Below are 41,196 nucleotides of genomic sequence, written 5' to 3' on the forward strand. Positions count from 1 at the left end.
ATCACATGACAGGTGGAGGTGCCCATGATGGCCACCATCCGGCCGGGCTCCACCGCCTTCGCCGCGGGCGCCGTCACATGCGCGTCGACGTTGCCGACGCAGACCGTGACGCCCTCCGGCAGGCCCGTCCAGGCGGCGGCCTCGGCCGTCAACGTGCCAGCCGCCTCGCCCAGTTGGGCGATCGGCTGCTCCAGCTTGGCGGTCACGAAGTCCGCGAAGGCGGGATTCAGTGCCGCCAGGTATTCGGGGGACGGGTAGGCGCCGTCCTGCAACTGGCCCTTGTATCCGGCGGTGCAGGCGTTGCGGACGTACGTACCGCACAGGCGCCACACGATCCAGTCCGCGGCCTCCAACCAGCGCTCGGTGCGGCGATAGACCTCCGGGTCCTCCTCCAGCACCTGAAGCGCCTTGGCGAACTCCCACTCCGAGGAGATCCGGCCGCCGTAGCGTGCCAGCCAGTTCTCCTTCCGTTCCTCGGCCAGGGCCGTGATGCGGTCGGCCTGTGCCTGGGCGGCGTGGTGGCGCCACAGTTTGGGGTAGGCGTGCGGGCGGTCGATGAGGCCGGGCAGTTCGCACAGCGGTGTGCCGTCGTCGAGGGCCGGCAGGACCGTACAGGCGGTGAAGTCGGTGCCGATGGCGATGACCTGGTCCGGGCGTACACCGGACCGGGCCACCGCCTCGGGTACGGCGGTGCGCAGGACGTCGATGTAGTCCGAGGGGACCTGCAGGGCCCAGTCGGGCGGCAGCCGGGTGCCGCCCGGGAGTTCGCGGTCGAGGACGGCGTGCGTGTAGGGGTGCTCGGCCGCCGCCAGTTCGGCGCCGTCACGGACGCGGACCACCACGGCCCGGCCCGACAGGGTGCCGAAGTCGACGCCGACGACGTACGTTTCGGCGTTGTTCCGTTCGTCCTGTGCTTCAGTCACGGTCGGCGTCTTTCTGTGGGGCTGTGGACAGGGCTGTGCCGGCGGGCCCGGGAGACGACCCGGGCCCGCGGCGTCAGGGGATGGTCGGGGCGGGGTGGGTCAGTTGACCCGGACCACCTGCCAGAGTTCGTCATCGGCACCGTTGTCCGCCGACTGAACGATCAGCGCTCCGTTGGCGGTGGAGGCGGAGGCGACGTCCGCCACCAGTCCGCTGCCGGTGTCGACGAGCTTGTAGTAGCCGCCGCCCGCGTCCGTCAGCGTCCACTTCTGGGATCCGGCGGTCGAGGCCGTGTTCTGGACGACGGCCGCGCCGGACGAGGTCGAGCCGTTGCTGATGTCGAGGTTCAGACCGCTGTTGACGTTCTTCACGGTCCACGAGCCGCCGCTCTGCGCCTGGAAGGTCCACCACTGGCAGTCGTTGGCGGTGTTCTGCCACTGGCCCGCCTGCTTGCCCACGGTGGTGGAGGCGCCGGGGATCTCCAGGTACCGGCCGCTGTTCTTGTTGACCAGGACGTACTGGCCGGTGGACAGGTTCGGCAGGGCGGTCTGGGTGAGGTTCCAGCGCTGGCAGGCGCAGCCGGTCGCGGCCCACTGTCCGGCGGCCGTGCCGACGGTGGTGGAGGCGCTGGGGATCTCCAGGTACTTGCTGCTGATCCTGTTGATCGCGGTGAAGCCGCCCGCCGGGTCCGGGGCGACGGCCCACTCGTGGTCGAGGGTGCCGTTGTCGTCCCACTGGAGGACCTTGGCGCCGTTGGCGGTGGACTGGTTCTGCACGCCCAGGACCTTGCCGCTGGCCACGTTGAAGATCTTGAAGTAGCCGGACGTCTGCTGGACGAACTTCCACTTCTGGTCGCTCGCGTTGTCGGCGTTCTGCTGGGTGGCGTTGACCCCGTTGGTGGTGGAGCCGCCCGCGATGCTCAGCATCAGGTGGCTGTTGGCGTTCGACGCGGTGTAGGTGGCGCCGTCCGAGATGCCGCCGCCCAGGTCGATGGTGCCGTACGTGACGGGGTTGAGGCCGGTGCTGGTGAGGTGGCCGCCGCTGAGGACCAGCAGGCTGTGGCCGTCCGCCAGCGGGAGCAGGCCGCGGCTGTAGCCGCCGGGGACGGTGGAGGCGATCCGCGTCCAGGTGTTCGCCGCGCCGTTCTGGGTGTTCAGGAACAGGTCGTCGCTGCTGTTGGCGCTGACCACGAGGGTGCCGTTGGCGCCGCCGGTGGGCAGCCAGGTGATGTACGGGGAGCTCTTGGGCTGGGTGCCGTCGGTCGCCTTCAGCGGGATGCCGGTGGCGGAACCGAAGGCCTCCGGGTCGGAGGACGTCTTGTAGTAGACGGCGAAGCCGCCTTCGGGGGCGCCCCAGAACTCGTACGTCATCACGTAGGTGCCGTTGGGGAGCTTGGCGACGACGGGCATGCCCGGGCGGTCGCCGTACGTCGACGTGGCCACGTCGTCGACGACGGAACCCCAGGTCAGGCCGTCCGTGGAGACCTGGTGGACGATCTTCTGGCCGTGGTTCGGGTCGCGCTGGTCGGAGTAGTAGACGATCAGCTTGTTGCCGGACACCATCAGGAACGGCTCCCACACCGGGGTCTGGCCGTTGCTGGGGTCGGCCTTGCCGCCTTGGGCGATGGAGCTGACGTACGACCAGGTGGCGCCGTGGTCGGTGCTGGCGTACAGGTCGAGTTCGGTCGTCGACAGGTCGCTGGGGATGGAGTTGCCGGCGGCGAGGATCGTACCGGCCGGGAAGCTGCCGACCTGCGTGGGCAGTTCGTAGAGGAACGGCTGGTAGCGCATGCCGAAGCCGTTGTGGGTGTCGCTGATGCTGGAGATCTGCGTCCAGCTGTTGCCGTTGTCGGTGCTGCGGTAGACCGGGAAGACAGGGGTGCCCGAGCTGTACTGCTCGAACGTGGAGAGCAGGGTGCCGTCGGAGGAACCGCTGTACTGCAGGCGCACCGCTCGCGGGTAGAGCGAGCCCGGGGACGGCGCGCCCGACGGCGGGGTGTACATCGTCTGTGAGGCGCGGGCGACAGCGTGCGCCTGGCCCGAGGCGGGGAGGACGAGCGCGACGGCTGCTGCGAGAAGGGCCAGGAGAAACGTCACTGCGTAGGTGCGGGGAACGGCGCGGAGTCTGGCGCCTTCCGTGGTGGTGGACATGTGCGGCTCCCATAACTGTCAGGGGGGAGGTGGTGCTGGGCAGCCGCCGCTCCCGGAACCGGCCCGGTGCGGGAGCGACGGTGTCACGGGGGTCAGACGGCGCGGCGCAGCCGGATGACGTTCCAGGAGACGGGCTGAAGGTGTACGGCGAGACGGCCGTCGACGACCGGCGCGGTGTCGATGGCGCGTGGGCTGACCCGGTCGGGGTCCTGCTGGGTGTTGGTGGCGCTGAGGTCCGGGTCGCTGAGCACCGAGTGCTCCACCACGGCGTATCCAGGGAACGCCCTCAGATCCAGGGCGAGTTCGACGGACTCACCCTGGTGCCGGTTGACGGCGAACACGGTCAGCTCGTCGGCCCCCTCTCCCCCGGCGACGTGCGTGGCGACGGCGTCGACGACGGGTACCTCGCCGAAGCGGGCCGTGTCGTACACCGGCGTGACCGGCTCCACCCTGAGGACGGTGCCGCGGGCATGGCGGGCGGCCTGGGCGAAGGGGTGGAAGGTGGTCTGGCGCCAGCTGGGGCCGCCGGCCTCGCTGCGGATGGGCGCGATGACGTTGACGAGCTGGGCGAGGCAGGCGGCGGTGACGCGGTCACTGTTGCGCAGCAGGCTGATCAGCAGCCCGCCTACGACGACGGCGTCCGCGACGTTGTACTCGTCCTCGATGACGCGCGGGGCGACGGCCCAGTCGGCAGGCTTGTCCTGCCCCTCGAAGCGGGACTGGTACCAGACGTTCCACTCGTCGAAGGACAGGTTGATCCGCTTCTTCTTGCGCTGCTTGGCCCGGATGTGGTCGGCGGTGGCGACCACCGACTCCACGAACCTGTCCATGTCGACGGCCGACGCGAGGAAACTGCCCAGGTCGCCGTCGACTTCCTCGTAGTAGGCGTGGCAGGAGATGTAGTCGACCTGGTCGTACGCCTCTTCCAGGACGGTGGCCTCCCAGGCGCCGAAGGTCGGCATGGAGGAGCTGGAGCTGCCGCAGGCCACCAGTTCCAGGCCGGGGTCGACCATGCGCAGGGCCCGGCCGGTCTCGGCGGCCAGGCGGCCGTACTCCGCGGCGGTCTTGTGGCCGGTCTGCCAGGGGCCGTCCATCTCGTTGCCCAGGCACCACATCCCGATACCGAAGGGGTCCCGGGCGCCGTTCTTGATCCGCTGGTCGGACCAGGCGGTTCCGCCGGGGTGGTTGCAGTACTCCAGCAGGTCCAGGGCCTCCTGGACACCGCGGGTGCCGAGGTTGAGGGCCATCATCGGCTCGACGCCGGCCTTGGCGGCCCAGGAGTGGAACTCGTGCAGGCCGAAGGCGTTGGTCTCGGTGCTGTGCCAGGCGAGGTCGAGACGGGTGGGGCGCTCGGCCACCGGTCCGACGCTGTCCTCCCAGCGGAAGCCGGAGACGAAGTTGCCGCCCGGGTAGCGGACGGTGGTCACTCCCAGCTCGCGGACCAGGTCCAGTACGTCGCGGCGCAGGCCGTCCTCGTCGGCGTACGGGTGGCCGGGCTCGTAGATGCCGGTGTAGACGCATCGGCCCATGTGCTCGACGAACGAGCCGAAGGTGCGGGGGCTGACGTCGGCGACCCGGAAAGCGGGGTCGACGGTCAGGGAGGCGTGCAGCATGAATCGCTCCGGGAGAACGGGAGAAGGCGCGCGGGGAGGACCGCGGGGCGGCGGCCGGCGCGGGAGGAGAGGCAGGAAAGGCAGGAAAGGCAAAAGAGGGAGGAGGGGAGGAAAGAAGGAGGGGAGCAAAGGAGAGGAACGCGCGGGAGTAAGTCCGGGCGCGCCGACGTCACTTGAGCGGTGTCACCTGAGCGTCCTCACTTGAGGCTGCCGACGGTCAACCCGCCGCGCCAGTACCGCTGGAGCAGGAGGAAGGCGAGGATCAGCGGCAGGATCGCCACCAGCGAGCCCACGACGACCAGCGTGAACAGCGCGTTGGCGCCACTCTGCACCATCGCGCCGGCGTACCAGGACTGCAGGCCGACGGTGAGCGGGAACAGCTTGTCGTTGTTGAGCATCACCAGCGGCAGGAAGAAGTTGTTCCAGGTGCCGACCATGGAGAACAGCAGCACCGTCACCAGCGCGGGTTTCAGCGTGGGCAGCGCGACGTTGAACAGCACGCGCAGCTCGCCGGCCCCGTCGACGCGGGCCGCCTCCAGCAGTTCGTCCGGCAGGGAGTCCTGGACGTACACCCGCACCAGGTACACACCGAACGGGTTGAGCAGCGAGGGCAGGATGACCGCCCACATGGTGTCCGTCAGGGCCACCTTGCTCAGCAGCAGATAGGTGGGGATGGCCAGCGCGGTCGCGGGGACCATGATCGCGCCGAGCAGGCTGGAGAACAGCAGGTTCCGGCCGGGGAAGCGGTACTTGGCGAAGGCGTAGCCCGCGAAAGTGGCCACCGCGGTGGCGCCGACGCCGCTGACACCGGCGTAGACGACGGTGTTGCCCATCCAGCGCAGGTACTCGCCGTCGTTGTACGTGAACAGCTGCCGGAGGTTGTCCACGATGGAGCCCGGCGAGTGGAACCACAGGGCCGCGGTGGAGAACAGCGCGTCGTTGTTCTTGGTGGCGGCGACGAGCAGCCACCAGAACGGCATCAGGAAGTAGAGGATCATCGCCACCATCACCACGTTGACGGTGACGCGCCCCTTGGAGACGCGCGGCTTGCGGCGCGCGTGGTGGGTGGCGGGGACGGCTGGGGTGGCTACGGCGGTCGTCACTTCAGTCCGCTCCTTCGGCGCGCGGCGAACAGGAACAGGTAGGAGCCGACGAAGACCACCGCGCCCAGGGCGAAGGAGATCGCGGCGGAGTAGTTGAACTCGGAGTACTGGAAGGCGAGGTTGTAGGCGTAGAGGTTCGGCGTGTAGTCCGGGGTGATCACCGAGGAAGCGATGGGCCTGAGGACCCGCGGCTCGGTGAAGAACTGGAGCGTGCCGATGATGGTGAACATCAGCGTGAGCACCAGCGCCGAGGACACCATCGGGATCTTGATGCGCAGGGCCGTCTGCACCGGACCGGCTCCGTCGAGCTTCGCCGCCTCGTAGACCTCGCGGGGCAGGCCCTGCAGGGCCGCGTACAGGACGATCATGTTGTAGCCGGTCCACTGCCAGGTCACGATGTTGCCCAGCGAGGTCAGCATCAGGCTGTGGGAGAGCAGGTTGACCGAGCCCAGGCCCAGCGCGTGGGTGAGCGACTGGACGGGGCCGAAGGTCGGGCTGTACAGGAAGCCCCACATCAGGGCGCCGATCACCGCGGGCACGGCGTACGGCATGAACAGGGTCATCCGGAAGACCTTGGCGAGGCGGCTGGTGACCTCGTCGATGAGCAGGGCTCCGACCAGCGCGAGCCCCAGCATGAGGGGGATCTGTACGACGCCGAAGAGCGCCACCCGTGCCAGGCCGGACAGGAACTGGTGGTCGGTGAACGCCTGCTGGTAGTTGGCGAACCAGCTGAAGTGGTCGCCGCCGACCAGGGTGGAGGTGCGCAGGCTCAGCCAGAAGGCGTAGCCGAGCGGGGCCACCAGGAAGGCGAGGAACAGCAGGGTGAACGGGGTGACCAGGAACAGGCCCATCAGCTGGTGCCGGGCGCGGGAGGACAGCCGTCCGGTACGCGGTCCGGCACTCCCGCCGGCCGTCACGGTGCCACGGCCCCTGCGGACCGGTGTGTCAGGGGGCGCGGCCGCGGCGGCCGCGGCGGATCCCTGCCTGAGCAGGCTCATCAACATCTCCTAGCGGGTCTGGATGCCCCCGCCGACGACTGGCACGGACGGATCGCGTCGGCGGGGGCGGTACAAGCGGGTACTGCGGCTGCCGCGGGGTACTGCGACTGCTTCGGGCACTGCGACTGCCTCGGGCACTTCAGCTGCCGCGAGTACTGCGGCTGCCGCGAGTACTGCGGCTGCCGCGAGCGGGCTACTTGCTGACCTTGAAGCCCTGCTTGGACGCGTAGGAGGTCACCTGCTGCTGGACGTTGTCGGCGACGGACGACCACGGGGTCTGGCCCTGGATGGCCTTGCCCACCTCGGTGGTCTGGGTGTTGTAGGCGAAGTCCTGGAACGGGCTCCAGTCGAAGGTCCCGATGCCGTTGGCGGCGGGCACGAAGACCTTGTTGACCTGCTGGCCACCGAAGAAGGCGTACTTCTTGTCCTGGAAGTACGCGCCGTTGAGGACCGGGTTGACGGTCGGGAACAGGTAGGCCTGGTCGATGCCGATCTTCCAGGCCTCCTGCGAGGTGCCGAACAGCTCCCGGGCGACCTCGGTGGCCTCCTTGGGGTGCTGGGTCTTGCTGGTCACCGAGAAGGCCGAACCGCCCCAGTCGCCCTGGGCGCTGCCACCGGCCGTCCACTGCGGCAGCGGGGCCGCGCGCCACTTGCCCGCGGTCTTCTTCGCCACGCTGGAGAGATAGCCGGGGCCCCAGCCGGCGGCCAGGTAGGTGGCGTACTTGCCGGTGCTGAGCCCGTTGTAGAAGTCGGTGGTCGCGTACGACGCGGTGTCGACGAGCTTGTTCTTCACCAGGTCGCCCCAGTAGTCGTACACCTGCTTGGCACCGGCGTCGTTCAGCTTGACGCCGATGTCGGGCAGCTTGCTCGCCGAGTAGTCGTAGGGGCGGGCGCCGGCCTGCCACTGCAGGCCCTGGAGCCAGCCCGCGGCCGTCTCGTCGCTGCCGAAGTCGGTCATGTACGCGTTCGGGTTCGCCTTGTGCAGCTTGGCGGCCTCGTCCTTGTACTCGGCCCAGGTGGTCGGGATCTTCAGGCCGTACTTCTTGAAGATGTCCGCCCGGTAGAGCATCGCCATGGGGCCGGCGTCGACCGGGATCGCGTAGACGTGGTCACCGTCGGAGACCTGCTTCCAGGCCCAGTCCACGTAGTCGCCCTTGTCGTCGTTCGCGCCGTACTTGCTCATGTCGAGCAGGCCCTTGGTGAGCTGGATGGTCGGCAGCTCCTGGAACTCCAGCATCACGACGTCGGGTGCGCCCTGCCCGGCCTTGAGCGCCGTCTTCAGCTTGGTGTACTCGTCCTGGCCGACGCCGGCCTGCACCCAGTCGACCTGGACGTCCTTGTGCGTCTTGTTGAACTGGGCCACGACCTGCTTGAACTGGGGGTACCACGCCCACACCTTGATGTGCACGGGGCCGTTCCCGGCAGCACCCGAACCGCTGCCGCCGCCACTGCCACCACCGCAGGCGGCGAGGAGCGTCGTCGCGACGGCGGCGGACACCACCGCGGTGGCGACCCGGCGGACGGAAGGGAGCTTTCTGCTGGCAGACATGGGCGTTCTCCTGGTGAGGTACTGGGGAGCGAGGGAGTGGGGAGAAGCGGTACGAGGCGTGCGGAGCAGCGGTACGAGGCGCGAGGGGAAGCGGTACGAGGGTGTGCTGGACCGGCGGTTCGGCCAGGCACCGCTGGTGCGACGGAGAGCAGTTGTGTTCGAAGACGGTCGTGTTCGAAATGCCGGACGTGGTCCGGGTGTTGGGCCGGAGACAGGCGGCGTTCCTGTCACCGGTCGGCCAATGACCCTGCGATGAGGGGACGTGCGCCGCGCCGGGGGTTTGCCTCGGTCGCGGAGAGGGGTGCTGCATGATCACGCAGCCGGATCGGCTCTGCTACGCTTTTGCAGCGCTGCAGAAGTGTTAACCAGGAAGTTGCTGCGCTGCAATAGGTAACTTCATGGAAACTTCAAAAAAAGCTTCAACAACCGGAACCCAGCAGATCCCGACAGATCAGACAAAAGGTGAGCCATGGGAAGAGGCGTAACACTTCGCGACGTGGCGGAACGTGCCGGCGTCTCCAGCCGTACCGTGTCCAACGTCGTCAACGGCTACGCACCGGTCGCCGAGGCCACCCGCGCCCGGGTGCAGCAGGCGGTGGACGAGCTCGGCTACCGGCCCAACGTGCTCGCCCGCAACCTCGCCGCCGGACGCTCCGGGCAGATCGCGGTGGTCGTGCCGTACCTGGACACGCCGTACTTCTCCGAACTGCTGCAGGGCATCATCCGCGCCGCCCGGATCCAGGGGTACAACGTCCTGATCGACCAGACCGACGGCGACGCCGAGCACGAGAAGCTGTTCCTCTCCCGCGGCTCCGAACGACTGCTCTTCGACGGGGTCATCTTCAGCCCGCTGGGCCTGGCCCAGGCGGACCTGGCCGGCCGCGACCCCAGCCTGCCCTTGGTCGTGCTCGGCGAGCGGGTCAGCGACGGCGGCTTCGACCACATCGGCATCGACGACGTCAGCGCGTCCCGGGAGGCCACCGAACACCTGATCGGTCTCGGCCGACGCCGTATAGCGGCGATCGGCGACCAGCCGTACCGCACCGGCGAGGCGGCCCAGCTGCGCACGCGGGGCTTCCGACTGGCCCACGAGCGCGCCGGGCTCCCCGTGCACGAGGAGCTCGTCGTCTCCACGCCACGCTTCAACCGCTCCGACGGCGCCGCCGCCATGGCCCACCTGCTCGATCTGGCGGAGCCCCCGGACGCGGTCTTCTGCTACAGCGACCTGGTCGCCCTGGGCGCCCTGCGCACCCTGGCCTCCCGCGGCCTGCGCGTCCCCGAGGACGTCGCCGTCGTCGGCTACGACGACATCGAGGACGGCCGGTACGCCAACCCGTCCGTCACGACGATCTCGCCGGACAAGAAGCTGATCGCCGAAACGGCGGTGGAGCGGCTGCTCATCCGGATCACCAGCTCAACTCCCGTACCGGGGCGGGAGATCCGGGCACCCCATCGGCTCGTCATCCGGGAGAGCACGGTGGGGCGGGAGGCCGCGACCGGGCGCGATGGGCATCAGGTGCCGCGATAGCCTGCCGAGGGGGACGGCGCCGGCCTCGTCGCTTCACTGAGCCGCTGGGCGCATCTGGAGCCCGCCTCGGATGTTCCGCGGGGTCATCCCCGCCATGGACCGCCCGGCCCCCTGATGTCTTATCGCCGATAAACGGGATGCCCTGCCAAGCTGGCGAGCGTCGACCGCCGAGAAACGCCAGCGACCGGGCCTCCAGGCTCTGGTAGGGCGCCGGCAGGGCCACTCTTCGAGCACAGGCACCGAAGCGGTATTCATTGGTATTCTCTGGTTATGGCTGACACCACGATCAAGATCGATGAAGGCACAAGAGATCGCCTTCGCACGCTGGCCGAAGAGCGCGGTCTGAGTACTCGTGCGTACGTGGAACGCGTTGTCGCGGCAACTCCCACCGAAGGCGAACGGGCCGAGCGGACGGCACGAGCGATCGCGTACGTCCGCGCGAACCTGCGGCCGGACCTGACCGATGAGGACGTGCGCGAGGCTCAGGCCTGGCGAGCGGAAATCGCCGCGGGTCGCTTGGGGGAGCGCCGTTGATCATCCTGGATCACACGGCGGTGGTCGCCCTGTGCAGGGGGCATCGCCTGCTGTCCGGACTGGCCGTGGTCGAGGTCGACGATCCGCTTCAGCGCGCGCATGTCCCCGCGTTGTGCCTGTTCGCGGCAAGCCAGGAACTACCTGGTGCGGCGGCGCACACGGGCGCGCTTCCCGGCTTGGAGTTCCTGCCTCTCGACTTCGCGGGTGCGGCAGCCGTGGAACAGGCGACTGTAGCGGGCGTCGACTGGCGGCACGCGCACGCGGTTTACGCCTCGGCGGCCGGCCAGGGCGAAGGTCAGGTACTGACGGCGACCCCGGAGGCGTACGACGGCACGGGTGTATGGGTGGTGGACATCGGCAAGCCGTGAGACCGGCCAGGACGGTACGCCTCACTCGGTGTTGAGACCGCGAACCCCTGCGCACGGACGGATTCCGGCCCGGATCTCTGTGGAGTTCCGGGCCTTCGTCGTTGCCGGCTTTCCGGGGGCTCGTAGGGGAACGCGTCCCGCAGGACGCCCTGCGCTCCTGCCCGCATCGCCCGGCCCCGCCGGTGCGCCCGAGATCGTAAGTAGGTACGGAACGGCCCCCTCCGCAGGGCCGTTCGGCCCCGGACGCCGGAGCCCGCGCGGACACACGATGTGAGCACCCCACTTGTCCCGCCAACGGGCAGCGGAAGAGAAATGAGGCACGGCCATGAGGTACGCAGCTCCGGGCGCAGAGGGCAGCCCCGTTCATGTCTCGCCGCGTTACGAGAACTTCATCGGCGGCAAGTGGGAGGCTCCCACCACCGGTGAGTACACGACGAACGTCAGCCCGGCCACCGGCCGGCCGATCTGTGAGGTCCCCAAGTCCGGGCCGGCGGACATCGAACTCGCCCTGGACGCGGCCCACTCCGCGAAGGAAGCGTGGGGCGGGGCCTCCCCGGCCGAGCGCGCCGCGGTGCTGAACGCGATCGCCGACGCCATCGACGCCAACGCCGAGATGCTCGCGGTCACCGAGAGCTGGGAGAACGGCAAGCCGGTCCGCGAGACGCTGGCCGCCGACATCCCGCTGGCCGCCGACCACTTCCGTTACTTCGCGGCGGCTGCGCGGTCCGAGGAGGGCTCGATCACCCAGATCGACAGGGAGACGGTGGCGTACCACTTCCGCGAGCCGCTGGGCGTGGTCGGTCAGATCATCCCGTTCAACTTCCCGCTGCTGATGGCCGCGTGGAAGATCGCCCCGGCGCTGGCGGCCGGCAACTGCACCGTCATCAAGCCCGCCTCGCCCACCCCGTGGTCGATCCTGAAGCTGATGGAAGTCATCGGCGACGTCGTGCCGCCGGGCGTCATCAATGTCGTCAACGGCCCCGGCGCGGAGATCGGCAAGGCGCTGGCCGCCAACAAGCGCATCGCCAAGATCTCCTTCACCGGCGAGACCGTCACCGGCCGGCTGATCATGCAGTACGCGGCACAGAACATCATCCCGGCCACGCTGGAGCTGGGCGGCAAGTCGCCGAACATCTTCTTCTCCGACGTCATGGCCACCGACGACAGTTTCCTGGACAAGGCCGTCGAGGGCCTGGTGCTGTACGCGTTCAACAAGGGTGAGGTGTGCACCTGCCCGTCCCGGGCGCTGATCCAGGAGGACATCTACGAGGAGTTCATGGCCCGCTGCCTGGCGCGGATCCGTGCCATCGAGCAGGGCGACCCGCTCGACACCGCGACCATGATCGGCCCGCAGGTCTCCCGGCAGCAGGTCGAGAAGATCGCCTCGTACGTGGAGATCGGGCTGAAGGAGGGCGCCGAGCTCCTGGCCGGCGGCCACCGCGCCGAGATCGGCGGCGACTTCGCGGACGGCTACTTCTTCGAGCCGACCGTCCTCAAGGGCCACAATAAGATGCGGGTCTTCCAGGAGGAGATCTTCGGGCCCGTGCTCGCGGTCACGACCTTCAAGGACGAGGCCGAGGCGCTGGAGATCGCCAACGACACCCTGTACGGCCTCGGGGCCGGGGTGTGGACCCGCGACGGCGACCGGGCGTACCGCATGGGCCGCGCGATCAAGGCGGGCCGGGTCTGGACGAACTGCTACCACCAGTACCCGGCGGGCGCGGCGTTCGGAGGCTACAAGGTCTCCGGCATCGGCCGCGAGAACCACAAGATGATGCTGGACCACTACAGCCAGACCAAGAACCTGCTGGTCAGCTACGGTACCCAGCCGCTCGGTCTGTTCTAGGGACGTGCCTGGCATGCCTGAGAACGGATACGCCGGGCGTGTTGTCGCCACTGCGGCGGCACGCAGGGCCATCGAGTCCCTGCGCGCCGCCACCGGGGGGCTGTTGATGTTCGTCCAGTCCGCCGGGTGCTGCGACGGGAGCGACCCGATGTGCTTCCGGGCCGGTGAACTGGCCGTCGGCGACGGCGACATGTTGCTCGCCGTCGTGGACTCCTGTCCCTTCTACATCGACGCCGACCAGTACCAGGCCCTCGGCCGCCCCCGCCTGATCCTCGACGTCGGGCCCGGTTCCCCGGGCGGTTTCTCCCTGGCGGCCGGGGACGGAACGCACTTCACGGCGCGAGTCGTCGCACCCAACCCTCACCTCACACCTACGGAGCACGTCATGAAGGCAGCAGTGGTCACCGAGTTCGGCAAGCCGCTCGAAATCCAGGAACTCCCCGTCCCCGAGCCCGGCCCCGGCCAGGTGCTGGTCCGTATGGAGGCCTCCGGGTTGTGCCACACCGACATACACGCGGCGCACGGCGACTGGCCCGTCAAGCCGAACCCGCCCTTCGTGCCCGGTCACGAGGGCGTGGGCCCGGTCGAGCGGGTCGGCGAGGGCGTCGACGCCGCTCGGGTCGGAAAGCGGGTCGCCATCCCGTGGCTGGGTTCGTCGTGCGGGCACTGCCGGTACTGCGTCTCCGGCTGGGAGACGCTGTGCCAGAGCCAGGTCAACACCGGCTACTCGGTGGATGGTTGCTTCGGCGAGTACGTCGTCGCCGACGCGGGCGCGGTCGTCGAGGTCCCGGACGGCGTCAGCTCGCTGGACGCGGCACCGCTGACCTGCGCGGGCGTCACCACGTACAAGGCGGTCAAAGTCGCCCGCGTGGTGCCGGCCGAGCGGGTCGCGGTGTTCGGCATCGGCGGCCTCGGTCACCTCGCGGTGCAGTACGCGCGGCTGGTCGGCGCCTTCGTCACCGCGGTCGACATCGAACCGGACAAGCTCGGGGTGGCCCACGAGCTCGGCGCCGACCACCTGGTCAACGCCCGTACTCACGACCCGGTCGAGGAGATCAAGGCCGTCGGCGGCGCCGACGTGGCCATCGTCCTCGCCGCCTCGCCGAAGGTCTTCGAGCAGGCGTACCGGTCCCTCAACCGGGGCGGCCGGCTGGTGTGCGTGGCCCTCCCCGGCGACGACGCGGCCATCAAGGTACCGATCTTCGAAACCGTGCTGTTCGGCATCTCCGTCATCGGCTCCATCGTCGGCACCCGCCAGGACCTCGCGGAGGTCTTCGCACTGCACGCCGCCGGCCGTACCCGGGTGGTCGCCGAGGCGCGGCGCCTGGACCAGGTCAACGACGCCATCGACGAAGTCCTGGACGGGCGGGCCGAAGCCCGGCTCGTCTTCGAGTTCTGACGCTCGCGGAAACGCGCGGACCCTCCTGGAAACGCGCGGAACCTCGCGGAAAGTGAAAGGCAGTCGATCATGGGAACCATCACCGTAGGGGCCGTGCGGGAGCGGGCACCCGGCGAACGCCGCGTCGCCCTCGTCCCCGAGGCCGTGACCCGCCTCGGTCAGGCCGGCCTCGACGTACTCATCGAGGCCGGGGCGGGGGCGGGCGCCTGGTTCGCCGACGCCGACTACACGGCGGCGGGTGCGTCCGTCGTGTCCGCCGGGGAACTGTGCCGGCGCGCCGACGCCGTCCTGTGCGTCGGTCCGCCGGACGAGGAGACCGCGGGCGCGCTGCGCTCCGGGCAGACGCTCATCGGCCTGCTCGCCCCCCTGCGGCACCCGGGCCGCGTACACGACTGGGCCGAACACGGTGTGACCGCGGTGAGCCTGGACCTGCTGCCCCGCACCCTCAGCCGCGCCCAGTCCATGGACGCCCTCACCTCGCAGGCGAGCGTCGCCGGCTACAAGGCGGTCCTGCTCGCGGCCGACTCCTACGACCGCTTCCTGCCGATGCTGACCACCGCCGCGGGCACCTCCAAGCCCGCCGCGGTGCTCGTCCTCGGCGCCGGGGTGGCCGGGCTGCAGGCGATCGCCACGGCCCGCCGCCTCGGCGCGGTGGTCAGCGCGTACGACGTGCGCCCCGCGTCGAGAGGGGAGGTGGAGTCCCTCGGCGCCCGGTTCCTGGACCTGTCGGCCGTGTCGTCGGGTGCCGGGACGGGCGGGTACGCCCGGGAGCTGACCGAGCGTGAGCAGCTCGCGCAGCAGGAGGCGCTGGACGCGCACATCGCCCGCTCCGACATCGTGATCACCACCGCCCAGGTGCCCGGCCGCAAGCCGCCGCTCCTGGTGACCGCGCAGGCCCTGGAACGGATGCGGCCCGGATCGGTGGTCGTCGACATGGCGGCGAGCGAACTCGGGGGCAACGTCGAGCTGTCGAAGCCCGACAAGACCGCCGTGCTGTACAGCGGGGTGACGGTGATCGGCGCCGGGAACCTGCCCTCGGCGATGGCCACCGCCGCCTCCACCGCCTACGCCCGCAACATCGGCGCCCTGCTGACCCACCTCGTGCGGGACGGCGCGCTGACCATCGACCTCGCCGACGAGATCCAGGCCGGCGTCGTGATCACCCACAACGGGCAGATCGTCAACCCCGCTCTCTCCGGAGGACCGTCATGAACCTCGACCTCCTCACCGCGGTGACCGTCTTCGTGCTGAGCGTCCTGGTCGGCTTCGAGGTCATCAGCAAGGTCCCGGCGACCCTGCACACCCCGCTGATGTCCGGCGCGAACGCCATCCACGGCATCGTCGTGATCGGCGCGACGCTGATCGCCGCCGAGGCGCACAGCGCCCTCGGCTACCTGCTGGCCTTCGTGGCGGTGGCCTTCGGCGCGATGAACGTCGTCGGCGGTTACGTCGTCACCGACCGCATGCTCCACATGTTCCGGGCCCGACCCGCCGCACCGGCGGCACCGGAGCCCCAGAAGGACGAGAGCTGATCGCCATGAACACCGTCGAAACCACCGTCGGTTACACCTTCCTGGGCGCGGCAGCCTGCTTCGTCCTCGGCCTGCACCTGATGAACTCCCCCCGCACCGCCCGCCGCGGCAACACCCTCTCCGCTGCGGGCATGGCCGCCGCCATCACGGCCACCGTGGTCCTGCTGGCGGACCAGGGCGCCATCACCGCCACCGGCTGGCTGGTCCTGCTGCTCGGCGGCGTCCTCGGCTCCGGCCTCGGGCTCTACGCGGCCCGCAGGGTCGAGATGACCTCGATGCCGCAACTCGTCAGCCTGTTCAACGCGGTGGGCGGAGGCGCCGCCGTACTGATCACCGTCACCGATCTGCTCCAGACCGGCCGTCCGGGCGACCTGGCGGCGCGGGTCACCGTGCCGGGCGCACTGGACATCGTGATCGGCGCGGTCACCTTCTCCGGTTCACTCATCGCCGCCGGCAAGCTCCAGGGCACCATCCCCGGCCGCCCCATCGTCTTCCGCGGAGCCCGCGCGGCGAGCGTGGCCCTGCCGGCCGTCTTCACGCTGGGAACGCTCTGGCTGGTCCTGGACCCCGCGAGCGTCACCGCGATGCTCATCCTGCTGCCGGCCGCGCTCGCCTTCGGCGTCTGTATGGTCCTGCCGATCGGCGGCGCGGACATGCCCGTCGTGATCTCGCTGCTCAACGCGTTCACCGGCACGGCCGTGGCCATGGCCGGCTTCGTCCTCGACGAACCCGCCCTCATCATCGCCGGCGCCCTTGTCGGCGCCTCCGGAGGCATCCTCACCAAGCTCATGGCCGACGCCATGAACCGCTCCATCGCCAACATCATCATCGGCGGGTTCGGCACCGGCGACACCGCCGTGGCCGTCGGCGCGGGCGGGGCCGGAGCCCAGGTCCGCTCGGTCTCCGCCGACGACGTGGCCATCCAACTCGCCTACGCCGGCAAGGTCATCATCGTCCCCGGCTACGGCCTGGCCGCCGCCCAGGCCCAGCACGAACTCGCCGACCTCGCCAACCTGCTGGAGGAGCACGGCATCGACGTGAGCTACGCCATCCATCCCGTCGCCGGCCGCATGCCCGGCCACATGAACGTCCTCCTCGCGGAAGCCAACGTCCCTTACCCCCAGCTCAAGGAGATGGAAGACGTCAACGCCGAGTTCTCCCAAGCCGACGTAGCCCTGGTGATCGGCGCGAACGACGTCACCAACCCCGCCGCCCGACGCCCCGGCAACGCCATCTCGGGCATGCCGATCCTCGACGTCGACCGTGCCAAGAGCATCGTCGTCATCAAGCGCTCGATGGGCCACGGCTACGCCGGCATCGACAACGAGTTGTACGCCAACCCGAAAACCGGCATGTTCTTCGCGGACGCCAAGAAGGGACTCACCGAGCTGAAGAGCGCGGTGCGGACCTTCGTCTCCTAGACCGCCTCATCCTCGACCGTTCCGGCGTTCGCGCTGTCAGGCCGGTGGCTCCTGTTCCGGTGCCCATCGGTCTGACAGCCTGTCCGGCCGCACGACCACACCTCCGGCCGGCTCTTCCCCAGTCGCCGTCTCGGGGTCCCTCTCTTCACGGGACTTGAGCGTCTGATGTCATGCACGGAGGTCAGGCATGCAGCCGTTCACTGTCAATGGCCGTGCAAGGATGAATAACCCTGAAATGACAGTAAAGAAGGGTTATTTTGCGAATAAGGTTATAGTTCATTCAGAATGAGAAATTATATGTTTCCGGAGAGAGGCCCCCTTTGTCCCTGACAGACAAAGCCATCGAGCAGATCCGCGAGCTCATTCGCTCGGGAGCACTGCCGCCGGGCTCCAAGCTGCCTCCAGAGCCGGATCTGGCGGCACAGTTGGGGCTGTCGCGCAATCTGGCGCGGGAAGCGGTCAAGGCGCTGGCCGTCGCCCGGGTGCTGGAGGTCAGACGGGGAGACGGCACCTACGTGACCAGCCTGCAGCCGAGTCTGCTGCTGGAGGGGATCGGGGGTGCGGTGGACCTGCTGCAGGGCGACGCGGGTGCCCTGTTGGACCTGATGGAGGTCAGGCGGCTGCTCGAACCGGTCGCCACCGCGCTGGCCGCCACCCGGATCTCCGACGAGGGCCTGGCCGAGGCGAAGCGGCACCTGGACGCCATGCGGGAAGCCCGCGACGATGTCGAGCAACTCAACGCGCACGACGCGGCGTTCCACCGCGCGGTGGTCGCCGCCACGGGCAACGAGTCACTGGTCACGCTCCTGGAGGGCGTCTCGGGTCGCACCCTGAGGGCCCGCATCTGGCGCGGCCTGGTCGACGGCCAGGCCGCGGGGCGCACCCTCGCGGAACACGAGGCGATCTTCAATGCCCTGTCCCGCCGCGACGCCGCACTCAGCCAGGCCGCCGCGCTGCTGCACGTCGGCAACACCGAGCAGTGGCTGCGGGAACACCTGGATGCCACGCCGGTCACCTCCGAGACGCGGGCGAAGCCGGTGAAGTAGCCCGTCAGGTCGGCGATGAGGCGGACGCTGCCGGCGCCGCAAGCGCCTCGCGTGTGGCTGCGCGGCGCCGTCGCGCCGGCCCTGATCGGTCCTGGCGCGACAGGGTCCTGCCGGCAGGGAGGGTGAGGGGGCGCGGGGGGCGACAGGGAGGGGGGAGACCGACGGTGCGAGCCGCCCGGCCCCCTGTCACCGTCCTCCGTATCCCCGGAGCCCTTCCCCTGGTCTCTGCATGTCGCAAAGATCCCCCCATGGTTCCCCTGGGGCTGAGGACAACATCTGTCAACTCTTGATAAGAAAAGCACACACATCTGGTTAAGAGGGATTGCTCCTGTGTGCGCTCATGCCGGCACAGGCAGGTCGCCGCCAGGGTGAGGCTTCGACCACCGCAACCATCCTGTCCACGGATATGACGGTGTGTCAGTTCTAGGGGAGATTCTGCATGGCCAAGAAGGTCCACGCTGCGCTGGGACGTCCCAGACACGCGGCGGGCAAGACCGGCGGACGGGCTCGGAGCATCACGGCGATAACCACCGCCGCTGTCGCTCTCACCGTCGCCGCCACCGCCGCCTACGGCGCGGTCACCGATGGGGCCGAGACGGGATCGCACGCACCCAAACGCATAGGCACGGCCCCCCGCGTCCCGGCCGGCGCGACCGCGGCCGGCACCACCGCTTCGGGAACCGCGCTGCACATCGGCGTGAACCTCGCCCCGCGTGACCCGCAGGCGCTGGCCGACTTCGTCACCGCGGTGTCCACCCCGGGCAACTCCCGGTACCACCAGTACCTGGCCAAAGGGCAGTTCGCCTCGGTCTTCGGCCCGACGCCCGCCACCATCGCCAAGGTCTCCCAGGCCCTGAGGGCGGCCGGTCTCACTCCCGGCAAGGCCAGCCCGGACGGCCTGTCCATCCCGGTCACCACCACCGTCGCCAAGGCGTCCGACGCCTTCGACACCGGCTTTCGGAACGTCCGGCTCAAGGACGGCACCACCGACTACATGAACACCGAGGCTCCCGCGCTGCCCGCGAACATAGCGGCGTCGGTGACCGGGATCGTCGGCCTGAGCGACATCAACACCATCACCAGCCACCACTCAGCCGTGCGCCAGGCGAGCAGGACCGGCGCTGCCGCCGGACGCGCCGCGCGCGCCGTGGCCCCGCACACGTACAGCCCGGGACTCTGCACCGACTTCACCAGCTCCGGTTACACCGACGGCACCGACTACTACAGCCCCGGCAAGCTGGCCGGTACCTACGGCATGAGCAGCTCCGCCACTGTCGGCGCGGGGCAGACCGTGGCCGTGTTCGAGCTGGAGAACGTCGACGCCGGCAGCATCGCCGCGTACCAGTCCTGCGTGGGTACCAGCACCCCGGTCTCCACCGTGTTCGTCGATACGACGGCAGGGGCCGGCGCGCCGGCCACCGACGGATCGACCGGCGTGGAGTCGGCTCTCGACATCGAGGACCTGATCGGCCTGGTCCCGGGCGCGAGCATCATCGACTACCAGGGCGTGGACGCCGAGTCCGCGACCGACCAGAACGTGCTCGACGTCTACCAGCGGATGGTCACCGACGACCAGGCGCAGGTCATCTCCTCCAGCTGGGGTCTGTGCGAGGCCGCCGAGATCAGCGCGACCGCGAGCGCCGAGAACACCATCTTCGCGGAGGCCGCGGCGCAGGGCCAGAGCGTGGTCGCAGCGTCGGGCGACGACGGCTCCAGCGACTGCTACCGCGCGACCGGCTCCACCGCCAACGCCGTCGACGACCCCGCGAGCCAGCCCTACGTCACCGGCGTCGGCGGCACCACGATGAGCGGCTCGGGCAGCACCGCGACCCAGACGACGTGGAACCACGACGGCGGCAGCACCGGCGGCGGCGTCTCCTCACGCTGGGCTCCCGTGGTCTACCAGGGCGGTGTCGCCACCACCGCCAAGCGTGCCGTTCCGGATGTCTCCGCCCTGGCGGACCCGAACTCCGGCTACCCGATCTACTACCAGGACGACAGCCTCTCCTCCAGCCCCGTCCCCGGCATCATCGGCGGCACCAGCGGCGCCGCCCCGACGTGGGCCGCCGCCATCGTCCAGGCCAACGCCAGTACGGCCTGCCAGACGAACGGCCGGGTCGGCTTCCTCAACAACGCCCTCTACAAGGCCGCGCGGAGCAGCTACCCGACGAACTTCTGGGACGTCACCAGCGGCGACAACTCCGTCTACGTCACCGGCTACCCGGCGGCGGCCGGCTACGACGAGGCCACCGGCCTGGGCTCCCCCAAGGAGGCCGGCCTGATCACCTCGCTGTGCGCGGCCAAGGGCACCGCGGCCACGGGTGCCTCCACCTTCCACCCGCTCAGCAGCCCCAAGCGCCTGCTGGACACCCGCAACGGCACCGGTTGGGGCCTCAGCTCCATCCCGTCCACCAAACCCCTGGTCGCGGGCGGCACCGCCCCGGTCAAGATCGAAGGCGCCGGCGGGATCCCCAGCAGCGGCGTGACCGGTGTCGTACTCAACCTCACGGTCACCGGCACCACCGGCGCGGGTTCGTTGACCGCCTGGGCGGACGGCACCGCCAAGCCGTCGACCAGCAACCTCAGCTGGACCGGAGCGGGCCAGACCATCGCCGCCTCGTCGACCGTCACGGTGGCCGGTGACGGCGTGGTGGACCTCTACACCAGCAGCACCACCCACCTGATCGCCGATGTCCAGGGCTACTACACCAGCGGTACCACCGGGTCCAAGTACACGGCGCTGAAGCCGGCCCGCCTGCTGGACACCCGCTCCAAGGTCGGCATCCCCACCACCACCAAGATCACCAACGCGGTGGTCAGCCTCAAGGTCCGCGGCCACGGGGGCGTGCCGACCGGCGCCTCCTCCGTGGTGCTCAACCTGACGGCCACCCAGACCGTCGGCTCAGGCTACCTGGAGGCCTACCCCGAGGGCGCCACCCGCCCGACCGCCTCCAACGTCAACTGGGCGGCCACCGGGACCACCATCCCCAACCTGGTCGTCGTACCGATCGGCTCCGACGGCAACGTAAGCCTCTACGTCCACGGCACCAGCCACGTGATCGCCGACGTCTCCGGCTACTTCTCCACCAGCGGCTCGGCCTTCCACACCGTCACGCCGCTGCGCCTGCTGGACACCCGTACGACGACGGCGCTGGGAGCCGGCAAGACGCTGGCCCTGCAGATCTCGGGTCGCGACGGCATTCCGTCCACCGGCGTCAAGGCCGTCGTACTGACCGTCACCGTCACAGGCACCACCGGCAGCGGCTACCTCACCGCCTGGGCCGACGGCGGCACCCGTCCGACGGCCTCCAACCTGAACTGGGTGGCGGGCAAGACGATCGCCAACCAGGTGATCGTGCCGGTCGGCTCCGACGGCAAGGTCGATTTCTACGCCAGCAGCACCACCCAGGTGCTCGCGGACGTCGCCGGCTACATCAGCTGACACCCACCGGCAACACAACGGCGCTGCCCCACCGACCTCCACGGTCGGTGGGGCAGCGCCGTTGCAGGCGGGGTCCAAACCCTCATCCAGCGCCGACTGGAGCGGGACCAGCCGCGCGAGCTGATCGAAGACGCGGAAGCCGAACACGGCAGTCGACCAGGCAGCTGCCGAGACCGAGCGAGCGATCCTGCGCGGTGACGGCCCAGGCTCGGCGGACGCCGCGTGAGCGGCCCGCTCGTCCTGGCTGCGAAGGCCTGCCGAAACCCGTACGCCGCACACCCGAGCTCACCGAGTGGCTGGCTCCACGCCGGGGCGGAGGGCATCCGCGTCATCAGCTCCGTCACCCTCACCGAAGCCCGCGCCCCCGAAACGTTTCCTCCGGTCAGCCGGTCGTTTCGTCGATCACACAGGGCAGTGAATCGATCGGTAATCCTGTGACTGACCGCTACAAGACGTGGTTGTCCCAGGTATTCACCTGGAGATCACCATAAGGGGACTGCCTTGGTCATGCAGAACGTCGCGCGCCTCACCACGGCTCTGGCCACCGCAGGAGCACTTGTCCTCACCACGCCGGCCGGTGCGCACGCCGGAGCTATCGGGTCGACTCCCGTGCGCACCTTCGAGTACAGCGTGGGCGGTGTGACGATGAAGGTTCCGACGGGCTGCATGTTCACGCACATCGTCCGAGGGAGCGGCAGGAAGATCACGTATCAGAACGCGGGAGTCGACTGTGCTTTCGTCGGAGCGCTGAGCAGCGGTTTCTGCAACTGGCGCATCGACTTCACGTATGCCGACACCGACAACCGGTCCTACCGCACATCGCGCGGCAAGACGCACAGCGAGTGCAAGATCGACCCGATGCGGAACAACTCTCCACAGACTCTGCCTCGTTATGGCAAGGCGTGCGCCCACCTCTACGTCAACGGAGTGCGGCGTGTGAGTCAGTGTCACCACATCACGAAGTGAGTTGTTCATGATCGAGCAGCAAAAGAGACAGGATTCGGACCAGGCGTTGAAAATCCGGCGGCGCCGGGCCGGGATCGCCGCGTTCCTCGTCGGCCTCGTCGCCACGCTCGCCTTCTTCGCCTTCTTCCCCGGATTGCCGCACGTCATTGACTGGGGAGCAATTCTCTTGTCCCTCGCCGTGGGCGGACTTGCTCAGTGGGGCTGCCAGTCCTCGGTCACGAGAAAGGCAAAGGAGAAGGCCGAACGCATGTGATTGCGTCGGTGGAGCCAGGTTGAGGCTCCACTGAGCCCCTTGCGACAGCCCGGTCCGGGTGCGCGGAATCCAGCGCGGCTGCAACCACGTCCCTGGCCTCGAAGCCCTGGGCCCGCAGCGACTCCTCGGCGCCGTCCCGGCCGCCTGCCAGCTCCACGAGCTGGAGCAGGCTCTCGGCGAGCACCAGCAGATGCTCGGCATCGGTCATGTCCTCGGGAGACTGTAGTTCACGGTGCGCCAGTTCGCTCAGCGCGAGCGACGCGAGCTGGGCATCGCCGCGAAACTGGCGCAGCAGCCGTTCGCCCTCGCCGTCCGGCAACGCCGCGAGAAGGACGGCGAGCATCGCCTGCGCACTCACGCGGAACGGCATGGACCGTACGGCTTCGAGGAGTTGCCTCAGTGCGGCCCCCCGCTCGCCGCGGGCCGAAATCCAGCCGGCCAGTTCCGCGCGGGCGGCATCCGGGTCGTAGTCGTCCGCCAACACCCCCAGCAGGCCGGCCGCCGGCACTTGGGCCGGCTCACCGATCAGTCCGGCCGCGGTCCCCATCTGAAATGATCAGTTGAACGACAGCAGCGGGTGCACCCAGGCCGATCGGATCCTGGAGGAACCGGACGGACTCGGTGGGCTGCGGGCGGTCACGTACCGCTGTGCCGCAGACTGGCACCGATCGCTTGACCGACCAGGGAATGGATGTCATGACGGACCGGCCCTTGACGCTGATGGCAGTGCACGCCCACCCGGACGACGAAGCTACGGGAACAGGGGGTGTCCTGGCGCGTTATGCGGCGGAGGGCATCCGCACGGTGCTCGTCACGTGCACCGACGGTAGCTGCGGTGACGGTCCGGGGGGTGTCAAGCCGGGCGACCCCGGGCATGATCCAGCTGCCGTTGCCGTGATGCGCCGAGGCGAGCTGGAAGTGAGCTGTGACGTCCTGGGGGTGGGTCATCTCGAGCTGCTCGGGTACGCCGACTCCGGGATGATGGGCTGGCCGGCCAACACCGCGCCCGGGTCGTTCTGGAGTACACCCGTGGACGAGGCAGCCGCTCGGCTGGCCGAACTGATGCTGCGTTACCAGCCTGATGTCGTCGTGACCTACGACGAGAACGGGTTCTACGGCCACCCAGATCACATCCAGGCGAACCGGATCACGATGGCAGCGCTGTCGCTGACCGGGATGGCGTCGAAGGTGTACTGGACGACGGCGCCGCACTCGATGATGGAGGAGTTCGGGCAGATCATGCGCGAGTTCGGCGCGGACTGGGAGGAGCCCGATCCGTCCGAGGCCGGTGCGGGGCCCGAAATCGGTCTGCCTGACGAGGAGATCACCACGTGGGTGGACACCACTGAGTTCGGCAGCCAGAAGTTCGACGCGCTGGCCGCGCATGCCAGCCAGGGTGAGAACATCTTCTTCCTGCGGATGGGCAAGGAGAGGTTCACGCAGCTCATGGGCGTGGAGACGTTCGTACGGGTCTACGACACCACCGGCGCGCCCCTGCCCGAGACCGACCTCTTCGCCGGCCTGCGCTGAGCTCCAGCCGGCGGCCGTCCCTCGGACAGCGCAGCCCCCGCTACGGAGCGAGGTGCCGACCGCGGCCGTCCAGGAGGACGTCACATGGACGAGGGCGCCAGCACGTCACCATCGACCCGGAACGCCGACAGAGCACGGACGACACCGACCGTACACAGACTGACCGAGGGAACGTCCGGCGCGGCACCGCCTCGGACGGCGGTGCCCGACGAGTTCGAGTGCCTGGTCAGCCTCGGGTCCTGCCGGAACGGGATGCCGTCGGCGCCTGAAGTAGCCTTCCAGGTCGGCGACGACGTGGACGGTGCCCCCGCTGCCGTTGTGGAACACCACTCCCCGCCGTCCACCGGCACCGTCACCAGGTTCGGAACCGTCCGCCCGGCCGTGAAGTTCAGGTTCGAAGCCGTCGGAACACCTCCCCCGTTGTCGGGGTAGACCGTCAGATGCCCGCCGGTGGTGGGCTGCGTCACGGTGACGTGGGCGACGACGGCACTGATGTCGGCGGCCGGGACGCCGGCGACGCTGGGGATCGGAAGGACGAGGTCGGCTCCGGCGGCGACCGGGGGCGTCGTCGTCACCCCGACGGCGTGCCGGGTGTCCAGCAGCCGCACGGGGGTGAGCGGGGTGCAGTCGGCACCGACGACCACGTGCCTGACGGTCCACCGGCTGTCACCGCCTTCCCCGCCGGGCCACCGGCGACCGGCGACTCGGCCTGTGGCAGCGCGGGCTTGGTCCAGCCCTGCGGGACGGCGGGCACGCCCCCCCCACACACAGTGCCTACTGCGGGGGGCGTCTCTCGCGCGGCGAGGGCTCCGCATCCGCTCCGAGATACGCGCCGATCTCCACCTCGGTCCGGTCCGACTCGCCTGCAGCATGATCGGCTTACGGCGACTCAGAACCTCATTCTGAAATGATCATTACGGTGACCGTTCGCAAGCGGCGGAGCAGGACTCACGCATCGCCGGTCTCACAGCCGCTCGATTACGAGGGCGGCAATGCGGGCGAGCGGTTCGGGGCGCATCAGGTCGTAGTGGGTTGCCGCGATCGGATGCACATCGAAAGAGCCCAGAGCGAACGGGCGCCACGCCTCAGGGCTCAGTTCCGGGACCTGCGGGTGTCCTTGCGCCTGGGTGAAAATGATGTCGGCCCGCACTGGGTCCGGCGTGTGCTTGACAGCAAGGGCGTTGTGCACGACCAACGCCCGGGCGGCTCGCGCAATCTGGTCGTCCGGCAGGCCCGCCAGCGCGCCGTGGACGAGGTGGCGGGCGCGGACCTCGGCGAGCGAGGTGTCGGCGGGGCCGCCAGGGTCGCCCGCGTACGGATAGCCGTCCATGAGGGCCAGGAGAGTGACTTCTTCGCCGTCGGCCTCCAGCGCGGCGGCGATGGCTTGGGCCGCGTTGGCGCCGAACGACCAGCCCGCAAGGCGGTACGGGCCATGGGGCTGGGCCTCGCGGATGGCGGTCAGATGCTCGGCGACCAGCTCCGCCATCGTCTGCGGAGTGTGGTCGGGCTCGGCGACGACCCGGGACTGGATGCCGAGGATGGGGACCTCGGGCGGAATGTGGCGAATGAATCCGGTGTAGCACCAGCTGAGACCAATGCCGGGATGAATGAGCAGCAGCGGGTTCTCCGAGCCGCCCGCGCGGATCGGCAGGACCTGCGCCATCTCCATCGAGGTGTCGGCAGCGTCGACGGCGGCCAGGGCGGCGGGTGTGGGGTTCGCGAACAGGGACCCGATGGCAAGCGGGACTCCCAGGGCGGTGCGGACGTCTGCCATGAGGCGGGCGGCCAGCAAGGAGTGGCCGCCTCGGTCGAAGAAGTTGTCCTCGGCGCCGAACTCGGGCAGTCCGAGGGCCTTGGCGAACAGACTCGCGAGAATTTCCTCGCGCGGTGTGCGCGGCGGGCGGCTGCTCGCCGCGGGCTGCGCACTCAGGTCAGGTAGGGCCTTGCGGTCGAGCTTGCCGTTTACCGACAGGACGAGTTCGGGCAGCACGACGAGGTCGCTGGGGACCATGTACCCGGGCAGCGTGGCGCGGACGGCGCCCTTGAGATCGTCGAGCAGGTCGTCGGCGTTGCCCCACTTCGGCGCAGCCGGTGTGCCAGGGACGCGCGGGCCGCGGACGCCGAACAGGTTGACCAGACCGCTGGCCGCGAGCTCGCCGGAGGACGCCACGGTGAAGCCCTTCGCACCAAGCAGGTCAGTGACCTCGGCGATGCTTCCGCCCGCGTCGTGAACCTCGATGACGATCTGGTCGATGAGCGGCCAATGGTCGTCGCGAATACCACGCAGGACCTCGATCTCGCTCTTCTCCGCGTCGATCTTGAGTAGATCGATGCGGTCGACGCCGGTCTCGTCGATGACGTCCGACAGCGGGCGCAGCTGGACCGGCACCCTGCGCCCGGCGGCGAGGCGCTCGTTGATCAGCTCGGACAGGTCGTCGACGACATCCTCCGTGCCCGTGCCGAGGGCGTAGCCGTCGACGAGGCGTCGGTCGACGTCCATGTCGCCGAAGCGCCCGGACAGCATGGACAGTTCGGGGTAGAAGGTGAACTCGGCCTTGCCGGGTTCGGCCGCGGCGGCACACTCGAACAACCGCCCGCGGACCCCGTGCACGCCGGTGTTCCAGCGGAGCTCGCGGTGCAGGTCGGGGATCGGCTCCAGGGCGTAAACCTCGACGTCGGCTGCCTGCCTGGCGGCGAACACCGAGAACATGCCGATGTGCGCGCCGACATCGAACACAACCGCACCGTCGCGCAGGGTGACGCCATGGCGCAGGTACTCGTTGCGCTGGAAGATCTCCTCGTAGAGGAATTCGACCTCGGCCTTGTTCCTGCCGAGCACGACCATGCCGTTCGGCAGCACGTGCCGGGGCACGCCGCGGAGGTCCTCGGCGTGCTGCAGGGCGGCGAGGCGCCGGACCGGTCCCGCGGTGCGCTCATCGGGCACGACGTAGCCGATCAGCCGGTCCCCGTCGGCGATCACAGCTGAGGTGCGCACGCCGTCATGGGCGGACAGAGCGGCGGAGATCTCGCCGAGCTCGATGCGCACGCCGCGCACTTTGACCTGGTCGTCGGAGCGGCCCAGGAAGACGACCTCGCCGCCGGGGGCACGGCGGACGAGGTCGCCGGTGCGGTACATGCGGCTGCCCGACTCGCCGAACGGGTTGGCGACGAAGCGGCCTGCGGACAGATCGGGACGGCCGAGGTAGCCGCGCGCGAGCTGATCGCCCGCGAGGTAGAGCTCGCCGGGCACCCCTGCCGGCACGGGGCGCAGGGCGTGGTCGAGGACGTGGATCTGGGTGTTCCACACCGGTGTGCCGATGGGCACCTCTCCACTGCCCCCTGGTGTGCACCGCCACGCGGTGACGTCGACGGCAGCCTCGGTCGGGCCGTAAAGGTTCCACAGGGGTACGTCGGAGACACTGGCCCAGCGTTCGACAAGGGCCGAGGGGAGCGCCTCTCCGCTGCACACGACCCGGCGCAGGGAGTTGCGGGCGGCCTCGGGCTCGTCGACGAACACTTCGAGCATCGAGGGGACGAAGTGGGCTGTGGTGATCCGCTCCTCCTGGAAGAACCGGGCCAGGTAAGCAGGATCCCTGTGACCGCCGGGCTCGGCGACGACGAGGGCAGCGCCCTGCAGAAGGGGCCAGAAGAACTCCCAGACCGACACGTCGAAGCCACAGGGGGTCTTTTGGGCGACCCGGTCGTCGGGAGACAGGCCGAACTGATGCTGCATCCACAGCAGCCGGTTGGCGATGGCCCGGTGCTCGACCACCACGCCCTTGGGCTTGCCGGTTGAGCCGGAGGTGTATATGACGTATGCCGGTGAGCCCGGCTCCGGCGCGGGCAGGTCGTCCTCGGTCGGCGTGCCGTTGGGGATGCCGCTGCCGTCGATGACGGCGACCGGCTGAGCATCGTCGATCATGGTGGCGCGACGGGCCTCAGGCAGGTCGACATCGATCGGCAAGTAGGCCGCCCCGGAGCGCAGCACGGCCACGAGCGCCACGACGAGGTCGGCGGAGCGCGGCAGTTCGACGGCGACGACGCGCTCCGGGCCTGCCCCGAGTGCTGCGAGCCTCCTGGCAAGGCCGGCTGACTGGGCGTCGAGTTCCGCGTAGGTCAGATCGGTGCCGCGGAAGCGCACCGCGACCCGGTCGGAGTGCGTGGCGAAGGCGTCTTCCAGCAGGCGGGTGAGCGTGGTGGGGCGAACGAGGTGCGCGGTGTCGTTCCAGGTCCGCAGGTCCGTCTGCTCGGCGTCTGTGAGCAGGTCGACGGCGAGCGCGGGGGCGTCCGGGCTCGCGGCGAGCCCGGACAGAACGGCGAGGTAGCGCTCGACCAGGCGTTCGGCGGTGGCGTGGTCGAACAGGTCGGCGCTGTACTCCAAGACGCCGTCGACCCCGGTGGCGGACTCGGTGAGGTTGAAGCTGAGGTCGAACTTGGCGGTGCCGACGTGCGCGCGCATGAGGGACGTGTCCAGCTCGGGAACGTCGATGGTGCGCTCGCCGGTGTTCTGCACCGCGAGCATCACCTGGAACAGGGGGTGCCTGCCCAGCAGGCGCACGGGGTTGACCAGCTCGACGACCTGCCCGAAGTCGAGGTCCTGGTGCTCGTCGGCAGCAAGGTTGACCTCGCGGACCCGGCCCAGCAGCTGCTCGAACGTCGGGTGCCCAGCCAGGTCGTAGCGCAGCACCTGCGTGTTGACGAAGAACCCGACGACGCCGGCGAGAGCCTCGTCGGTGCGGCCCGCGACGACTGCGCCGAGCGGGATATCGACACCCGCGCCGAGCTTGGACAGCAGCACGGCCAGACCTGCCTGCAGGGCCATGGTCGGGGTGGCGCGGACCGCCGCTGCCGCGGAGCGCAGGTCCGCGAGCAGCTCCGGTCCGATGTGAATGGGGACAGAGCCACCGCGCTGGGTGGGCACGGCCGGGCGGGGGCGGTCGACGGGCAGGGTGAGCTCTTCGGGCAGATCCGCCAAGGTGCGGCGCCAGTGATCGGTCTGGCGGGAGTGAGCGCTCGACGGATCGCCGGGGTCGCCCAGCAGGTCGCGCTGCCAGAGCGTGTAGTCCACATAGGTCACCGCTTGGGCGGGCCAGGCGGGGGCGGCTCCTCTGGTGCGGGCCGCGTAGGCGGTGGCCAGGTCGGCGCCAAGGGGCCCTAACGACCAGCCGTCACAGGCGACGTGGTGCACGACCAGCAACAGCACGTGGTCGTCGGCGGCGCGGCGCAGCAGGAACGCGCGGACCGGGATGTCGGCGGTCAGGTCGAAAACGGTCCTGGCGTGCTCGTCGACCGCGGCCTGCAGGTCGTCTTCGCCACCCCCGCCCACATCGACGTGGCACAACTCGACGTGCACGGCAGGGCGGACATCCTGGCGCGGTTCGCCGTTGACGTCGGGCAGGACGGTGCGCAGCGCCTCGTGCCTGGCGACAACGTCGTCGACGGCCGCGGCCAGGGCGGCGGGGTCGAGGCCGCCTCGAAGGCGCAGGCTCAAGGGGATGTTGTAGACCGGGCTGGGCGTCTGGTTGAGAAACCAGAGCCTGCGCTGGGCTGGGGACAGGGGGATGACCTCTGGCCGTACGGCCGCAGGGACAAGCAGCGGCCTGGCGCCCCCGGCGTCCGCGACGCGCGCCGCGAGACCGGCGGGTGTGGGGTGTTCGAAGACCGCGCGCAGCCCGATATCGACGCTGAATACGGAGCGGATCCTGGTGACCAGGCGGGTGGCGAGCAACGAGTGCCCGCCGAGGTCGAAGAAGTTGTCGGCGACGCCGACCTCCCGGTCGAGGAGTTCGGCGAACAGTCCGCACATCAACTCCTCGCGAACGGTCAGCGGCTCGCGGCCCTCAGCGGCGGCGTCGACGATGGGTTCCGGCAGTGAGCGTCGGTCGAGCTTGCCGTTGACCGTGACGGGGAGGCGGTCGAGCAGGACGACAGCCTCGGGGACGGCGTAACCGGGCAGCCGGGTGGCGAGTGCGGCGCGCAGGTCGGGCACCGGTGCGCTCGCGACGACGTATCCGACGAGACGCTTGTCGCCTGGGGTGTCTTCTCGGGCGACAACGGCGGCGTCGACGACCCCGGGCTGGGCGAGCAGCGCCCGCTCGACCTCCTCGGTTTCGATGCGGAAGCCGCGGATCTTCACCTGGCCGTCTGCGCGGCCGATGAACTCCAGGGCGCCCTCGGCGGTCCAGCGCACGAGATCGCCTGTGCGGTACATGCGGCTACCAGGCTCGCCGAAGGGGTCGGCGACGAACCGCAGCGCCGTGCGGCCCGGCTGGGCGGCGTAGCCCAGGGCGAGGCCGGTCCCGGCGATGTAGAGCTCGCCAACGGCCCCGACGGGGCGCGGGCGCAGGCCCGGCCCGAGGACGCGGCAGACCGTGTTGTCCAGTGGGGAGCCGATGGGCACGGTGGCCCCGGCGGCATCGCGACGGATGCGCTGGACGGCAGCGAAGGTGGTGGTCTCGGTGGGTCCGTAGCCATTGACCAGACGCAGGTCCGGGCAGTGCTGGTGGACCTTGGCGACGGCGGCGGGCGAGACGACGTCGCCGCCGGTCCACACCTCCCGCAAGCCCCCGAACACGCCGGGATCCTCCTCGGCGAGCACGCGGAACAGGCCTGCGGTGAGCCATGCACAGGTGACACCGTCGCGCTCGACGGCGGTACGCAGGGTGGTGGTGTCGACCGGGCCCTCGGGGGCGACGACGACGGTGCGGCCGGTGAGCAGCGGTACCCACAGCTCGAAGGTGGCGGCGTCGAAGGTGTGCGGAGAGTGCAGCAGCACGCGCTGCTGCGCGTCCGACCACAATCCGTCGGCGGCGAGCTCGGCGACGGCGCGGTGCGGGACGAGTACGCCCTTGGGCACGCCAGTCGAGCCGGAGGTGAACATGACGTAGAGAACGTGCTCGGAGTGGATGGTGAGTTGCGGATCGGTGTCGGACTGTCGGGAAGCGTCCTCGTCGCCCGTGAGGACAAGGCGGGCGCCGGTCTTAGCGAGGACGGCGGCCACCCGCGACTCGGGATCGTCGAGCGCCAGCGGGAGGTAGGCGGCTCCGGCACGGGCGATGCCGAGCAGAGCCACGACAAGTGCCCGGGAGCGAGGCATCCGCACGCCCACCACGTCGCCCGGCGCGACGCCCTCGGCGCGCAGCAGGTTGGCCATGCGGGCAGATGCACGGTCGAGTTCGGCGTAGGTGGTGCTGTCGCCGTCAGCGATCAGTGCGATGGCCTCGGGGGTCTCAGTAGCCTGCCTGCGGAACAGCTCCCCGACCGGGGCAGCGGAGACAGGCCGGGACCGGCCCGCCTCGGGCGCCGAAGTTCGGGCGCCGCCCAGCTGGGAGACGGGGCGATCGGGGTCGGCCAGCGCGGCGCCGGCCAGCTCCACCAGCCGAGCGGCAAGGGCTGCGATGGTCGCACGTTCGAACAGAGCGGTCCGGTAGTTCAAGGTGCCCATCAGTTCGCCGTCGACGACCCTGGTCGACAGCTCGAGGTCGAACCGGGCCAGCGGTTCGTCCCACGCGAGACGGGCGGGCGAGCCGGTCGGCCCGGGTGATGGCGGGTCGTCCAAGTCGCCGTGGTGGGCGTGAACGACGTCGAACAACGGGTTGCGGCCTGGTTCGCGCACCGGTTGCACTGCTTCGACGACCTGCTCGAAGGGAGCACGCTGATGGGCGTGGCCCGCCTCGGTAGCACGGTGCACCGCCGGTACCAGCTCGCGGAACGACCCAGCGACTCGGGTGCGCAGCACGATGGTGTTGACCATGAAGCCGACGACATCCCGCACAGCGGGGTCGTCACGGCCGGACAGGACCGTACCGATGGTGATGTCGTCCTGCCCGCTGAACTCGGCAAGGGCCATCTGGAACAGGGCGGCGACGGCGCTGGGCAGGGCGCTGCGGCGCAGCAGAGCGAAGCGGCGCAGCGCGGCGGTGGTGTCGCGGTCGACACGAAAGTCGAGGTTGCCCGCCGTGTCTGGGGCCTCCCGCTCCCGCGGATGGTCCAGCGGCAGTACCAGGGGCTCGAACCCGGCCAGCTCGGCAAGCCAGTGGGCGAGGTCGTCGGGCGCGGGAACCAGGGTGTCGGCGATGTCTGCGAACTGCGGGGCGGGGCCGAGGTGTTGCCCCGCCAAGGAGGCGATCACGTCGCGGACCAGGATCCGGATCGACCAGCCGTCGACGAGGATGTGATGCATCACCAGCGCCACCACTGCGGAGCCGTCGGGCAGATCGACGACGACCGCCCGCAGCGGCGGCGGGCCAACGAGGTCGAACGGCTCGCCGGCGTGCCGTTCGACGTGGGCGCGCCACCCGTCGGTCGCCTCTGCAACACGGGTGACGGGGACGACGAAACCCGGCACGTGCACGGGGTCGGGGGTATAGCGGGTGGCCAGAATGCGGTGCCTGGCCGTGAGCGCGGCCAGCGCGTCGCGCAGCGCCGAGTCCTCTGCGCCGCCGGGCAGGTGCACGGGCACGGTGATGTTGTAGGCGGCGCTGCTCGGGTCAAGCTGCTGCAACAGCCACAGCCTGCGCTGGCCGGACGAGAGTGTCACGGCGACACCAGCCCGGACACAGCCGACCACAGCGCCTTCGGGGTGGCAAACACCTCGGGGGTGATCAGGTCGTCGGGGAAGGACACCCCGAACTCGTCCTCGACGCGCACCAGCAGGCGCACCACGCCCAGGGAGTTGAGCCCAGCGTCGGCGAGCTGCTGGTCCGGGTCGATGGGGGCGTCGGCGGGCAGTTGGGGGATCTGTTCCCGCAGCACCGCCTCGAAGTGATTGGACCAGTACTCGCTCATGAGGCCACCATCCTTGTTGCAGTCCGAACGGATAGGGGTTATGACCACTCGGGCCCGGTGTGCTTGGTCGTTGTCGCGAGCCGTTCGACGGCCACTGTGAGTGCCGCCGGCCTCGCCGGGCCGAGGCCGTGTGACCGGCCTTGGGAACAGGCCGACCTGGTCGAGGGACGAACAACGCTTCCGGCGGGCTTTCTCGCGACCGAGCGGCTGCGCGCCACTCACAACAGCCGCCGTGGGGAAGCAACTGGGCCGCCACGACCTGTGACGGCACACGATCCCGCGGTAAAACACCACCCTCAGCCGTGCGCTCCTTGCCCGCCTGGCCCCGCATCATCTGGCCATGCCGGCGAGACGGAACCTGCTACGGCCCCACCGCGCCCCACGTCATCAACAAGGCTGACAAAGCCGGGGAGTTGGCCTGGGAGACTCACAGCGCCTCCTTCGTCGCGATACGGGTGTGCCGGATGCCCGCGGGCCACCGCTCGGCCGGGTCGAGCAGGAACCGGAGGCTGCCTTCGGCGGGGTTGCCCCGGGTGATGAAGCACTCCGCGCCGCGACGAGCAAAGGCGATCAGCTCCCGCAGCTTGCCCGCCATCGCGCCGCTTGTGTCCCAGGCGCTGTTGTCCCAGGTGGCCGCGAACGCCTCTGACGGGTCGTCGGGGTCGATATACGGCAGCACCCGATCGCCGTCGGGGCCGTCCAGAAGGACCCCCGGGACGTCGGTGAGGGTCACGATGCGGACGCGGCCGGAGACCGCGTCGAGAACCAGGGACGGCACCCGGTCGCTGCCGAAGACCTCGAGCACGCCGTGCTCGTTGAGCAGGCAGTCCCCGGACAGAACGGGGAGCATGCCGTGGCGCAGCAGTCTGCACAGCACCTCACCCTGCACCCGGCCCTCCCCGTCGTCCAGTGTGGAGGCCGCGGCCAACTGCAGCGGCATGGCGCGTACCCCGACGGCGCGCAGCGCCGTCGCCCAGGCCCACTTGACCTGGAAGGTGGCCTCGGTGAGGTCGAGTGCCGCAAAGGGGTCGTCGGGGTCCAGGCCGCGGACGGCGCCGTGGCCGAAGGCTCCCCCGCCGACGACGAGCACGACCCGGCCGGGGGCGAGCGCGACCAGGTCGGCCACCATCGCCGAGTAGACGGCGACCAGATCGTGGTCGATGTGGCGGTTGCCCTTCTTGTCCGAGACCAGGCTGCCGCCGATCTTGAGAACGAGGAAACGGTCAGACACCGGTCACGCTCCTGCCTGCGGCGGCGTCGGCGCGGACGAGGGCGCCGACCACGGTGGACACCACGTCCTCGATCGGCTGGTCGGCGTCGACCTCGGTCCAGCCGAACGTGGCTGACCAGTCGTCGAGGACGGCCTGGATGCGGCCCTGATGAGCGAGGAAGGTGGCCTCGCCACAGTCGGGGTCCATGCCGCACTCGTAGGGCACGACGTCGCCGTCACGCTTGCGTTCCCAGGCCCGCTGCGGGTCCAGTCGCAGGTAGATGACGGCATCCGGGACAGGCAGACCCGAGGTGACTGCCTCGACCCAGGAGCGATCGAGCCCGTAGACGATCTCGCTGGCGGCGTGCTTCATCCAGTAGCCGTCGAGCAGGGTGACCGCGTCCGGGCCGGGCTCGCCGCTCCTGCCCAACAGCGCCATGCCGATCGACCACATGAGGAACAGAAGGCGAGGTGGGTTCGGCATCTCGGCCACGCACAGCCGGGTGTCGGCGACGTCCGGGCGCATGAACCGGGTCGCGGCATAGGTCTCCGGGTTGCCGACGATGTCCCAGCGGTCCACGCGCTCGATCGGCACGCCGCGCCTGGCGAGCTCCTGGGCGGCCAGCTTGGTCACCGTTGACTTGCCCGCCCCGTCGGCGCCGACAACACACACCAGCATGTTTCTCGTCCCCTGTGCTCTCACGCCCACGCGGGCAGTTCTGGAAGTCCGGGCTCGCCGCGGCCGATGAGCCAGGCGAGCACGGCGTGTTCGGGCAGCCCCTCGGGGACCGGCGTTCCCGCCGAACGGTCTGCCAGCCGGGGCAGCTCGCGGGGCAGCAGGAACTTGATGAATTCGTCAGTCCAGTCCTCCGGGGTGAAGTCCATGCGGAGGTCGACGCGGTGAATCTCGACCTCGCGCCAGCGGGAAACCAGGGCCTTGGTGGCGGGTACGTCGCCCGCGACAGGCCGCTCCCAGGCCTCCGGCGGGGCGGCGTGCAGCGCTGCGAGGCAGCGCTTCCCAGCAGCGATCAGGTCGAGGACCTGATCGGCGGCGGGGCGGGACGCGCCGCGCTCGATCTCCTCGACCCGTCCCTGCGCGCCGCCCTCGTACTGGGGTACGACCTCGCCGCGGGCCGCGCCCTCCACCATCCGCGTCGTCGCGTCGGCATGCCTGGCCAGGTGGGTCAGTACGTGGCCACGGGTCCACCCCGGCAGCAGGGACGCGTCCGCGACCTGGTCGTCGGTCAGACCCCGCACCTGCTCGGCGAGCGCGGTCTGCGCGTTCTCGATCCGCTCGATGAACGGCGCGACCTCCTCGGGCCCCGGCCAGCCCCCGCTCACGCGCGCACCCCCGGGACTGCCGACTCGCCGCCGGCGTGCCTGCGCTCGAAGGCGAACAGTCGCTCGGGGAAGCCGAGGTCCCAGTGCTGCTCGCGACCGTCGAACTCGCCAAAGGCGTCCAGGTAGGACAGATCAGCCGGACGCAGCTGCCCGAGCACGTCCGCGGGGACGGAGTCCGAGAACAGCTCGGCGGCGAAGTGCAGGGAGTAGTAGACGATCTCCTGGGCGCCGCAGGCCTTGACCCGCTCGACGAACGCGGGCCACGCCTCGGCGGGCCGGGCCGCGCAGGTGACGGCGACGTCGAGGAACTTGCTCAGCTGCAGGTCGACGCCCTCTTTGACAAAGAGGATGCCGGTCGCCTCCTTGTGCAGATGCGCACACAGGTCGAGCAGGTGGTCCTCGGGATCGAGCGCTGAGGCCTCTCCCCCGCACAGCGGCATACGGACGGCGCGGTCGAGCAGGTCGGCCGTCCGGACCTCCGCGGTCGACTTGCGCTGGAAGATCGAGTGGCAAAGGTCCACATTGAGCACCGGAACGTCCTCACGCCCGCCGGGCTTGACGTAGGGAAGCTGGTTGCTCAGGTTGGCGCGCCAGAAGATCTGGGTTTCCCGGTCGAAGGGGACGACCTCGTCGCTGTCGCGGGAGATCTTGCCCTGGATGTAGCCCAACGAGAGCAGAACCTTGTGTGCCGCACTGGCGTCCACGCGGTCGACCAGCACGTCAAGGTCGTTGATCCGGCGGGAGCCGATGTCGTGGTAAGCGTGCTCGGCCAGCACGAACCCCTTGCGCACCGCATGCCGCACACCCGCCGCGTCGAGTGCGCCGAGCACGCGGCTGAACTCCTCGGCGATGTACGCGTTGCGGGCCTTGTTGGCCAGGTACACGTATGAGTAGAGCCAGTAGTAGGGGACGCCCTGCGATCCGTCACCGCTGCCGCCCCGGTCCAGCCGGTGGTGATTGATGTGCTTGCTCACCAAGGGCAGGATCTTGTGCCTGCCCGCGGCGTCGACAAACGCTGACCAGTCGACTTCGTCGTTGTCGATCAGCTCGCGACAGCGCGCGACGGCCTCCGGGTCGGGCCGCAGCGCGGCCAGGTCGAGCAGCATCCGCACATGCGCCGGCAACTGCGCGTGTGGCGTCGTGATGGGCACCGTAGTCCTCCTCCTCACGCGCTGAGCCGCGCGAGCGCCTTGTGATCCACTTTCCCGTTGGGTGTCATCGGGATCCGCTCGGTGTGCACCCAGTCGCCCGGGACCATCGCTCTGGGGAGCAGCCCTCCGACGAATTGCGCGAGCGCCGCCTCGTCCGCGGCGGAGCCGTCGGTCGAGATGTAGTGCGCGACAAGCTTGGCCTCTTCCCTGCTGCCGCTCACGATGACCGCGCAGTGGGCGATCCTCGGGTGCCGCTTGAGGACGGCCTCGATCTCATCGAGTTCCATGCGCACCCCGCCGACCTTGACCTGCCGGTCGCCACGCCCGAGGTAGTGCACGACGCCCTCGCGGGCCACCGCGAGGTCGCCGGTGCGGTAGAGCCTGCCGGTCGTGGAGGCGGGATCGATGACATCCCTGGCGAACGCGCGCGCGGTCACCGCGGGGTCGGCGACGTACCCGCGCCCGACGCATATCCCGCCGACGAACAGCTCTCCGGGCTCGCCGGGCTCAGCGGCCCGCCATACCCCGCCGTCGTCGACGAGGACGTAGAGAACGGCATTGGCGATGGGGGCGCCGATCGGCAGCCTGGTTCCGTCCAGGTCGGCGCGGACGACCTCGTGGTGGGTCACGTCATCCGAGCACTCCGTCGGACCGTAGGCGTTGAGCAGCCGCACGTGTGGAAGCATCTCCATGGCCGCCTCGGCGACCGATGGGTGCAGCTCTTCGCCGGTGGAGATGCACCAGCGCAGAGCGGGTAGCCGAGCGATGGAGCGGGCGCGGCCGAGCTCCTCGCTGATCCATGCGACGACGGTGGGCACCAGTTCGACAACTGTGATGCCGTGGTCTGACAAGGCGCGCAGCAGGCGCCGGGGGAAGGAGGTTGCCAAGTCGTCGACAACGACGGTTGTCGCGCCACTGAGCACTCCGATGAGCATCTGCCAGACGGAGATGTCGAAGACCGGTGGCGCTGTGAACGCCATGACGTCGGAGTTACCCATATCCAGGTCGAGCACCTTGGCGTGCAGGTGGTTCAGCATGCCGCGCTGCTCGACCACCGCGCCCTTGGGCATGCCGGTGGTGCCGGAGGTGAAGATGATGTAGCGGGGCTCGTCAGGGGCGGGCTTGCGGGCCTCCAGCGCGTCGACGTCGGCGGGTGCCTCGTCCCACGGCGGCAGCGCCACCAGTGGGACCGGGCCGGCCGCGGGGGCGTCCTGGTGGTCGACGACACGGACGGCCGAGGCCCTCTCGACCACCGTCGCCACGCGGGCCTCCGGCCACTGGGTGTCCAACGGCAGGTAGATGGCCCCGAGGCTCTCCAGCGCCAGGAACAGGGCGATGGTGTCGGCCCTGCGCGGTCCGCGGACGGCCACGACGTCCCCTTCGGTGACGTCCTCGGCGGCGAGGACCTCGCGCAGGCGGGCCGCACGGTTACGCAGCGACGACCAGGTGATCCGGCGGTCGCCCTCCACGACGGCGACGCTGTCGGGCGCGCTGTCCGCGCGGGCGGCGAGCTCGGCGACCAGCGACACCGTCTCCGGGAACGGGTGCGGACGGGTCAGGGCGAGTTCCGCCGCCCGCCGCGTCTGCCCGGGCGCGAGTACCAGCCCGGTCATTCGTCGTCCCCACCGTAGCGCCGGCGCTCGTGGAAGAAGTCCGGCACGGGGGTCGCATCGCCGCTGGAAACGGCCTCGCGATACACGAAGGCCGCCACAGCGAGGTCCAACACACCGAGGCCGAACGGCGAGAACACCACGGTCCGGTCGCTCGGCGGAGCGAAGGCCCCGGCGAGCACCTCAGGCAGGGTGGCATGAACGTGGTCGCGATTGCCGGTGCGTTGCTCGGCCAGGTGGACCGACGTATTGGCTTTGAGGCAGTGCTCGACGTCGTCGACGACGTTGACCGCGCTGAGCACGATCTCGGGCGACAGGTCGCGCAGCGACACGTGCAGTACGAGCGGGTGGTGGTCGAACCATGCCGGGTCGGTCACATGAGGCATGCCCGCGGTGGTGGCGAACACGAGCAGGTCAGATCCGCGGACCAGGTCCTCAGCCTTGTCGTGGACCACGACGCGCTGCTCGGCCCCGAACCGGCCCAGATGTCCGGTGAAGCCTTCGGCGTGCTCCGCGGAAAGGTCGTGCACACCGATCTCGTCGAACTCGAACCCGACGGCGGCCAGGTAGTCGTGCACGTAGCGGGCGATCAGACCGGCCCCGAACACGCCGAGCCGCCTGGGGCGGACCCGGCCCGCGCTCAACCACTTGGCGGCCAGGGCCGCCGAGGCAGCCGTCCGCGCCGCGCTGATGATGGAGCTCTCCATGCACGCGAACGGGTAGCCGGTCTTTTGGTCGTTGAGGATGAGCACAGCGGAAGCCCTCGGGACTCCGGCTTCGACGTTGGCCGGGAAGCTGGAGATCCATTTGATCCCGGCCACGCGGGTGTCGCCCGCGACCGAGGCGGGCAGCGCGATGATCCGGTTGGCGGGCTCGTCCGGAAAGCGTAGAAAGTACGACGGCGGGTTGACCGTTCCGCCGTCTCCATGCGTGCGATACGCGGCCTCGACGATGTCCACCACATGCGGCTGCCGACCCGCCAAGGCTCTGCTCACGGCTGCCCCGGAGACCGTCGTGAACTCAGGAATCACCGCTGTCATGCCACATCCCTGCCTCGGGTCTGGATGTCGCCGAAGTGCTCAGCGACCCACACGTCGTCGTAGATGGTGTCGACATACCGATCGGCCAGGTCCGGCGCAATCGCCACCGCCCGCAGCGCCCCCTGCGGGTCATGCTCGTTCAGCCACCGCACCGCGCCGCCGACGACGGTGCCCGTGGAGCCGCCGAACAGGAACCCGTGCGACGCCAGCTCCCGGCACCAGCGCACGGTCTCCGGCTCGGGGACGTGCACCACGCCGCCCAGCAGCGACGGATCCAACAGCGGAGGGGCGACGCTCGAGCCGAGGCCAGGGATGTAGCGGGGGCCTGACGGCCCGCCGAAGCTCACCGAGCCGATCGCGTCGACGCCGACGACTTTGACCCGGTCGCCGTTGTCACGGAAGTACCTGGCGCAGCCCATGAGCGTGCCGCCGGTGCCGGCCCCGACGAACAGCACGTCCAGGTCGGGGTGCTGCTTGGCGATCTCGGGCGCGGTGAGCTCGTAATGGGCAAGCCAGTTGGCGGGGTTGGCGTACTGGTTGAGCCAGACGTAGCGGTCGTCGGCCGCGCACGTCGCGCGCACGTGCCGCAACCTGCTTTCGAGGTAGCCCCCATTGCGGTCTGGTTCGGACACCACCACCGCTTCGGCCCCGATCGCGCGCAGCAGGCGCAGAGTCGTCGGATTGCATCGGGGGTCGGTGACGCAGACGAACGGGATTCCTCTGCTCGCGGCGATCACCCCGATGGCCAGACCGAGGTTGCCCGACGACGACTCGATCACCACCGACCCCTCGACGAGCCTGCCTTCGGCCTCCGCGGCTTCGACCAGGCCCGCCGCGGTGCGCAGCTTCACCGAGCCTGCAAAATTGAACCCCTCGACCTTGAGCTGCAGCGGGCGCCCGACAATGGGCTCGACGTCGACGAAGACGCTGGCCTCCAGCAGGTCGTGAGGGTGCGTGATGACTGGCACAGCTGTCCCCTCTAGACGTCGAGCTTGCGCCAGTCGGCCAGCCGTTGCAGAGAGAAGATGTCCTCCACTGAGGCGATCCGGTCTTCCAGCTCGGTCGAGTCCCCGGTCTCGTAGATCGAGCGGAACGTGCTGCGCAGCGAGCTGACGGTGGCCCGAAGGCCCTGGTTGGCGTAGATGACCACCGAGACGCCGGCACGCTCGACGTCGTCGATGTGCCAGTCCGGGTAGGTGGTCGGCACGACCACGACTGGCAGCCGCCCGGACCACTCGTCGAGGAACTCCAGGATCTGGTCCTTCTTCTTGGACTTGGAGTGAATGAGCACCGCGTCCGCCCCGGCGTCGGCGTAGCGGTGGCAGCGGCTCAGCGCCTCAGACAAAGGCAGGCTGCTGATGAGCGCCTCAGTCCTGGCGATGACGAAGAAGTCGTCGCCGTCTTGCGCCGCCTTGGCGGTCTCGATCTTGTGTGCGAACTCGCTGTCGGGCAGCAGCGCCTGACTGCCCCCGACGAAGCTGTTCATCTTGGGGAACAGCTTGTCCTCCACACACACAGCGGTGATGCCCGCGTCCTGATACTCGTGCACCATGTGCGCGACGTTCATCGAGTTGCCGTAGCCGGTGTCGCAGTCGGCGACCACCGGTATCGACAGCGCCTTCTGCATGTTCGCCGCTGCCTGCAGGTACTCGGCCATGCTCAGCAGGCTGGCGTCGGGCAGGCAGCGCGCCGCCGACACCTCCAGGCTCGATGACCAGACCGCCTCGAACCCTGACTCCTGGGCCACCACCGCTCCCAGCGCGTCGTGGGGGGGGGGGGGGGGGGCGCCCCCCCCCCCCCGCCCCCCGCGCGGGGAGCACAAGGTATAGGGGGAGATGGTGGTGTGTGAGAGGGTATC

General features: G+C 69.7%; 31 protein-coding genes and 1 pseudogene. 14 read left to right on the forward strand and 18 right to left on the reverse strand.

Translation table 11 applies throughout. From position 1 onward, the window contains the following. From ACIBK3_RS45315 to ACIBK3_RS45340, 6 genes are all read right to left on the reverse strand, one after another. A partial coding sequence (locus tag ACIBK3_RS45315; RefSeq protein ID WP_399374428.1) for an FGGY family carbohydrate kinase occupies positions 1-923 on the reverse strand: 923 nt, incomplete at its 3' end. A gap of 99 nt (positions 924-1,022) precedes the next feature. Continuing rightward, the gene (locus tag ACIBK3_RS45320) at positions 1,023-3,071 is read right to left on the reverse strand and encodes an RICIN domain-containing protein (protein ID WP_399374429.1); all 2,049 of its coding nucleotides are present in this window, start codon (positions 3,069-3,071) and stop codon (positions 1,023-1,025) included. 92 nt (positions 3,072-3,163) lie between these two features. Continuing rightward, positions 3,164-4,684 (reverse strand): alpha-N-arabinofuranosidase, encoded by a 1,521-nt coding sequence (locus ACIBK3_RS45325; RefSeq protein ID WP_399374431.1) that lies wholly within the window; start codon positions 4,682-4,684, stop codon positions 3,164-3,166. 197 nt (positions 4,685-4,881) lie between these two features. Then, positions 4,882-5,787, reverse strand: a complete 906-nt coding sequence (locus ACIBK3_RS45330) for a carbohydrate ABC transporter permease (protein ID WP_399374433.1) — start codon at positions 5,785-5,787, stop codon at positions 4,882-4,884. Further along, positions 5,784-6,785, reverse strand: coding sequence for a carbohydrate ABC transporter permease (locus tag ACIBK3_RS45335; RefSeq protein ID WP_399374435.1), 1,002 nt, complete (start codon positions 6,783-6,785; stop codon positions 5,784-5,786). The genes ACIBK3_RS45330 and ACIBK3_RS45335 overlap by 4 nt, the downstream gene beginning before the upstream one ends. A gap of 193 nt (positions 6,786-6,978) precedes the next feature. After that, positions 6,979-8,334, reverse strand: coding sequence for an ABC transporter substrate-binding protein (locus tag ACIBK3_RS45340; RefSeq protein WP_399374436.1), 1,356 nt, complete (start codon positions 8,332-8,334; stop codon positions 6,979-6,981). A gap of 469 nt (positions 8,335-8,803) precedes the next feature. On the opposite strand from ACIBK3_RS45340, the gene ACIBK3_RS45345 reads away from it, so the two are divergent. From ACIBK3_RS45345 to ACIBK3_RS45405, 13 genes and pseudogenes are all read left to right on the forward strand, one after another. Continuing rightward, entirely contained in the window at positions 8,804-9,862 is a 1,059-nt protein-coding gene (locus ACIBK3_RS45345; protein ID WP_399374438.1) for a LacI family DNA-binding transcriptional regulator, read from the forward strand. 270 nt (positions 9,863-10,132) lie between these two features. Continuing rightward, positions 10,133-10,396 carry a hypothetical protein gene (locus ACIBK3_RS45350; RefSeq protein ID WP_399374439.1) on the forward strand — a complete coding sequence of 88 codons (264 nt, stop codon included), beginning with the start codon at positions 10,133-10,135 and terminating at the stop codon, positions 10,394-10,396. Continuing rightward, a complete protein-coding gene (locus tag ACIBK3_RS45355) occupies positions 10,393-10,764 on the forward strand; it encodes a hypothetical protein (protein WP_399374441.1) in 372 nt (123 codons plus the stop codon). The genes ACIBK3_RS45350 and ACIBK3_RS45355 overlap by 4 nt, the downstream gene beginning before the upstream one ends. A gap of 325 nt (positions 10,765-11,089) precedes the next feature. After that, on the forward strand, positions 11,090-12,610 hold the full coding sequence (locus ACIBK3_RS45360; protein ID WP_399374442.1) for an aldehyde dehydrogenase family protein: 1,521 nt from the start codon (positions 11,090-11,092) through the stop codon (positions 12,608-12,610). A gap of 13 nt (positions 12,611-12,623) precedes the next feature. Further along, a pseudogene (locus ACIBK3_RS45365) lies at positions 12,624-12,941 on the forward strand (DUF779 domain-containing protein); the annotation flags it as partial. Positions 12,942-12,995: 54 nt separating this feature from the next. Beyond that, entirely contained in the window at positions 12,996-14,009 is a 1,014-nt protein-coding gene (locus tag ACIBK3_RS45370) for a zinc-dependent alcohol dehydrogenase (RefSeq protein WP_399374466.1), read from the forward strand. A 69-nt stretch (positions 14,010-14,078) separates the two neighbouring features. Further along, positions 14,079-15,221: an NAD(P) transhydrogenase subunit alpha gene (locus tag ACIBK3_RS45375; RefSeq protein ID WP_399374443.1), complete on the forward strand. Its 1,143-nt coding sequence runs from the start codon at positions 14,079-14,081 to the stop codon at positions 15,219-15,221. Then, entirely contained in the window at positions 15,218-15,541 is a 324-nt protein-coding gene (locus ACIBK3_RS45380; RefSeq protein WP_399374445.1) for an NAD(P) transhydrogenase subunit alpha, read from the forward strand. The genes ACIBK3_RS45375 and ACIBK3_RS45380 overlap by 4 nt, the downstream gene beginning before the upstream one ends. A gap of 5 nt (positions 15,542-15,546) precedes the next feature. Continuing rightward, on the forward strand, positions 15,547-16,962 hold the full coding sequence (locus tag ACIBK3_RS45385) for an NAD(P)(+) transhydrogenase (Re/Si-specific) subunit beta (protein WP_399374447.1): 1,416 nt from the start codon (positions 15,547-15,549) through the stop codon (positions 16,960-16,962). A 320-nt stretch (positions 16,963-17,282) separates the two neighbouring features. Further along, positions 17,283-18,008 carry a FadR/GntR family transcriptional regulator gene (locus tag ACIBK3_RS45390; RefSeq protein WP_399374448.1) on the forward strand — a complete coding sequence of 242 codons (726 nt, stop codon included), beginning with the start codon at positions 17,283-17,285 and terminating at the stop codon, positions 18,006-18,008. A 439-nt stretch (positions 18,009-18,447) separates the two neighbouring features. After that, the gene (locus ACIBK3_RS45395) at positions 18,448-21,450 is read left to right on the forward strand and encodes a protease pro-enzyme activation domain-containing protein (protein ID WP_399374449.1); all 3,003 of its coding nucleotides are present in this window, start codon (positions 18,448-18,450) and stop codon (positions 21,448-21,450) included. A gap of 507 nt (positions 21,451-21,957) precedes the next feature. Next, positions 21,958-22,416, forward strand: coding sequence for a hypothetical protein (locus ACIBK3_RS45400; protein ID WP_399374450.1), 459 nt, complete (start codon positions 21,958-21,960; stop codon positions 22,414-22,416). A gap of 7 nt (positions 22,417-22,423) precedes the next feature. Beyond that, on the forward strand, positions 22,424-22,669 hold the full coding sequence (locus tag ACIBK3_RS45405; protein ID WP_399374451.1) for a hypothetical protein: 246 nt from the start codon (positions 22,424-22,426) through the stop codon (positions 22,667-22,669). Here the strand turns inward: ACIBK3_RS45405 and ACIBK3_RS45410 are convergent. Next, complete coding sequence (locus tag ACIBK3_RS45410) at positions 22,632-23,216, reverse strand: hypothetical protein (RefSeq protein WP_399374452.1); 585 nt, start codon at positions 23,214-23,216, stop codon at positions 22,632-22,634. The two genes, ACIBK3_RS45405 and ACIBK3_RS45410, sit on opposite strands and share 38 nt — an antisense overlap. A gap of 149 nt (positions 23,217-23,365) precedes the next feature. Here ACIBK3_RS45410 and ACIBK3_RS45415 point away from each other — a divergent pair, with 149 nt between their 5' ends. Then, a complete protein-coding gene (locus tag ACIBK3_RS45415) occupies positions 23,366-24,199 on the forward strand; it encodes a PIG-L family deacetylase (protein ID WP_399374453.1) in 834 nt (277 codons plus the stop codon). Positions 24,200-24,279: 80 nt separating this feature from the next. Here the strand turns inward: ACIBK3_RS45415 and ACIBK3_RS45420 are convergent, their stop codons facing one another. The 11 genes from ACIBK3_RS45420 to ACIBK3_RS45470 form a co-directional block, all read right to left on the reverse strand. Beyond that, the gene (locus ACIBK3_RS45420) at positions 24,280-24,843 is read right to left on the reverse strand and encodes a hypothetical protein (RefSeq protein WP_399374454.1); all 564 of its coding nucleotides are present in this window, start codon (positions 24,841-24,843) and stop codon (positions 24,280-24,282) included. Between the two features lie 320 nt (positions 24,844-25,163). Beyond that, the gene (locus ACIBK3_RS45425; protein ID WP_399374455.1) at positions 25,164-32,738 is read right to left on the reverse strand and encodes an amino acid adenylation domain-containing protein; all 7,575 of its coding nucleotides are present in this window, start codon (positions 32,736-32,738) and stop codon (positions 25,164-25,166) included. Then, positions 32,735-32,986: a phosphopantetheine-binding protein gene (locus ACIBK3_RS45430; RefSeq protein WP_399374456.1), complete on the reverse strand. Its 252-nt coding sequence runs from the start codon at positions 32,984-32,986 to the stop codon at positions 32,735-32,737. The genes ACIBK3_RS45425 and ACIBK3_RS45430 overlap by 4 nt, the downstream gene beginning before the upstream one ends. A 427-nt stretch (positions 32,987-33,413) precedes the next feature. Beyond that, on the reverse strand, positions 33,414-34,217 hold the full coding sequence (locus tag ACIBK3_RS45435; RefSeq protein WP_399374457.1) for a hypothetical protein: 804 nt from the start codon (positions 34,215-34,217) through the stop codon (positions 33,414-33,416). After that, the gene (locus ACIBK3_RS45440) at positions 34,210-34,875 is read right to left on the reverse strand and encodes a dTMP kinase (protein WP_399374459.1); all 666 of its coding nucleotides are present in this window, start codon (positions 34,873-34,875) and stop codon (positions 34,210-34,212) included. The genes ACIBK3_RS45435 and ACIBK3_RS45440 overlap by 8 nt, the downstream gene beginning before the upstream one ends. 20 nt (positions 34,876-34,895) lie before the next feature. Then, positions 34,896-35,537, reverse strand: coding sequence for a maleylpyruvate isomerase N-terminal domain-containing protein (locus ACIBK3_RS45445; protein ID WP_399374460.1), 642 nt, complete (start codon positions 35,535-35,537; stop codon positions 34,896-34,898). Beyond that, positions 35,534-36,688 carry a nucleotidyltransferase family protein gene (locus tag ACIBK3_RS45450; protein ID WP_399374461.1) on the reverse strand — a complete coding sequence of 385 codons (1,155 nt, stop codon included), beginning with the start codon at positions 36,686-36,688 and terminating at the stop codon, positions 35,534-35,536. The genes ACIBK3_RS45445 and ACIBK3_RS45450 overlap by 4 nt, the downstream gene beginning before the upstream one ends. A gap of 14 nt (positions 36,689-36,702) precedes the next feature. Then, positions 36,703-38,301, reverse strand: coding sequence for an amino acid adenylation domain-containing protein (locus tag ACIBK3_RS45455; protein ID WP_399374462.1), 1,599 nt, complete (start codon positions 38,299-38,301; stop codon positions 36,703-36,705). Next, positions 38,298-39,338 carry a 2,3-diaminopropionate biosynthesis protein SbnB gene (gene sbnB / locus ACIBK3_RS45460; RefSeq protein ID WP_399374464.1) on the reverse strand — a complete coding sequence of 347 codons (1,041 nt, stop codon included), beginning with the start codon at positions 39,336-39,338 and terminating at the stop codon, positions 38,298-38,300. Before sbnB ends, ACIBK3_RS45455 begins: the two co-directional genes overlap by 4 nt. Beyond that, positions 39,335-40,306, reverse strand: coding sequence for a 2,3-diaminopropionate biosynthesis protein SbnA (gene sbnA / locus ACIBK3_RS45465; protein WP_399374465.1), 972 nt, complete (start codon positions 40,304-40,306; stop codon positions 39,335-39,337). Before sbnA ends, sbnB begins: the two co-directional genes overlap by 4 nt. 11 nt (positions 40,307-40,317) lie before the next feature. After that, positions 40,318-41,160 (reverse strand): isocitrate lyase/phosphoenolpyruvate mutase family protein, encoded by an 843-nt coding sequence (locus tag ACIBK3_RS45470; protein WP_399374467.1) that lies wholly within the window; start codon positions 41,158-41,160, stop codon positions 40,318-40,320. Positions 41,161-41,196 lie beyond the last annotated feature (36 nt).

Source organism: Streptomyces sp. NPDC050287, from assembly GCF_044459385.1.
Lineage (GTDB): Bacteria > Actinomycetota > Actinomycetes > Streptomycetales > Streptomycetaceae > Streptomyces.

Coding starts and splice junctions, on each gene's coding strand:
- ACIBK3_RS45320 (WP_399374429.1), bottom strand. CDS start 3,071: ATGTCCACCACCACGGAAGGCGCCAGACTCCGCGCCGTTCCCCGCACC.
- ACIBK3_RS45325 (WP_399374431.1), bottom strand. CDS start 4,684: ATGCTGCACGCCTCCCTGACCGTCGACCCCGCTTTCCGGGTCGCCGAC.
- ACIBK3_RS45335 (WP_399374435.1), bottom strand. CDS start 6,785: ATGAGCCTGCTCAGGCAGGGATCCGCCGCGGCCGCCGCGGCCGCGCCC.
- ACIBK3_RS45340 (WP_399374436.1), bottom strand. CDS start 8,334: ATGTCTGCCAGCAGAAAGCTCCCTTCCGTCCGCCGGGTCGCCACCGCG.
- ACIBK3_RS45345 (WP_399374438.1), top strand. CDS start 8,804: ATGGGAAGAGGCGTAACACTTCGCGACGTGGCGGAACGTGCCGGCGTC.
- ACIBK3_RS45350 (WP_399374439.1), top strand. CDS start 10,133: ATGGCTGACACCACGATCAAGATCGATGAAGGCACAAGAGATCGCCTT.
- ACIBK3_RS45360 (WP_399374442.1), top strand. CDS start 11,090: ATGAGGTACGCAGCTCCGGGCGCAGAGGGCAGCCCCGTTCATGTCTCG.
- ACIBK3_RS45370 (WP_399374466.1), top strand. CDS start 12,996: ATGAAGGCAGCAGTGGTCACCGAGTTCGGCAAGCCGCTCGAAATCCAG.
- ACIBK3_RS45375 (WP_399374443.1), top strand. CDS start 14,079: ATGGGAACCATCACCGTAGGGGCCGTGCGGGAGCGGGCACCCGGCGAA.
- ACIBK3_RS45380 (WP_399374445.1), top strand. CDS start 15,218: ATGAACCTCGACCTCCTCACCGCGGTGACCGTCTTCGTGCTGAGCGTC.
- ACIBK3_RS45385 (WP_399374447.1), top strand. CDS start 15,547: ATGAACACCGTCGAAACCACCGTCGGTTACACCTTCCTGGGCGCGGCA.
- ACIBK3_RS45395 (WP_399374449.1), top strand. CDS start 18,448: ATGGCCAAGAAGGTCCACGCTGCGCTGGGACGTCCCAGACACGCGGCG.
- ACIBK3_RS45400 (WP_399374450.1), top strand. CDS start 21,958: ATGCAGAACGTCGCGCGCCTCACCACGGCTCTGGCCACCGCAGGAGCA.
- ACIBK3_RS45405 (WP_399374451.1), top strand. CDS start 22,424: ATGATCGAGCAGCAAAAGAGACAGGATTCGGACCAGGCGTTGAAAATC.
- ACIBK3_RS45410 (WP_399374452.1), bottom strand. CDS start 23,216: ATGGGGACCGCGGCCGGACTGATCGGTGAGCCGGCCCAAGTGCCGGCG.
- ACIBK3_RS45415 (WP_399374453.1), top strand. CDS start 23,366: ATGACGGACCGGCCCTTGACGCTGATGGCAGTGCACGCCCACCCGGAC.
- ACIBK3_RS45430 (WP_399374456.1), bottom strand. CDS start 32,986: ATGAGCGAGTACTGGTCCAATCACTTCGAGGCGGTGCTGCGGGAACAG.
- ACIBK3_RS45440 (WP_399374459.1), bottom strand. CDS start 34,875: ATGCTGGTGTGTGTTGTCGGCGCCGACGGGGCGGGCAAGTCAACGGTG.
- ACIBK3_RS45455 (WP_399374462.1), bottom strand. CDS start 38,301: ATGACCGGGCTGGTACTCGCGCCCGGGCAGACGCGGCGGGCGGCGGAA.
- sbnB (WP_399374464.1), bottom strand. CDS start 39,338: ATGACAGCGGTGATTCCTGAGTTCACGACGGTCTCCGGGGCAGCCGTG.